The organism is Nonomuraea sp. NPDC049725, assembly GCF_040674795.1.
In the GTDB taxonomy this organism is placed as follows: Bacteria; Actinomycetota; Actinomycetes; order Streptosporangiales; family Streptosporangiaceae; genus Nonomuraea; species Nonomuraea ceibae.
Window position 1 is genome coordinate 768,824 of record NZ_JBFANJ010000001.1, and the last position, 54,339, is coordinate 823,162.

Sequence of the window (54,339 nt, forward strand, 5' to 3'; positions counted from 1 at the left end):
CTGATCCCGGCGCCTTCGGGCCAGGGCGGCGTGCCGGATCCCGACCTGGTGAAGGCGGCCGTGCTGGACGCCCGCGCCCAGGGCCGGACCGTACGCTCCCTGCTCGTGACGCTGCCGGACAACCCCACCGGCCGGCTCGCGCCGCGCTCGGCGATCCACCGCCTGGTCGCGCTCGCCCGCGAACTGGACCTGTACGTCATCTCGGACGAGATCTACCGCGACCTGCTGCACGATCACTCCACGCCCTTCACCTCCCCGGCCGATCTGGCGCCCGAGCGCACGATCGTCACCACCGGCCTGAGCAAGAGCCTGGCCCTGGGCGGCTGGCGGATCGGCGTCGCGCGGCTGCCCGACGACGCGCACGACCTGCGCGCCCGGCTGCTCGCGGTGGCCAGCGAGATCTGGTCGGCCCCGGCCGCCCCGGTCCAGGAGGCCGCGGCGTACGCCTTCACCGACCCCGGCGAGCTCACCGAGCGCGTCAGGCAGAGCCGCCGGCTGCACGGCACGCTGGCCCGCGCCGTACGCGACAGGTTCGTGGAGATCGGCGCCTCCGTGCCGGCCCCGCAGGGCGGCTTCTACCTCTACCCGGACCTGAGCCATCTGCGGCTCGGCGGCTCGGCCGACGTCACCCGGCTCCTGCTCGACCAGCACGGCCTCGGGGTGCTGCCCGGTCACGCCTTCGGCGACGACCCGGCCGCCGCGCGCGTGCGGGTCGCGGTCAGCCTGCTGTACGGGGACACGACCGAGGACCGGCTGACCGCGCTGACCAGCCCCGATCCGCTCCAGTTGCCGTGGATCGCGGCCTCGCTCGACCATCTTTCGATGGGCCTGAAGGAGCTCTCGCTGGCGTCGCGTGAACGGCGTCCGGCGCTGGTGCCGACCGGATGTCACGGTTAGGCGAAATCTTCCCCGGAGATCCTTCCGAATTACCCCTCTGACCTGCGGAAACACCGTGCTTTCCGAGGTGCGGGGACGACGGCCCCGATAGCGTGGTTCCGCGGACTCCGAGCAACCCCCATCATGTGCACATGTCCGCTCTTGTCACCTTGTCCGGGCGCCTCGTGCGCCTGGAACCTCTCAGCCTCGCGGTGGTCGATGACCTGATCGCCGCGGCGAGTGAAGACCGGTCCACTTACGGCTTCACTCGGGTCCCGGGCAACCGGGACGAGATGGTCTCCTACGTGGAGGCCGCGCTGGCTGAGCAGGCGGAGGGCCGCACGGTGCCCTTCGCCATCCGGTGGCTGCACACCGACCGCGTGGTCGGTGCCACCCGTCTCATGAACCTGGAGTACTGGCAGGGCCCCATGCCCTGGCCTCCGGGCACGCGTGGTGCGGTGGGCGAGGTCCCGTCCGTGGCCGACATCGGTTACACCTGGCTGGGCGCCTCCGCCCAGGGCACGGGTGCCAACCGGGAGAGCAAGTTCCTGATGCTCTCGCACGCCTTCGAGACCTGGCAGGTCCACCGCATCACGCTCAAGGCCGACGTGAGGAACGTCCGATCCCGGGCCGCCATCGAGGCCCTCGGCGCACACTTCGACGGGGTGCGGCGAGCGGAAAGCCGAGGCGCCGACGACACGGTCCGAGATACGGCGTTCTACTCGATCCTGATCTCCGAATGGCCGGCCGTACGAGAACGGCTGCTCCACAGGCTCGGTCTGGTCGAGACGACAGTCGAAGCAGCATAGGAAAATCCGTTGAAGGCCCCGCCCGGAATGGGCGGGGCCTGTGTCGTAAAGGCCGTGTCGTCAAAAGGCGGCCAACGCTTCGGTTAACGAATGCCCGCATTCCTAGGTGCTGCGCGTCATTGGATCTATCATTTGGTAACAAATCGTTCCATTGATGTGGGGACAGGCGGCATGGCTGGTCAGGACATCGAAGGCGGGCTGCGGTTCGCCGTACTGGGTCCCGTCCGCGCGTGGCGCGATGGTCAGGAGCTCGACCTCGGCACGCCGCTGCAGCGGTCCATTCTCGGCATGCTGCTCCTGCGGGAAGGCCGCGCCGTCACCCCGGCCGAGATGATCGACGCCGTGTGGGGCGAGGACGCGCCGCCCAGGGCGCTCGGCGCGCTGCGCACGTACGTGTCGCGGCTGCGCACGGTGCTGGAGCCCGACAGGCCCGCCCGCTCACGTCCCGAGCTGCTCACCTCCGTCGGCAGGGGCTACGCGCTGCGGCTGCCCGGCGACGCGCTCGACCTGACCCGGTTCGAGCGCGGCATGGCCGAGGCCGAGAGCGCGCGCAGGTCCGGCCGGCTGTCCGCCGCCGCCACCGGGCTGCGGGCCGCGCTCGCCCTGTTCGAGGGCGAACCGCTCGCCGGCGCCGTCGGCCCGTACGCCGAGCACCAGCGCGACCGGCTGATCGAGCGCCGCATCAGCGCCATCGAGACGCTCATGGACATGGACCTGGAGCTGGGCAACCACGCCGCGGTCGTGTCGGAGCTGATCGCGCTGACCGCCGACCACCCGCTGCGCGAGCGCCTGCGCGCCCAGCTCATGCTGGCCTACTACCGGTGCGGGCGGCAGGGCGACGCGCTGGCCGTGTTCACCGAGACGCGTGACGCGCTCGTCGAGGAGCTCGGCATCGAGCCCGGCCACGAGCTGACCTCGCTGCACCAGCGCATCCTGGCCGCCGACCCCACGCTCGCCGCCGCCGAGGTGGCTCCCGACGAGCCGCCCGCCGAGGAGGAGCACGCGCCCGAGCTGCCCCGCCCGGCGCAGCTCCCGGCCGCCGTGAACGACTTCACCGGCCGCAAGGAGCTCGCCCGGCGGCTGCGCACGCTGCTGTCGGCCCAGTCGCCCGCCGAGGGCGTGCCCGTCGCCGCGATCTGCGGCATCGGCGGCGTCGGCAAGACCACGCTGGCGGTGCACGTGGCGCACGCGACCGGCGACCTGTTCCCCGACGGCCAGCTCTACGCCGACCTGCGCGGCTACACCGACGAGGCGACCGCGCCCGAATCGGCGCTCGGCGCGTTCCTGCGCGCGCTCGGCATCCCGACCGACGTCATCCCCGAGGGGCTGGCCGAACGCTCGGCGCTGTACCGGTCCATCCTCGCCGACCGGCGCATCCTCGTCCTGCTCGACAACGCCCGCGACGCCCGGCAGGTCAGCCCGCTGCTGCCCGGCTCGCCCGGCTGCGCGGCCATCGTCACCAGCCGGGTCAAGCTGGCCGACCTGCCGTCGGCCAAGCTCATCGACCTCGACGTGATGGAGCCGGACGAGGCGCTGTCGCTGTTCTCCTCGGTCGCCGGGCCGGAACGGGTCGCCGCCGAGCACGCCGCCGCCATGGACGTGGTCGCCGCCTGCGGCTTCCTGCCGCTCGCCGTGCGCATCGTGGCCGCCAGGCTCGCCGCCCGGCCCTCGTGGACCGTCGCCTCCCTGGTGCCCAGGCTGGCCGACGAGCAGCGCAGGCTCGACGAGCTGCGCGTCGGCGACCTGGCCGTCGAGGCCACCTTCGCGCTCGGCTACGGCCAGCTCGAAGCCGCCCAGGCCCGCGCCTTCCGGCTGCTGTCGCTGCCCAACGGGCCCGACATCTCGGCGGGCGCCGCGGCGGCCGTGCTCTCGACGACCGTGATCGAGGCCGAGGACGTGCTGGAGTCGCTGGTCGACGCCAGCCTGCTGGAGGCCCCGGCGCCCGGCCGCTACCGCTTCCACGACCTGCTCAAGCTGTTCGCCAGGCGGGCGCTGGAGAAGAGCGAACGCCCCCAGGCCCGCACGATGGCGCTGCGGCGGCTGCTCGGCTTCTACCTGGCCTCCGCCCAGTCGGCCCACCGGCTGGCCTACGAGGGCAGCATGATCTCCGACAACCTGGTGGTGGTCGGCAGCGGGCGCACGTTCGGCACCGCCGACGAGGCCGTCGCCTGGCTGATCGCCGAGGGCGACTCGCTGTTCGCCGCGATCAACCAGGCCGCCGCGTCCTCGCGCACCGGCGAGCAGCTCCTGCCCGCCGGCGACCTGCTCGTGGCCATGGAGCCGCTGCTGGAGTCGGGCACCCACACCCGCGAGTTCGACCTCGGCACCCGCGCCGTGCTCGCCACCGCGCTGCGGCTCGGCGACCAGGCCGGCGAGCTGCGCGCCCGCTACGTGCTCGGCCGCGTGCTGTTCGCCGGCAACCGGCTGCCGGAGGCCGAGGAGCAGTTCGAGATCGTCCACACGCTGTCGGTCGAGCGCAAGGAGAAGGTCGTCACCGGCGAGGTGCTGAACGCGCTCGCCGTCGTCGTCAGCCGGCAGCGCCGCCACACCGAGGCGCTCGCCTGGTTCGACGCCGCCATGCGCTTCTACCGCGAGAACGGCGTGCCCGCCGGCGAGGGGCTGGTGCTCAGCTACTCCGCCCGCGACCACCTGGGCCTGGGCCGCCCCGACGACGCGATCGCCGCGGCCGAGAAGGGCCTGGCCATCTTCACCGAGATCGGCAGCGGCGCCGGCACCGCCAGGGCCCGCTACCACCTCGGCATCGTGCTGTCGCGCGTCGGCAGGCTCACCGAGGCCGTGCACCACCACGCCGAGTGCCTGGCCTTCTTCCGCGCCAGCAAGCAGCGGGTGTGGGAGCAGCGGGTCTGCTCCCGGCTGGCCGAGACGTTCATCGCCGCCGAGCGCTACCCCGACGCCGTACGCCACGCCGAACAGGCGCTGGTCGTCTCACGCGAGATCGGCCACCCGTTCGGGGAGGCGCTGTCGCTGGCGGTGCTGGGCAAGGCGCTGCGCGGGCTCGGCAGCGTCTCCAGGAGCGTCGACTGCCTACGCCAGGCCTTCGCCATCTTCACCAGGCTGGGCGCGCCCGAGGCCGGGGACATCAGGGTCCTCCTCGACAGCGCTCAGGTCGTCGAGTCCTGAGTACAGCTCGTCGTCCAGACGTGTCATCCACACATGGTTAAACAAGGCTGTCCCTTTGGAGTCACGACCCCCGTGGCCGATGAGATACGCGGCCCGGCCGGCCATCTGACCGCCACGCGTCGCTAGGGGGCCCGGTTATCCGGATGCTCCGCGTAGCGGCTAGCCGCCTCACATCGACGACCGGCCGGACCCGACACGGTCCTCGAACCCCCCAGGTCCGTGTCGTAGTCAGAAGCTTCCACCGGCGGCGTCAACAACCGATCAACGGCGAATCAAAGGCGAAAACCTGGGGGGTGGGCGAACAAGGCGAAAACCCGGGGGTGGGCGCGGAAAGGCGAAACCCCGGGGGGCAAGGGCGGCGCGCCGCGTCAGCCGGAACACCTAGAGCAGGAAATACCCCTCCGCGATGAGGGGGCGGATGGCGTCGGCGTCCGGGATCTCGCCGTCGCCGACCAGCTCGGCGATGACGTTGAGCAGCGGCCCCAGCGCCAGCTCCCCGTCGCAGACCCCGGCGAGCGCCGCCTCGACGGTGCCGACCTCCCTGCTGCGGCGCAGCCCGGTCGTCTGGCGGAGCACGATGCGCATCGGGTCCTCGGCCCCCGGCAGCCCCACCCGCTCGTCGAGCAGCCCGTCGGCGGTGCGCAGCAGCGCGGACCCGAGGTCGCGGACCCGGTGGGCGGCGCCGATCGCGTCGAGCACGTCGTCGACGTAGCCGCCGACGGGCAGCGTGACCTGGTGGGTGAGCTCCTCCAGGCGGACGACCGGGTCCAGGGTGCCGGAGCTGCGCATGCTGATCCAGCCGAACCCGATCCCCTCGACCTTGTGCTCCTCGAACCAGGCGAGCCACCGGTCGTAGTGCTCGGTGTAGCCGGGGGTGCCCTGCTCGGCGGCGTCCTTGAGCCACAGCTCCACGTATTCAGCGGGGTCCTGCGCGTCGCGCTGCACCACCCAGGCGTCGCACCCGGTCTCGCCGAGCCAGCCGCCGACGCGGTCGCGCCAGTCCTCGCCTTCGACGTGCAGCCAGCTGGCCATGTAGTGGGCCTGGCCGCCGGGGTTGAGGTGCCGGGGCGTGTCCCGTACGAGATCGCGGCAGAAGCCGTCGCCGTCGCCGCCGGTCTCGCGGTAGGTCAGCCGGCCGCCTGGCGAGATGACGAACGGCGGGTTGGAGACGATCAGGTCGAACCGCTCGCCCGCCACGGGCTCGTACAGGGAGCCGGTGCGGGCCTCGACGCCGGTCAGGCCGGAGAGCTGCCAGCTCAGCCGGGCGAGCTCGACGGCGCGCGGGTTGACGTCGGTGGCGGTGACGTGGCCGGCCCGCCCGGCCAGCGAGAGCACCTGGACGCCGCAGCCGGTGCCGAGGTCGAGGGCGCGGCCGACGGGGCGGCGGGTGACGAGCTGGGCGAGGTTGGCTGAGGCGCCGCCCGCGCCGACCACGTGGTCAGGGCGCAGCGCCGGGTCGCCGGGCCGCACCTTGCGGTCGGAGACGACGTAGCCGCCGGTCTCCCAGGGCTGGAGGTGGACGGTCGCGCGGGCCTGCGAGCCGGAGACGGCGATCAGGCCGGACTCCAGCACGGACGGGTGCAGCGCGCTCGTCTCCACGGGGGCGCCCAGCCACCACATACGGATCAGCGTGCCCAGCGGGTCGCCGGCGGCGGTGGCGCGCAGGGCCGGCACGAGCTCCTCGCGGGCCAGCGCCGTGGCCGCCATGTCGCCCAGCCGGTCGCGGACGCCGTCGATCGTGTAGCCGGTCTCCAGGAGGTGCTCACGCAGTCGTTCCACGAGACCATCCTTTCACCGCAGATCACAACGGAACCTCCGATACCGTCAGTGATCATACTGTTACCGAGACATCCAAGTTTTCCGCAAGCTGGGAACAAGTGGGGCGCGATACTTCTGGGGAGCCGCTGTGCCGTTCGACGAGGAGCGGATTCGTGCTGATCCCCTGCCTGACCTGCCAGTCCCGGTTCGCGCCGGACGAATACTTCGCGGCCTGCTCGGGCTACAACCGGTGGCTGGACCTGGTCTCGTGGACGTGCCCGCGCTGCGGCAACCACGACGACATGCGGGTGCTGCCCGGCGAGCTCGGCTTCGGCTATCGGCACCGGGGCCGGTTCGCGGTGCACGATCGCGTACGGGTGCCCGGCCTGCGCAGGCAGCGCGGTGAGCTGCGGCTGGACATCTCGCTCGACCGGTCGAGCTGGCGGGTGCCTGCCCGGCTGGGGCCGCCGGTCAGGGCTGGCGAAGGCTCTGCCAGGCGGCCTCGCCGAGCCCCCTGATCTCCTCGTCGGTGGGGGTGTGGGCGCCCGCGAACCACAGCCGGCACATCTCCTGCGCGGGCCCGAGCCACAGCACATAGCACATGGTCGGGTGGACGGGCTGGAGCAGGCCGTTCTTCATGTGCGGCCGCCACCAGTCGGAGACCTGACGGAAGAAGCCGCGCCTGGCCTCGGCGACCTCGGCGCCGCCCGGCTCGTGCTTGCGCGGCGGGCGCTCGCTGACCAGGATGCGGGCCCGTTCGGGGTGCTCTCCGGCCCAGCGCATGTGGAACGCGACGATCGCCTCGATCCCGGCACGGGCGTCGTCGTGCCCGACCAGCTCGGCGAGGAACTCGCTCTGGTAGGAGGCCAGGATCTCGCCGTAGAGCACGCCGAAGACGTGCTCTTTGCTGGCGAAGTGGTGGTAGAAGCTTCCGACGCTCACGCCGCTCTCCTCGCGGAGGCTGGCCAGGGTCGTGGCGGAGACGCCGTCCTGGCTGAAACGGCGGAGCGCGCCCTCGATGATCCGGGTCCGTCCGTCGCGTCCGTTCTTGACACTCTTCACGCTGTCAATGGTGAGCCACCAGAACGTTGTTCCGCAAATACTCCCGCCTGTTGGATCATAGCGGTCACTTCGACCGCGCCGGACGCGACTCTCATGCCGGCCTCCGGCCAGATCCTGCGGATCATCCGCAGCGCCCGCCTGTTCTCCCCCAGCACGTCCATGCCCACGGTGGTGGCGCCCCGCACGGCGGCTCTGATCAGGAGCGTGCCGAGGAGCCTGGGGCCGAGCCCGAAGCCCTGCCACTGGTCGGTGACGACCACGGCGACCTCCACGTCGGCCGTGCCGCCCCGGTAGCTCATGGCGTGGCCGACGATCTCGTCGCCGTGCAGCGCGACCAGGGCGTCCCGGCGCTCGTCCACCTCGACCATCGTGCGCACGAGGCTCGCGGAGGGCCGGGCGACGCCGGTGAAGAAGCGCAGCGTCTGCGTCTGCAGCGACAGCCCGGCCAGGAAGCGCCGGACGCGCTCGTCGTCGTCGGCCCGCGCCGGTCGGATCAGCGGCTCCTGAGTTCGGATCACAGACCCAGCCTGCCCTCAACCATCTGAGTCTGTCAACTGAACTCAGGTATGATGTGCGCCATGAACGTGCCTTTCCGGGTGGCCAACTGCTCCATCGAGCGGACCCTGGACATCGTCGGGGAGAAGTGGACCTTCCTGGTGCTGCGTGAGGCGTTCCGGGGCGTACGCCGCTTCGCCGACATGCAGGCGTTCACCGGCGCCCCCCGCCAGGTGCTCAGCGCCCGGCTGACCCGGCTGGTGGACGAGGGCCTGCTGCGCAAGGAGCCCTACCGCGAGCCCGGCCAGCGCCAGCGCGACGAGTACCGGCTCACCGACAAGGGGCGCGACCTCTATCCGCTGCTGGTCGCGCTCATGCACTGGGGCGACAAGTATCTGGCGGGCGAGGAGGGCCCGCCCGTCCTGCTGACCCACCGCGACTGCGGCGCCCCCGTCGAGCAACACCTGCGCTGCGCCGACGGCCACGAGGTGGGCGGCCCGCGCGAGGTCACGGCGGTGCCGGGCGCCTGACCACCGGCATCGGTGCCTACCCTTGTAGCGTGTACCGGTTCCTGCTCACGCCCCGTTGGATCGCGCTCCACGTCGTCGTGCTGCTCGTGATCCCCGCCTTCGTGTTCCTGGGCCGGTGGCAGTTCGGGCGCTTCGAGGAGCGCTCGGCCAACAGCGACCTGGTCACCGCCAACATCGAGGCCGCCCCGGTGCCGCTCGGCACCCTGGCCCGGCCGGGCGAGCCGGTCAAGGAGTCCGACCGGTTCAGGAAGGTCGTGGTCAGCGGCACGTACGACGCCGGGCACGGCCTGGTGGTGCGCCGCAGGCCGCAGGACGGGCGCAACGGCTACTACGTCCTGACCCCGCTGGTGATCGGCCAGGGCCAGGCGGTGCTCGTCAACCGGGGCTGGGTGAAGGCCGGGGCGACCGCCGACACCCCGCCGGACGTGCCCCCGCCGCCGCCGGGTGAGGTAAGTGTCACCGGCCGGCTACGTACCGGCGAGACCGAGGCCAACAGCGGGATCCGCGAGCGCTCCGGGCTGCCGCCCGGCCAGGTCCTGCTCATCGACCCGGCCAAGATCGGCAGTACGCTGCCGTACCGGCTCGTGGGCGGTTTCGTGGAGCTGGTCGAGCAGGAGCCCGCGCCCGCGGCGGCGCCCGAGCCGGTGCCGGCCCCCGACGTGGGCGCCGGAGGCGGCCTCAACCTGGCCTACGGCGTGCAGTGGTGGCTGTTCATCGGCATCGCGATCGGCGGCTGGGTGCTGCTGATCCGCCGCGAGCTGGCCGACCGGAAGGCGCAGGAGGCCCGCGCCGCCGATGACCAGCAGGCGGAAATGTCCGCGAACTAAGGTGGTGAGCGTGAGCCGCCACATCAAGTTCGCAAATATCCACAACTTCCGCGACATAGGTGGATATGCCACCAAGGACGGCCGGATCGTCCGCTGGCAGCGGCTCTACCGGGCGGACTCCCTCGGCTGGCTGGCCGGACCCGACCTGGAGACGTTCCGCGCGCTGGGCGTGCGCACCGTCATCGACCTGCGCCACCCCTTCGAGGTCGACAGGCACGGCCGCGTCCCCGACGAGCACGGCCTGGCCTACCACAACCTGCCGATCGAGGGCCGGCGCTGGCAGTTCGCCACCTTCGACGAGGCGGAGGGCGTGCCCCGCTTCCTGGCCGACCGCTACCTGGAGGTCACCGAGGACGGCGTGGACAACCTGCGCACCGCCCTGGAGACGATCTGCCGCGCCGACAGCGCCCCCGCCGTGATCCACTGCGCCGCCGGCAAGGACCGCACCGGCCTGCTCACGGCGATGATCCTGGCCGTGGCGGGCGTGGCCGACGACGACATCGTGGCCGACTACGAGCTGACCGGCCTGGCCACCGAGCGGTTCATCGCCGACTGGCGGGCCCGCCACCCGGACGAGGAGCTGTGGCCCGGCTTCGGCCTGGCCCCCGCCGAGGCCATGCGCCTGTTCCTCGCCGACCTGGCGGACAGGCACGGCTCGGTGGAGTCGTACGTGACCGGCGTGGTCGGCCTCTCCCCCGACGCCGTCGGCGAACTGCGCGCCCATCTCCTGACTGAACCCGGCCCGCGCGGGTAGCGGCGGGGCCCCGGGATCGCCAGCCGTCCCCCTCCCGGCGATCCCGGGTCCGAACGGCCCTCGGATATGCCCGGATACCCAACGGATACGTCGCAGCTTGTTCGACGTTATCCCGCCGTCGTACGGTTACCTGCGTGACTACGCCGCTGCTTCCCGATCCAGAGCCGAGGCGGCGCGACTACGTGATCATCTCCGCCGACGATCATCTGATCGAGCCCCCTGACCTTTTCGAGGACAGGCTGCCGGAGAAATACGCCGACGTCGCGCCCAAGGTCGTGGAGACCGAGGCCGGTCACCAGGTCTGGCGCTACGGCGGCGCCACCTACCCGTGCGCCGGCCTCGACGTGGGCGCCGGGCTGCCCCGCGAGCAGTGGACCCTGGACCCGGTCAGGTTCGAGACCATGCGCCCCGGCTGCCACGACATCGAGGCCCGCGTCCAGGACATGGACGTGGCCGGCGTCTGGGCCGCGCTGTGCTTCCCCGGCATGCTGGCCGGCCAGTCGGGCATGCCGTTCGCCAGGACGCGCGACCAGGAGCTCGGCCTCGCGCTGGTCAAGGCCTACAACGACTGGCACATCGACGTCTGGGCGGGCACCTACCCGGAGCGGATCATCGGCCTGCAGCTCCCCTGGCTGCCCGACCCCGACGTGGCCGCCAAGGAGATCCGCGCCAACGCCGCCCGGGGCTTCAAGGCGGTGGTGTTCCCCGAGTTCCCGACCCGGCTGCGGCTGCCGTCGATCCACACCGGCCACTGGGACCCGTTCTTCGCCGCCTGCGAGGAGACCGGCACGGTCGTCTGCCTCCACATAGGCGAGTCGAGCTGGTCGCCGGTGCCGTCGCCCGACACCCCCATCGAGGCGATCACCACGCTGCTGCCGACCAGCGCCATGTTCGCCTGCGCCGACTGGCTGTGGTCGGGGCTGCCGCTGCGCTTCCCCAACCTGCGCATCCTCATCGCCGAGGGCGGGGTGGGCTGGCTGCCGGTGCTCGCCGAGCGGGCCGACTACGCGCTCGACCACCCGGTGGCCGGCGAGGCGCAGTGGGACGGCGGGCTCAAGCCCAGCGAGGTGCTGCGCCGCAACTTCTTCTTCGGCACGCTCGACGACCACGCGCTGTCGGGGGTGCGGCTCGCGGTCGGCCTCGACCACGTGCTGCAGGAGAGCGGCTATCCGCACTCCGACTCCACCTGGCCCGACACGCAGAAGTCGGTCGCGCGCAACCTCGGCGCGCTGCCGCCCGCCGACATCGCCAGGGTCGCGTACGGCAACGCGGCCCGGCTGTTCGGGCACCCGCTGCCGTCACGCGCGTGGCTGAGGATGGAGGAGATCTAGCCTTCCTGCGGGGCCGGCTCCACCCGGCCGGTGATGATCCGGCGCTCCCAGTCGACGTAGCGTCCGCTCTCGCCGAGCAGTGACGCCATCAGCCACAGGAACACGCCGAAGTCGTCGGCCACGCCGATCAGCATGAGGAAGTCGGGCACGACGTCGATCGGCGAGACCAGGTAGACGACGCCGAGCGCCATCATGGTGAGCCTGCCCTTGCCCAGCCCGTCGTACCGGCCCCGGAGCGCGGCGCCGAGCATGCGGGGGATCGCCCGCAGCCGCGGCATGAGGCCGGGCGTGCCGGGCTTGGTGACGTCCCGGTACGCCCGATAGGCCGCCGCGGCCTTCGCTGCTTTCGCCATCATGTGTTTCCCCTTACCCCGTCTCTCACGACATAACGTGTTACCGGGGGCAAGGAGTTCCTCACAGCGCGGGATGCTCGAACGGCCTGGCGGCCTCGATCTGCGCCGCGACCCTGATGAGCAGGTCCTCCCGCCCGGCCGCGGCCACGAGCTGGACGCCCACGGGCAGCCCGTCGCGGGTGCGGTGCAGCGGCAGCGATACGGCCGGCTGGCCGGTGGCGTTGACGGGCGAGGTGAAGGCCACGACGTGCGCGGTCCTGCCGAACGCGGTGCTCAGGTCCTCCGGCGGGATCCAGCCGAGCGGGAACGGCGCCACGCCCACCGACGGCATGAGCAGCAGGTCGTGCCCGGCGGCCCACCAGGCGGCCATCCGCCTGCGGAAGCCGTCGATCCACTGCGCGGCCAGCAGGTGGGCCGCCGCGCTGCGTCCCCGGGCCGTGGCCACCATGGCGGCGTTGCGCGGCTCCAGCTCGTCCAGCTCGACGGCCCTGCCCCTGGCCGGGCCCAGGCTCTCGACGAGCGCGGCCAGGTTGTCGGCCACGATGGCGCCGAAGTGCAGGGGGAAGTCGGGCTCGCCCAGCGCCTCGGGGCAGCCGGGCGCCACGTCGTGCCCGAGCGCCGACAGCAGCGCCGCCGCCCCCGTCACGGCCTCGACCAGCTCGGGCACCTCCGGCACGTCGCCTCTCGGGTGCGCGGTGACGTACCCGATCCGCAGCCGTCCCGGGTCGGCTCCGGCCTCCTCGGCGAGCGGGCGCGGCAGCGGCGGGGCGGCGTACGGGTCGCCGGGCACGTACCCGGAGACCAGGTCGAGCGCGGCGGCGGTGTCGCGCACGGTCCTGGTCACGAACCCCGGGCAGGAGAAGCCGTTCCAGCCCTCACCCTGCGCGGGCCCGAGGCTGACGCGCCCGCGCGTGGGCTTGAGACCCACCAGGCCGCAGAAGGAGGCGGGGATGCGGATCGATCCGCCGCCGTCGCTGGCCGTCGCGAGCGCGACCATCCCGGCCGCCACGGCCGCCGCCGAGCCGCCGCTCGACCCGCCCGCCGAGTACGCGGGGTCGTGCGGGTTGCGGGTGGGGCCGAACGCGACGGGCTCGGTGCTGATCGTGCTGCCGAACTCGGGCGTGTTCGTCCGGCCCAGGATCAGGAAGCCGGCCTCGCGTAACCGGGTCACGCCGTGCCCGTCCCGGTCGATCCTCAGGCCGTCGCAGACCCGCGAGCCCGCGCTGTACGGCTCGCCGGCCTGCTGCCAGCCCAGGTCCTTGAGCAGGATCGGCACGCCGCGGAAGGGCGCGTGCTCCGGCAGGTCGCCGGCCTCGGCCAGCGCCCGCTCGAAGCGGGGGTGCACGACCGCGTTCAGCTCGCCGTCGCGGGCCTCGATGCGGGCGATGGCGGCCTCGGCGAGCTCGCGCGGCGACACCAGCCGCTCGCGCACCGCCCGGGCCTGGCCGACCGCGTCCAGCCGCAGGATGTCGTCCATGCGCCTCAGCCCTTCGGAGCCAGGTCGCGGACGGCCTGGGTGATGGAGACCTCGCCGCCCGGGATCGGGGCGAGCACGGGCGTGTTGAGGCCGTTCGCGACGTACTCCTCGATCCGCGCCCGGCAGGTCGCCGCGTCGCCGTGCACGATCAGCGCGTCGACGACCTCGTCGGGGATGGCCTGGAGCGCGGACTTGCGGTCGCCCGCCGCCCACGCCTCGTGCAGCGGCCGCAGCACCTCGCCGCGTCCCAGCCAGTCGTGGAAGGCCGCGTACGCGGGCACCGTGAGGTAGGAGGCCAGCATCCACCGGGCCTGCTCGCGTACGCGGTCGGTGTCCTCGCTCACGCAGACGAACAGCCGGGCGATCAGCTCGGTCTCCGGCCCGATCTCCGCGCGCACCTTGCGCACGTCGTCGGGCGAGAGCCAGTTGGTGATCGCGCCGTCGGCCTCCTCGGCCGCCAGCTTCAGCATCCGCGGCCGCAGCGCGGCCAGCACGATCTTCGGCGGCGTCTTCGGCGCCCGCTCCAGCTTGAACCCCTTGACCTGGAACGTCTCGTACGTCTCCGACACCTTCTCGCCGGTCAGCGCCTGCTTCAGGAAGCGCAGCGTGTCGCGGGTGCGCGCGTAGGGCTTGGCGAACTCGACGGCGTTCCAGCGCTCCACGATCGCCGGGGACGACGAGCCGATGCCGAGCACGAACCGCTCCGGCGCCAGGTCCGCCAGCGTGGCCGCCGACATGGCCAGCAGCGCCGGGCCGCGGGTGGAGACGGGCACGATGGCGCTGCCCAGCCGCACCCCGGGCGCCCACTGCGAGGCCAGGGCCAGCGGCGTGAACCCGTCCGTGCCGTTGACCTCGGCCGACCACAGGTCGGTGTAGCCGAGCGCGGGCAGCTCCTCGATCAGCTCCCGCGAACGGGCCAGCGAACGGTCGTAGAAGGGGATGGTCATGCCCCAGTTCTGGGTCATCGCGCGCCTCCGGGATCCGGGTGTGCCCTGACCATACCAACCGGTCTGTAGCCTCGACTACGCCCTGAGCTCGTGCACCGCGGCGATGAAGTCCTTGGTGATCCCGCGCAGCCCCGGCAGGTGCGACAGCCCGACCAGCCGGTCCACCAGCGGCACCGTCACCTCGATCAGCCGATACGTGCGCGCGCACCCCGGCGAGGTGTCGTGCACCCAGAACAGCACCATGCCCATCGACAGCAGCCACAGCAGCTCGGGCAGCTCCTCGCGCAGCTCGGCGTTCATCCGGTCCCGCGCCCCCTCGACCACCTGCCGGTAGATCCCGATGGACGCCTCCCTGGCCGGCGAGGACTGCTCGCTGAACGGGCTCAGCGGGTTCGTCGGCTCGGCCGCGTGCTTGTAGAACTTCACCGCGAACTCGTGGTACGGCTCCGAGACGCGCACCCACTCGCGCAGCACCCCGCTCAGCCGCCCGGCCAGCGTGAACTCGGTGGCCAGCAGCTCACGGCAGGCCTGCTCGTGCTCGGCCTGGGCGCGGTCGTAGTACGCCTGGATCAACGCCTCCTTGCTGGCGAAGTAGTAGTAGGCGTTGCCCACGGACACTCCGGCCTCGGCGGCGATGGCGCGCATCGTCGTCGCTTCGAAGCCGCGCTCCCGGAACAGTCGCAAGGCCGTCTCGACGATGACCTCTCGAGTGCTCTCCGATCCTCGGTTTCGGGCTTCGGACACGTTCGTCACTTTACGGCTTATTTCCGGGTTAGGTCATGAAGCCGCACGGTGATCGCCGCCACAAGGCAAAGATCCCGGTGGGACAGGGGTTATCCGGTGTGAAGGGTGGGATTGATGATTCCAGCGGAAGGGCTATTCCGCGAAAAGGCATCGACATGTGGATACGTAGGACAGTGCGGCTCCTCGTGGTCGCGCTCTTTGGTATCGAGATCACCATCATCGCGATGGCGTCTGCGGCCTCGGCCGCCCCCAGGACGCCGGCGGACGAGCCACGCCAGGCTCCGGACCCGGTCATCCGGGTGTACGAAGCCGGTGACATGTACAACGCCCCTCGCTGGTACTCCATGCTCGAGAAGACCGCGACGAGCCTGGAACGGGCTTACCACGCCCAACTCGGCCCCGTCCATGGGCTGGCGGGGCTCCGCGCACACCACCCGGAGACCCGCGAGCACGCCGATCCGGGCGCGCTCACCCATATGCGCGAACCCACCGACCCGCGCGAGCTCTCCCACCTGCGGGAGCACGAAGAACCGCGGGAGCACGGGGAATCGCGAGAGCTGCGGGACCCCGCAGAGCCTGGAGAGCACGGAGAGCTGCGGGAACCCCGCGAGCTCCGGCGGCCCGGCAGCCGGCCCGGCGACTTCCGGGAGCCCAGCGGCCACCCCGGCGACTTCCGGGAGCCGGGCGACGAGCGCGAGTTCCGCGAGCTCTACCTGAGGCGCTTCGACGCCGGCCAGGCCGAGCGGCCCGAATCACGGGCCCGCGAGAGCAAGGGCGGCAAGGCGGAGGCCAGGCGGCACCGCCGTCCCGCGGTGGACCTGCACCGGGCCCGGCCCAGGCACGCCACCGTGCACCTGTCGCACGCGCACGCCTCGGACTGGCTCAAGGACGCCGGCCTGCGCTGGAAGTCGACGGGCAACTGCACCAGCAAGCACCTGCGCCACTGCACGTCGCTCGACTCGGTGCGCACCCGGACCGTCGCCAAGGCCGTGGAGCTGAAGCGGCGCAGCCGGTGCCCGATCACGGTGACGGGCGGCACCGAGGCGGGCCACGCCTCAGGCCGGTTCAGCCACGGGAACGGCTACAAGCTCGACATCTCACACAACCAGTGCATCGACCGGTACATCACAAAAAATCATCACCGGACCGGTGTGCGGAGTGACGGCGCCACCCTCTACCGCTCCCCGTCGGGCGACATCTTCGCCGACGAAGGCGACCACTGGGACATCCTGTTCCGGTGACAGGGCCGGCTCCGTCCACCACCCGGTGGACGGAGCCCGGACTTCAGAAACCCGTCAGAACTCGGACGCGACCAGCTCGGCGATCTCCGCCGCGTTCAGCGCGGCGCCCTTGCGCAGGTTGTCACCGCACACGAACAGATCCAGCGTGTTGGGGAAGTCGACCGCCTGACGCACCCGGCCCACATAGGTCGGGTCGGTGCCCACCACGTCGGCGGGGGTCGGGTAGACCCCGTTGGCCGGGTCGTCCATGAGAACCACCGTCGGCGCGGCGCCCAGCACCCGGTGCGCGTCGGCGACCGTGATCTCGCGCGCGAACCGCGCGTGCACGGCCAGCGAGTGCGTGGTGATCACCGGCACCCTGACGCAGGTCGCCGAGACCTTGAGGTCGGGGATGCCGAGGATCTTGCGCGACTCGTTGCGCAGCTTGAGCTCCTCGGAGGCCCACCCGCCGTCCTTGTACGAGCCCGCCCACGGCACCACGTTGAACGCGATCGGCGCCGGGAACGGCGAGTCGTCGGGCAGCTTGTTGGCCAGCGCCTTGCGCACGTCACCGGCCGTCTGGCCGATCGACCGGTCGCCCGCCAGCGCCTCGACCTCGTCGTAGAGCCGGGCCGAGCCCGCCACGCCCGCGCCGGAGACCGCCTGGTAGGAGGCGACGACCAGCTCGGTCAGCGTGTATTCGGCGTGCAGCGCGCCCATGGCCGCCATCATCGACAGCGTCGTGCAGTTGGGCGTCGAGATGATGTTGCGCGGCCGCTCACGCGCGTCGAGCGGGTTGACCTCGGGCACCACCAGCGGGACGTCCGGCTCCATGCGGAACGTGCCCGACTTGTCGATCGCGATCGCGCCGCGCTCGGCCGCGATCGGCACCCACACGGCCGACACCTCGTCGGGCACGTCGAAGATGGCGATGTCGATGCCGTCGAACACCTCAGGGGCCAGCGCCTGCACGACGACGTCCTCGCCGCGCACCTGGAGCACCTTGCCGGCCGAGCGCGGCGACGCCACCAGGCGCACCTCGCCCCAGATGTCGTCACGCGAGGAGACGATGTCCCGCATGACGGTGCCGACGGCTCCGGTGGCCCCGATCAGGGCGAGATTGGGCCTGCTCATCGTCCTGAACCTCCATACACAACGGCTTCGACCTGGTCGGAGTCGAGATCGAAGGCACGGTGGGCGGCCGCCACGGCCGCGTCGACACCGTCCTGCTCGACGATCACGGAGATGCGGATCTCCGACGTGGAGATCATCTCAATGTTGACCCCCGCATCGGCGAGAGCCGCGAAGAACGTCGCCGTGACGCCGGGGTGCGAGCGCATGCCCGCGCCGATCAGCGACACCTTCCCGATCTGGTCGTCGAAGAGCAGCGACTCGTAGCCGATCTCACTCTGGATCTTCTTCAGCGCCGTCAGCGCCGTCTGGCTGTCGGCCGTGGGCAGCGTGAAGGAGATGTCGGTGCGACCGGTCGCAGCGGCCGAGACGTTCTGCACGATCATGTCGATGTTGATCTCGGCGTTGGCCAGAGTTTTGAAGATCGTGGCAGCCTCACCGACCTTGTCGGGCACCCCGACAACAGTGATCTTGGCCTCGCTCCGGTCGTGCGCGACGCCGGAGATGATCGGCTGCTCCATCTCGGTTCCTTCGTGGTAAGGGTCGGAGACGACCCACGTGCCTTCCCTGTTACTGAACGAGCTGCGTACGTGAATCGGCAGGTTGAAGCGGCGAGCATACTCGACGCAGCGCAGGTGCAGGATTTTCGCGCCGCAGGCCGCCATCTCCATCATCTCGTCGTAGGAGATCCTGGGGATCTGCCGCGCGGCCGGCACGATCCGCGGGTCGGCGGTGAAGATCCCGTCGACGTCGGTGTAGATCTCGCAGACGTCGGCCTCCAGGGCCGCCGCCAGCGCGACCGCCGTCGTGTCGGAGCCGCCGCGGCCCAGCGTCGTGATGTCCTTCGACTCCTGCGAGACACCCTGGAAACCGGCCACGATCGCGATGTGGCCCTGGTCGAGAGCCTCCTGTATGCGGCTCGGCGTCACGTCTATGATGCGCGCCTTGCCGTGCGTCGAGTCGGTGATCACACCCGCCTGCGAGCCCGTGAACGAGCGGGCCTCGTGCCCCAGGTTGGCGATCGCCATCGCCAGCAGCGCCATGGAGATGCGCTCGCCGGAGGTCAGCAGCATGTCGAGCTCGCGGCCCGGAGGCAGCGGCGACACCTGCTGAGCCAGGTCGAGCAGCTCGTCCGTCGTGTCACCCATGGCGGAGACGATGACGACCACGTTGTTGCCGGCTTTTTTCGTCGCGACGATCCGCTGCGCGACCCGCTTGATGCAGGACGCGTCGGCGACGGACGAACCACCGTACTTTTGCACAACGAGCGCCACGAGAGTCTCCCGGTCTGGACTGTGAGGTGCCAGTCTACTTGGGGGCTCTCATGCCACTGATGGCTCAACCACTATGTGGACACCCGTCAGACGGTGGTGGCCTCCTCCGCCACGTCAAGCCGCGAATGCGCGGCCAGAGCCTGCAGCGCCCGCATGGCCGCGCCCGCGTGGTTGCCCCAGGTGTTGAAGTAGGAGTACTGCCACCACCACAGCGCCTCGGCCGGCCGCCCGGCCTGATAGTGACGCAGCCCGTGGATGAGGTCGGCCGCCACCGCCGTCAGGTCGTCGGAGAGCCTGTACGGCGTGACCCCCGTGTCCTTGTACGGGTCGAACACCTCGGCGTAGTCGTCGACCGGGCCGAGCCTCTCGGCCAGCGCCGTGCGCACCCCGTCGATGTCGGGGTCCTCGCTCAGCGGCGGCTCGTAGTTGCCCGACAGGATCACGTCGCGGTTCGCGCCGAGCTTGGCCCCGGCCAGGCTCACCTGCGCGACCTCGACCAGCAGCAGCGACCAGATGGCGTCGCCGCCCTCGCCGCCCGCCACTCTCGCCAGGCCGTCCACATAGTTGCTCGCGTGTCCGGCGATCTCCTCCGCCAGGATGCTCCACTCGTCAGACATCCAGCAGCCTCCGTCCTTCGAACGCGCGGCCCAAGGTCACCTCGTCGGCGTACTCGAGGTCACCGCCCACAGGCAGACCGCTGGCCAGTCGTGTCACTTTCACACCCATCGGCTTCACCAGACGGGCGAGATAGGTCGCCGTCGCCTCACCCTCGAGATTGGGATCGGTGGCGAGGATGAGCTCGGTCACCCGGCCGTCGGCCAGCCGGGTCATGAGCTCACGGATGCGCAGGTCGTCGGGGCCGACGCCGTCGATCGGGCTGATCGCGCCGCCGAGCACGTGATAGGTGCCGCGGAACTCGCGCGTCTTCTCGATCGCGACGACGTCCTTCGACTCCTCGACCACGCAGATCACGTGCGTGTCGCGGCGCGCGTCACGGCAGATGCGGCACTCCTCCTCGGAGGCCACGTTGCCGCACACCCGGCAGAACCGGACCTTCTCCTTGACCTCCAGGAGCGCGTGCGCCAGCCGCTTGACGTCGGCCGGATCGGCCGCCAGCAGGTGGAAGGCGATCCGCTGCGCGCTCTTGGGACCGACGCCAGGCAGCAGACCCAGCTCGTCGATCAGGTTCTGGACGACCCCTTCGTACATCGTCTAGAACCCCGGCAACTGGCCGAGGCCGCCGCCACCGAGCCCCTGGGCCAGCGGGCCCAGCTTCTCCTGCTGCAGGTCGGAGGCCGCCCTGATGGCGTCGCGCACGGCGGCGATCACCAGGTCGGCGATCGTGTCGGCCGTGTCCTGCGGGTCCGCGGCGTCGATCACGCTCGGATCGATCTTGAGCTCGAGCAGCTCGCCCGAGCCGTTGACGACGGCCGTGACCATCCCGCCACCGGCCGAGCCCTCGATCTGCGCATCGTTGAGCTCCTGCTGGGCGCTCACAAGCTGCTGCTGCATGAGCTGGGCCTGCTCCAGCAGCTGCTGCAGGTTGACATCCCCTGGGTTCACCGTCGTGCGCTCCTCGTGGCTCCGCGTTCTTGACTGCCACGAGCCTACGGTGTTTGGGCGCGGTCATGTACTGGCAGGCATGCAGGTGTTTCGCGCTCCGGCCTCATTCTGGCCGGATCCCGGCCCCCCTCCAGTGTCCGGGACCCGGCCATCACACCGGCCGGAGCGGCCGCACCATGCCGGTGCGTCGAGAGGAACGGTAGACGTCACCACGTTGCACACAGGTTGCGATCGTTCAATCACCCTAAGCAATCCCTCGAACGGGTTGCGCCGGAAGCCCTGTACAACGGATGCTCGCCTTGGGGGCCGATTACATGGAGTGGCCGATGAGTTACGCTCACTTGAACGCATACTCCCGCCGCCTGCGCGCGGCACACGACAGCCTCAGCGCCGACGAGGTGACCCCCGCCGAGCCCCGCGGCATGATCGGCGCCTCCTGGAGGCGCTCCCTCGACGCCGGCATCGACCTCGACGCCACCGCCGCCCCGCTCGCCTTCGACAGCGCCACCATCAAGGACGTGCGCGCCTCGCACCCGCTCCAGCCGCTGCTCTCGCTCCTCGCCCAGACCCTGGGCCGCTCCGCCGACGAGAGCGAGAACATCGTCCTCGTCACCGACTCCGACGGCCGGGTGCTGTGGCGCGAGGGCCACGCCGCCACCCTGCGCCGCGCCGACCAGGTCGGCCTCGCCACCGGCCACCACTGGGGCGAGGGCATCGTCGGCACCAACGGCATCGGCACCGCCCTGGCCCTGCGCCGCCCCGTGCACGTCTACTCCGAGGAACACCTCATGCGCGTGCTGCACGTCTGGTCGTGCAGCGCCGCCCCGATCATCGACCCCGACTCCGGCCAGATCCTCGGCTGCGTCGACGTCAGCGGCACCGCGCCCAGCCTCCACCCCGCCACGGTCGCCCTCGTCGGCGCCGCGGCCAAGCTCGCCGAGAACCAGCTCGCGCTGCGCATGCACGAACGCGACGACGCGCTGCGCCGCCGCTACGAGGGCCTGCGCGCCCGCTCCACCATCCTGCTCTCCCCCACCGGCCGCGTCATCGCCGGCGACCCCTCCGGCCGCCTCGGCTCCCGCGTCCCGCTCCCCACCACCGGAGACCGCATGATCCTGCGCGACGGCCGCGTCGCCGTCCTGGAGCCCTTCTCGGGCGGCTACCTCCTGCGCGCCACCCCGACCGTGACCGCCTCCCCGCTCGGCCTCACCCTGCTCGGCGACGGCCCGCCGACCGCCGTCGTCAACGGCCGCAAGCTGCCGCTGTCCCTGCGGCACGCCGAGATCCTCGCCCTCCTCGCCCTCCACCCGCGCGGCCTCTCGGCCGACCAGCTCTCCTTCCACCTGTACGGGGACGCGGGCAACCCCGTCACCATCAGGGCCGAGGTGCACCGGCTGCGCGCCCAGCTCGGCGCCATCGTCGAGGCGAAGCCGTACCGGCTGACCTCGCCCGTCGACGCCGACTTCCTGGAGCTGCGCCGCCTGCTGTCGGCCGGCGACCCGGCGGCCCTGGCCCGCGCCTACGCCGGGCCGCTCCTGCCGCGCTCGGAGTCACCCGAGATCCGCCGCGCCCGCGACGAGCTGGAGGTCCAGGTCCGCACCACGCTGCTGCGCCACGGCACCCCCCAGGACCTGTGGGCCTACGCCCAGACGGAGAGCGGCCGCGACGACCACCAGGTCCTCGAACGCATCACCCGCGGCCTCCCGGCCTGCGACCCCCGAGCCGCCGCGGCCCACGCCCGCCTCCGCGCCCCCTGATCCTGCGCCGCCCGCTACTGACAGGTAACCGCGACACCGTCAGAATCCGCGCCTGCCACCGGGTTCGCGCCCGGGGTCAGGTGTGGTCGATCTCGCCGATCACCTGGGCGCCGAGCTCGCGCTGGAGGAGCGCCATGCCCGAGACGGCGTCCACGTCGGCGTCCGCGTCGTTCAGCGGGTCGACGTCGTCCGTCTCCAGGCTCTTGTCCCGCCGGGGCACCGCGTCCGGCCATCCGGCCGCCGCCCCCGCCCGGCCGCCGGCACGAGCCCCGGTCCGGGGACCCGCCTGAGCGGCCGCCCTGGCCGCCGAACGGGCCGCCGCCAGGCCGGCGCCCACCGCGGCGCCCCCGGACCGTCCGGGAGCCGTCTGGGTGGGGTCCGGGGTGGGAGGCGAGCCGAGCCCCGGGTCGTCGGGCGCCGTCGGCCACGACTCGTCCGTCGTCTGAGGGCCGCCCGCCGGCCCACTGGGCCCCTGCGCGCCGTCCTGTGCCGCCTGGACTCCCGCCGCGTCGTGCGGACCGCCCGCGGCGCCTCCCCGGCCGTCCGCGTCCCCGTACGAGCTCGTGGCAGCCCCGTGCGGCCCCGCAGCGCCCGCGTGCGACCCCGCGGGGCCGCCGGGACGTGACCCCGCGCCTCCCTCGGGACGCGCGCCCGCAGGCCCGGACGGCGGCCCGGAAGGCCCGCCCGTGCGCCCTTCGGCGCCGCCCACGTGGGAGCCGCCCTGCTGCCCGTCCGCCGCGTCACCGCCGGATGCGCCCTGCGCCCCGGAGGGACCGCCGGGATGAGAACCCGATCCGCCCCCGGGATGCGACCCCGACGCCCCGCCGGGATGGGACCCGGAAGCGCCGCCCGGGTGCGACCCCGGCGCATGCCCCTGAGGCCCGCCGGAATGCGAGCCGCCCGGGTGGGAGCCGCCCGGCTGAGGACCGCGCGGGGCCGCCTGCGGGCCGCCGCCCACCACGGCCTCCACCCGCCAGGTGCCGCCCAGCACGTCGCCCAGCGCGCCGGCCACCACGGCGTCCTTGCCGCCGCCGGTGAAGTTCTTCATCGCGCCGACCTGGGTGAAGCCGAGGGTGACCAGGTTGCCCTCGACGCCCACCACCTGGGCGTTGGTGCTCACGTTCGCCCACACGACGATGCTGCGCTGCTTGAGCGCTGCCAGGACCGCGGGCCACTGCTGCTGGATCGCCCCCGCCCCGCCGGCGACGGGCCCCCCGGAAGCGCCGCCGGACACGGGCCCGGCGCCGCTCTGCGCGGGAGCCGCCGGTGCGGCAGCGGCCGGGGCAGCAGCGGCCGGTGGCGCGGCGCCGGGGCGTACGGTCTCGGGCCAGTCGTCGCCGGAGGGCCGCGCCACGCGCCCCTCCCCCGGACCGGCCTCCTGCGCCGCCGCCTCGCCCGGGCCACTCCCCTGCGCCGCACCACCGGCAGGAGCGCCACCGCCCGGACCGCCTGTCGTGTAGGACGCCGCGCCCTGGGCGGGAACCGCCACCCCGCCCTGCACGGCCTCACGCACCGGCCCACCAGGGCCCGCCGCGCCGTGACCCGCCGCGCCGTGCCCCGTACCGTCGGATTGCGGGAGCGGAGGGGCGGACGCGCGGGCGGCCATCTGGGCGACGGCGCCGCCGCGTTCGAGGCGTTCGAGGCGGGCGAGCAGGGCGGTCTCGTCCTGCGAGACGGCCGGGAGCAGGACGCGGGCGCACATCAGCTCCAGCAGGAGCCGCGGCGAGGTCGCGCCGCGCATCTCCGTGAGCCCGGCGTTGAAGATCTCGGCGGCCCGGGTAAGCTCGGCGGGCCCCATGGACGCGGCCTGCTGGACGAGACGCTCCAGCTCGTCGGCGGGCCGGTCGAGCAGCCCGCTGGTGGCGGCCTCGGGGACGTTGGCCAGGATGACCAGGTCGCGGAAGCGCTCCAGCAGGTCGGAGGCGAAGCGGCGCGGGTCGTGGCCGCCCTCGATGACCCGGCTGACCGTCTGGAACACCCGGCCGCCGTCACGCTCGGCGAACGCGGCCACGACGTCGTCGAGCAGGTCGCCGTCGGTGTAGCCGAGCAGCGACACGGCCTTGGCGTAGGTGATGCCGTCGTCCTCCGCCCCGGCGAGGAGCTGGTCGAGGATCGACAGCGAGTCACGCGCCGACCCGGCACCGGCGCGGACGACGAGCGGCAGCGCGGCCGGCTCGTACGGGACGCTCTCGGAGGTGAGGATCTCCTCCATCAGCGCGCGCAGCGTCGCGGGCGGCATCAGCCGGAACGGGTAGTGGTGGGTACGCGACTTGATGGTGCCGATGACCTTTTCCGGCTCGGTCGTCGCGAAGATGAACTTCAGGTGCGGCGGCGGCTCCTCGACGAGCTTGAGCAGCGCGTTGAAACCCTCGCGGGTCACCATGTGCGCCTCGTCGATGATGTAGATCTTGTAGCGCGCGGAGACCGGCGCGAAGAAGGCGCGCTCGCGCAGGTCGCGGGCGTCGTCGACGCCACCGTGGGAGGCCGCGTCGATCTCGATCACGTCGAGGTGACCGGGACCCGTCGGAGCCAGCGCGACACAGGACTCGCAGGTGCCGCACGGGTCGGGCGTCGGGCCCTTCTCGCAGTTGAGCGAGCGGGCCAGGATGCGGGCGCTGGAGGTCTTGCCGCAGCCGCGCGGGCCGCTGAAGAGGTAGGCGTGGTTGACTCGGCCGGTGCGCAGCGCCTGCCGCAGCGGGTCTGTGACGTGTTCCTGACCCTTGACCTCGGCGAAGGTCCCGGGCCGGTACTTGCGGTAAAGCGCAAGGCTCATGCGACCATCCCGCCTGCGAGGGGCTCCTAACGAAGAGAACCCCTCGCACACCCGCCAGAGCCCGCTTATCCTTGCTGCCTTCCGGCCCTGGGGAGGTTCACAGGATGACGCCGCGCGAGGGGTCCACCGACAGTCTAGCGGGATGCGGCAGTGCTCGCTCCACGCTCGCTCCGGGGAAATGGTGGTCTTCACACGTCCGGAAGTCCGGTAAGCTCGTCGGCGGAGGATTCGCCTAGTGGCCGAGGGCGCACGCTTGGAAAGCGTGTAAAGGGCAACCTTTCGGGGGTTCAAATCCCCCATCCTCCGCCAGCCCAGAAGGGGTGTGCCGTGATCACGGCACACCCCTTCTGGCGTTCGGGTCCCAGGTGAGCCCTCGGCGCCTTGTCCTGGATCCGCTATGAGCCCGCAGGCCGTAACGACCCCTCCCCACGGGCACCTCAACGGTCACACCTACCCCCATTCGTGGAGTGCCGTCGCTCTGCGCCTTTGAGACAGCCTGCTGACGATCGGGAGCTGCACCATCACTCCTAGAGCCGTCCTAGATCGGATACCGGCCCGATGTGGGCGAGCTTGTCGGGGTTGGCCACCGCGTGGATCGCGCGAACCACACCTTCAGCGATGTCGAGCTCGACCACCCCGATCACGCGGCCTTCGGAGTCGTACTTGACAGCGCCCGGGCGGCCGTTGATCGAGGCCGGCCGGAGGGAGACGCCCAGGGTCCCGCCCCGGCGGAACACGCCGAGGAGCAGCCGTATGACAGCCGACCGCCCGGCCAGACGACTCCCGAAGGCCCGCGCCTTGCCGCCCCCGTCCCCGTGGAGCACCACGTCAGGTGCGAGCAGGCCGAGCAGGGCGTCCATATCGCCGCCCTCGGCGGCCACGAAGAACCTACGCGCGAGTTCCTCGCCTTCCGCCCGGCGCTCGCGGGACAGCGCACTGCCCTCGACCTGCCCTCCGGCGGCGATGTGCTGCCGGGCGCGGGCGAAGATCTGCCGGCAGTTCGCCTCGGTCTTGCCGATGATCCCAGCCACCTCCGAATAGCCGTACCCGAACACCTCGCGCAGCATGAACACGGCCCGCTCCATCGGCGAGAGCGACTCCAGCAGCACCAGGAAGGCCATCGACAGCGAGTCGGACAGCTCAGCGTGCTCGGCCGGTCCGGGCAGGTCGGCGAGCACGACGACCGGCTCCGGCAGCCACTCGCCGACATAGGTCTCCCGGAGCACCCGCGCCGAACCCAGGTGGTTGAGGCTCAGTCGCGTCACGGCCGTGGTCAGGTACGCCTTCAGGTTGTCGATCACGGTCCCCGCCTGGTACGCCCGAGTCAGGCCGAGGAACGCGTCCTGCACGATGTCCTCGGCATCGCCCACGGACCCGGTCATCCCGTAGGCGATGGAGAACAGCAGCGGCCGGTAACCGAAGGCCTCTTTCTGAGCTGTTGATCCAAGCACGGAATTCCTCCCCGACTCGCGTACGGCCGCGATGACGTACCGCAGGGTAGCCGCGCAGGCCCGCACGGGAGGGGAGACGCACGTCACATTCGCGGCCGTCACAGGCCGGCGGACTGCCTTGTCCTAGAGGGGCGACAACGGAACAACGACAAGGAGAGCACGATGGATGCTCGCTTGAACCTCTTCGGCAACCCGGTCGCGGGCAGGTCTCTGAAGCACATCGTGGCGGCGGGCAAGGTGGCCGCGGAGTCGGCGCTGCCGTCCGTGACGCGCGAGCTGGTGTTGCTGCGCGTCAGTCAGATCAATGGGTGCGCGGTCTGCGTGGACATGCACAGCAAGGACGCCGCGCACGCAGGGGAGACATCCACCCGTCTCAACCTGGTCGCGGCCTGGCGGGAGGCCACGGTGTTCACCGAGGCCGAGCGCGCCGCCCTGGAGCTGGCCGAGCAGGGTACCCGCATCGCTGATGCGGCCGGTGGCGTCAGCGACGAGGTCTGGGCGAATGCCGCCAAGCACTACGACGAGGACCAGCTCGCCGCCTTGGTGTCCCTCATCGCCCTCATCAACGCCGTCAACCGCGTGAACGTCATCACCCGGCAGCCCGCCGGCGACTACCGGCCCGGCCGGCATGGGTGACGAGCAGGACCGATACGCCTACAGCCCCTTGTCAGGAGAAATCTCATGAATGTCGCTCTGTGGATCTGCGCCGGGTTGCTGGCCGTCGTCCTCCTCATCGGTGGCGTCGGCAAGCTGATCGTGCCCCGGGAGAAGATGGCCGCCATGCGCGGCGCGGGATGGACCGCGGACTTCAGCGTCGGGTTCCTGAAGATCCTCGGCGCCATCGAGGTCCTGGGAGCGGTGGGACTCGTCCTGCCCGCCGTGACCGGCATCGTGCCGGTTCTGGTGCCGGTGGCGGCGGTCGGTGTGGTGCTGCTGATGGTCGGCGCGATGGTCACGCACCTCCGCCGTGGTGAGGTCATGTCGGCCGCGGGGAACCTGGTCTACCTTGCCCTGGCAGCCTTCGTCGCATGGGGCCGCTTCGGCCCCGAATCCTTCATCGGCTGACCGGGCAGCGGGACGGCGCCGGGATGGCCGTGCTGGAGGGCGAGTTCCCGTGGCACCACCACGACGAGGACGAGCTCTTCCTGTGCTGGGACGGCAGCACGGTCAGGTTCGCCAGATGTTCAGGCAGCGGGCCATGATCCGGAACGGGACGGCCCTGCCCTCCAGCTGGTCGACGGTGCCGGCCAGGTGGAGGTCGAGCTCGGGGCAGTGGAAGAGCCAGGTGCCGGTGACCCCCGAGTGGCCCACGAGCGTGGCGGGGTGGCGGCTCGGCGCGGCCAGGCGGCCCACGGTGAAGAACATGGTGCCCAGCCCGTACGTGAGCACGGGGACGTTGCGCAGGCGGTTGCGCCGCTCGGTGAGGAGGTCCACCGTGCGCGGGTCCTTGAAGAGCTCGCCCTTGAGCAGCGCCTGCTGGAAGGTGAGGAGGTCGCCGGTGGTGCTGATCAGGTCGTTGGACGATCTCACCAGGCCGGGCAGGTCCACGCGGCGGCGCCTGGCGTAGAGGGGCACGGGACGGTCCGGGAGCCCGGTGCTCGTCAGGCCCAGCGGTCCGGTGACGCGGTCGGCGAGCAGGTCGGCGAACGACCGGCCGGTGACCGTCTCCACGATGCGGATGAGCAGCTGGAAGCCGGTGTCGGAGTAGCGGGCCTTCTGCCGGGGGGCGGTGAGGTCCTGGGGCGCGAAGTGCGGGCCCTGCCGCCGGGCCATCTCGATGGCCTCCTCGAACGTCCAGGAGACGTCCTCTCCGGCGGCCAGGTGCTTGAAGAGGCTGGGGCCGTCGCCTCGGTACTCGAAGAAGTCGGGCAGCCCGGAGGTGTGGCTGGCCAGGTGGCGCACGGTGATCTCGGGGGTGCGGTCGACGCCGTCGAGGACGTGGAGCCGGTCGGTGATCTCCGTGGGCAGGTAGGCGGTGATGGGCGCGTCCAGGGCGAGCTCGCCGCGTTCGTGGGCCTGGAGGACCAGCGTGATGATGAACCGCTTGGTCACGCTGGCGACGAAGAACGGCGTGTCGGGGCCCGGTAAGCCGGCGGCGCCGGACCAGCGCCGGTCCCCTCGGGCGACGGCGAGGTTGACGTGGTGGAGGCCGCGCCGGGCGGCGAGCTTGTCCAGCAGGCGGTTCATGCGGGCGTCGATGTCGGCGGGAACCATGAGCGCGACCCCTTATCTCTCGTGGACATCTCTCATAGACATATCTATTAGACATGTCTATGAGAGTCAACAGGGCTAGACTCGGCCGGTGGCCCACGTGATCCTCGGTCTGCTCCTGATCACCCCGATGAGCTTCTACGACCTCATCAAGGCGTTCGAGAGCGGAGTCGCGCTCTTCTACAGCGCCAGCTCAGGCAGCATCAAACGCTCCCTCGACGGCCTGCTCGCCCGGGGGCTCATCGAGGTGGCCAGCGTCGAGGGCGGCCGCGGGCGCAAGGTCTACCGCGTGACCGACGCCGGCCGCGAGGAGTTCAGCGCCTGGATGACGGCGGACCCGGCAGGGCCGGACCTGGAGACCGCGGCGCTGGCCAGGCTCTACTTCCTCGGCCTGGTCGAGCAGTCCGAACGCCTGCCGGTGATGCGCCGCATCACGGCGCGCATCGAGGCGGAGCTCGCCACCCTCACGGACCTCGACGAGCGCCTCGACGCCCTCAACGTCCCCGATGAGCACCGCGACCTGGTCACCCACCAGCGCGCCGCGCTCTCCTACGGCATCGCCTCGGGCCGGTTCATGCTCGACTGGTTCCGCGACCACGCCGAACGACTGAGCCGCGAGACGCCATAGATCCGCCGCCTCCGCCGCATCTATGCGGGTGAGACCAGAGGAGGCCTCTTGCATTCCGACCACCAGAGCGAGTTCGCCGAGTTCGTGTCGGCTCGCTCGGACAGCCTCATCCGGCTGGCCTATGTCCTGACCGGCAACCAGCACGCGGCCGAGGACCTGCTGCAGACCGCTCTGGCGAAGACCGCCGGCCGCTGGCGCAAGATCCGCTCCGCGCCCGAGGCGTACGTGCGGCGGGTGATGTACCACGAGCAGGTCAGCCGGTGGCGCAGTCCGCGCTGGGGCCGGGAGCACACGACGGCGGCCCTCCCCGACCGGCCGCAGACCGAGCGGCCCGACGAAATAGAGACCCGCATCACCATGCAGGAGGCGCTGCGCGCGCTGCCCGCGCGCAAACGCGCGGTGCTGGTGCTGCGTTACTACGAGGACCTGCCCGAGTCGGAGGTCGCCAAGATCATGGGCTGCTCGGTCGGGACCGTGCGCAGCCAGACCCACCAGGCCGTCGCGAAGCTGCGCAAGCTGATCGGCCGACCCGTCACCCTGGAGGCCTGAAGTGGACGTGGACGAGCGGAACATCGCCGAGGAGCTGCACCTGCTGGCCGGCCGGGCCCGGCCGGTCCACCCGCACGCCTACGTCGACCGGGCGCTCGCCCGCTCGGCGCGGCGGCGGCGGACGTCCTGGTCGGTGGCGGGGCTGGTGGCCGCGTGCCTGGTGGGCACGGTCATCGCCTCCCCCCTGGCGGACCTTCCGGGCCTCGGGGGCCGCGACGCCGCCGCCGAGCTGATCAGGCTGCCGGCCAGCACCCCCGAGCAGGCGGGGATGATCCGCGACTGCATGCCCGAGGACGGCCCGGTGCACAACATGGACCCCGGCCGCCGGCTGCCCGAGCAGGGCCGTGTCGAGGACTTCCGGGTGCTGGCGCGCTTCACCGACGGCGAGGGGTCGACGGCGCTGCTCGGCAGCACGGCCGGGTTCGTCTTCTGCACGCCCGTACCGAAGGGCGAACAGGGCGAGCCGGCGGTGTTCACGTACTGGGGCCACAAGGCTCCCGGCGGCCTGGCCGCCGGGCTGACGGGCGACCTCACCGTGGACGCGTACGTGGTGCAGACGGACGAACGCGCCATCCGCAACGAAAAGCCGCGGAGCGGGTACTTCCGGGTCGTGGCCGGTCGGGTCGGGCCGGACGTGCGGCGGGTGGCGATCGAGTGGTCCCCGGGGCGGCAGGCTGACGCGGTGGTGGCGAACGGGTTCTTCGTCGGGCGCGTGCCCGCGACGCACCGCTCCGACCCGCGCAGCCGCCTGGACGCGCTGGGGAAGCCGCTTGAGGTCATCGACACCCCGCCCGTCACCGTGACCGCCTACGACGAGGCGGGCGAGACGGCCGGGCAGGTGCCGGACGTCACCTACCTGTGGACGGGCCAGGAACGCGGGAAGTGACGCCTACGCGGCCCGGACCTCGACGTCGCCGGAGTCGGTGACCATGCGGATCGTCCGGGCCGCCGACGGGTCGTGCGTGGCGCCGACGTCCTTGTTGCCGGAGTCGGACTTGGCGGTGATGTTGTACGACCCGTCCGGCACGCGGATCAGCGCGTTGCCGGAGTCGGACTTCGTCTCCACGCTGTCCGGGGCGCCGGCGAAGGCCAGGTCGATGCCGCCGGAGTCGGTCCTGGCCGCGACCTGCTTGCCGGTGAGCCCGGTGGCCTCGATGGCGCCGGAGTCGCTGGTCACCTCCACCTGCCCGGACAGGCCGCGCAGCGTCACCTCGCCCGAGTCGCTGCCGGCCTTGACGCGCAGCCCGCGCGGGATCTCCACCTTGTAGCCGACCTCGCAGTTCAGGTTGCCCACCCAGCCGCTCGGACAGGTGAACTTGAGCACGAGCGTGCCGTCGTGGACCTCGTGGGTGGGGGTGGGCTTGCTCTTGTTCCAGGTGAGGTGCTCGGTGACGTGCACGCCCTGCCGATCGGACTCGACCACCTCGATCTCGCCCGAGTCGGCCTCGACCTGAAGCGCGGTCACCGTGCCGGTGACGTCGTAGGACACCGTGTCCTCGTGCTGCGGGCCGCCCACGACCCCGCAGCCCACCGTCATCGCGGCCAGCCCCAGCAGGGCCGCGATCGCGCCCGTTCTCTTCAGGTTCATGACGTCGATTGTTCTCGATCGCGCCGGGGCGAACCTCCGGTGAGTCCCTGAGACTTCCCTGAGTACGCCTAGGCGGCGGTCAGGGCCTTGGACCGGTCGGTGGCCATGCGGATGGCGATGATGCCCAGGACGGTGCCGGTCACGTACCTCTGCACGCGGACCCACAGCGGGCGGCGGGCCAGGAACACGGCGAGGCTGCCGGCGGTGAGCACGATCAGCGCGTTGACCAGAGTGCCGACGGCGATCTGGGCCGAGCCGAGCACGAGGCTCTGAAGCAGGATGCTGCCCTGGGCCGGGTCGATGAACTGCGGGAGCAGCGACAGGTAGAGGATCGCGATCTTGGGGTTGAGCAGGCAGGTGAACAGCCCCATCGCGAACAGCCGCCGCGGCGCCTCGACGGGCAGTTCGCGGGCCTCGAAGGCGGAGGTGCCGCCGGGCTTGACCGCGTTCCAGGCCAGCCAGAGCAGGTAGGCGGCGCCGGCGAGCTTCAGCGCGGTGTAGGCGGCGGGCACGTACGCGAAGACGGCGGTCAGGCCGAGGCAGGTGGCGGCCAGGTAGGTGGAGAACCCGACGAAGACGCCCCCGAGGGAGATGAGGCCGGCTCGGCGGCCTTGGGAGATCGACCGGGAGACCAGATAGATCATGTTCGGTCCCGGGGTCAGCACCATTCCCAGAGAAATCAGCGCGATTCCTACGATTCCGGTCGACATAGTCGCATGTTACTCAGGACGGCTTTCTGGGAAGCGGACCAGCCCCAGGAAAGGGGCGCGCATGGATTTCAGGGACGACGTCAACCTCGACGCCTCGCAGGTGCAGGACGCCGGCGGCCGAGGCGGCGGCGGCCGGTTCCCCGGCGGCCCCGGCGGCATGGTCATCGGCGGCGGCGGCATCCTCACGCTGATCGCGTTCGTCGTGTTCGCCCTGCTCGGCAACGTCGGCGGCGAGCCCGAGCCCGCCCAGCGGCAGCCGCCCGCCAACCTCGCCGAGCAGTGCCGCACCGGCAGGGACGCCGACCAGAGCGAGAAGTGCCAGGTCGTCGGCGTGGTCAACAGCATCCAGGACTACTGGAAGAAGGAGCTGCCCGAATACACGACGGCCAAGACCGTCCTCTACACGGGCGGCGTCCGCACGGCCTGCGGGGCGGCCGACTCCTCCGTCGGGCCGTTCTACTGCCCCGGCGACCAGCGCGTCTACCTGGACCTGAGCTTCTTCGACCAGCTGCGCACCCAGTTCGGCGCGCAGGGCGGCCCGTTCGCGCAGGCGTACGTGATCGCCCACGAGTACGGCCACCACGTGCAGAACCTGCTCGGCGCGCTGGAAGGCGGCGGTTCGGTGGCCACCGAGCTCCAGGCCGACTGCTACGCCGGCGTGTGGGCCAGGAACGCCTACGAGGGCGGCTTCTACGAGCAGCGGTTCACCGACGCCGACATCGCCCAGGCGCTCGACGCGGCGGCGGCCGTGGGCGACGACCGGATCCAGCGGCGCAGCGGCGGCCGGGTCGACCCGGAGTCGTTCACCCACGGCAGTTCGCAGCAGCGCGTGGCGGCTTTCCAGGTCGGCTACAACACCGGCCAGCCCGGCCGATGCACCCCCTCCGACCTGCTGTGACGGCCGTCGAGAGCGCATGTATTCGAAATCTCTCCTAAAATGAGGGGGGTGATCTTCAAGCTGGTCGGCGATGGACGGCCTTATCCCGAACATGGTTTGTCCAACCGCGAGTGGGCGCAGATACCGCCGCGGCAGGTCCGGCTCGACTCTTTGATCACCACGAAGGCCATGCTGGACCTGCATTCGCTGCTGGCCGCCGACTCGACCTTCTACGGCGACCTGTTCCCGCACGTGGTGCAGTGGCAGGGCGACCTCTATCTGGAGGACGGCCTGCACCGGGCGCTGCGCGCGGCGCTGCACCAGCGATCGATCCTGCACGCCAGGGTGCTCGAACTGCCGAGCTGAAAAGGGCCGCGAATCCGCGGCCCTTTTTCGTGTCCGGAAACACGAAGAGCCTCCCCGCGGGGAGGCTCTTCGTCGTGAGCGGTGGTGGTGGGATTTGAACCCACGGATGAGTTGCCCCATCACACGCTTTCGAGGCGTGCGCCCTCGGCCACTAGGCGACACCACCGCCGACGAGCTTACCGGATCCGCCGAGTGCCGAAGAACTTCTTAAGGATCTCGGAGCTCTCCTCGGCCAGGACGCCCATGACGACCTCGGGCCGATGGTTGAGCCGGCGGTCGCGGACCACGTCCCAGAGGGACCCGGCGGCCCCGCCCTTCTCGTCGACGGCCCCGTACACGATCCTGTCGACGCGGGCCAGGACGGCGGCGCCGGCGCACATCGTGCAGGGTTCGAGCGTGACGACGAGCGTGCAGCCGGTCAGGCGCCAGCTCCCGAGCAGGCGGCCGGCGGCGCGCAGCGCGAGCACCTCGGCGTGCGCGGTGGGGTCGGCGCTCGCCTCGCGGTCGTTGCCGGCCTCGGCGAGGACCTCGCCCCGCGGGCCGAGCACGACGGCGCCGACGGGGACCTCGCCGCGGGCGCCGGCCGCGGCGGCCTGGGCGAGGGCCAGGCGCATCGCGGCCTCGTGGCTCATCTCAGCCGGTCGAGCTCGTCGGCGAACGACAGCTTCTCGGCGAGCACGGAGAGGATGTCGGCGGGCAGCATGCCCTCCTCCATGCTCAGCTCCAGCAGCTCCTCGGAGCTGACGCCGAGGTCGGACAGGAGCTCGAAGTCCCCGGCGGGGCGGACGCCGAGCTCGTTGCCCTCCTTGTCGGGCACGACGCCGGCGAACTCGGCGAACAGCTCGCCCAGGTGGTCGGCGGGCACCGCGTGGGCATCGGAGAGGAAGACCCGGGGCTCGTCGTCGTCGCGGTAGCGGACGATGGCGAACCACTCGTCCTCCACCTCGACACAGAGCAGCGCCAGCTCGTCGCCGGCCAGGCCGAGCGCCTCGGTCACGGCGTCGCCCAGGTCGTCGACGATCTCGGCGTCACGCAGGTCGACCTCGGCGCCACTCCAGCCGCCGGCGGTCTTGACGAAGGCCGCAGAGAAGGTGTTGGCCGCCATGTGCGCTCCAGGGGGTCAGTCGAAGACCGATTCGATGGCACGCTCGAACGGCTCGGAGAAGCCCAGCCGTGCGGCGACGCTCGACAGCACCTCGTCGGGCAGCAGGTCGACGTCGCCGGACAGGATGCCCAGCTCCATCTCGTCGAGCCCGAGGTCGGCGAAGATCGACAGGTCACCGGCGGGCAGCGCGGTGTCCTCGTCCTGCAGGATCTCGTCGAGCTCCTCCTCGTCGGGCACGGGCACGTCGAGGTAGTCGAGAACCTGCCTGGCCAGCGGGAAGTCCCACGACGCGGCGATGTCGGAGAGGAAGACATCGACCCGATCGCCGAGCACGCGCAGCGCCACGAAGAACTCATCCCCCACGGCGACCAGGCCAATCGTGCCGCTCTCGCTCGGCTGCTGGCGCAGGGCCTTGATCAGGCCCTGGAGGTCGGACGTGAGCGCGACCGGCAGCAGCTCGGCGTCCCAGCACTCGTCCTCGCGGTAGACCACGATGGCGAAATCGAGCGCGTCTTCGTCTGTCATCGCCATCGCCATCCCCCACAGCCGGCCCTGTCGGACCATAGCCTCTAGCCGGTTTCCAATCGTTCCAGAACCGGCCTGCCGTCGTGTGCCGCTCCGACCAAATTGTGATCAAAACCAAGACCACAACGTGCCGGTACGTGTCACACAAGATAGCGTTGTCCCTTATGGAAACCCTCGTCGTCGACCATCCGCTCGTGGCGCACAAGCTCACCACGCTGCGCGATGTCCGCACCGACTCTCCCACCTTCCGCAGGCTCGCGGACGAGCTGGTGACGCTGCTCGCGTACGAGGCCACCCGCGACGTCCGCGTCACCGACGTGACCGTCCAGACCCCGGTAGCCACGGCCAAGGGCGTGCGGCTGGCCAAGCCGGCGCCGCTCGTGGTCCCGATCCTGCGTGCCGGGCTCGGCATGCTGGAGGGCATGACGCGGCTGCTGCCGACGGCCGAGGTCGGCTTCCTCGGCATGATCCGCAACGAGTCGACGCTGCAGGCCGAGACGTACGCGACGCGGCTGCCCGACGACCTGTCCGGGCGGCAGTGCTACGTGGTCGACCCGATGCTGGCCACGGGCGGCACGCTGGCCGCCGCGGTGCAGTTCCTGTTCGACCGGGGGGCCGTGGACGTCACGGCGCTGTGCCTGCTGGCCGCCCCCGAGGGTCTGGCGTACATGGACAAGGTGTTCGCCAGCTCCGGCAAGCCCGTCCGGGTCGTCACGGCGGCGCTCGACGAGCGGCTGAACGAGAACGGCTACATCGTCCCCGGCCTGGGTGACGCGGGCGACCGCCTCTACGGAGTCGTCTGAACGACCCACGCGCTGCGACCTCTTCGTTACATACTGTACTTGTGTGGGTACCTAGAGTGAGGAAGGCAACTTCCGCAGGGCGTGGGGGAGCACGATGAGCGTTATTCAGACCGCCGGGGTGGCGTCGTGAGCACCGAGGCGGATCCGAGCCCGTACTCGGAGGTGGAGACGGCCCTGTGCGAGGAGTTCGCGGGCGTCCACTCCTCCGCGACGGTGACGCGCTGCGTCGAGGCCGCTCATTACGGGGCGCTGGAGGTCACCGGCTATGCCCACCCCAGCCTCGTCGAGCGGATCGCCCGCAAACACCTCCACGTCCTCGCTCTGGTGGCCAGTGACCGAGGCTAGGCAAGATCATAACTAGCTCGCCAAGAGCACCTTTACCCCGGCAACAGGGTGGGTAATGTATACGGCGGGTGTAGTGGGTAAGTGGTACGGAGGCGACAGTGCAGGTCAAAAAAGTCCTCACATACGGTGGTATCGCGTTTGTCGCGTACTACCTGTTCGCGCGACCAGCGGACGCCGCTGACGCGGTCAGAGGGGCGTTCGACACCGTGTTCAACGCGGCCGACTCGCTGGCTCAATTCGTGAACAACCTCGCATGAGACTTGTGACCCACGGGGACTCTGCTCCGTCGTCGGTCAACCGTTACCTACTCCCCCACGAACAACAGGTCATCATGGTGCGGCGTCACCCAGCCGTGCTGCTCCGTCCGGTCGCCGAGGTCTTCGGCGGCCTGATCATCGCCGGGCTGCTCAGCCGATTCTTCGGCGGCGGCGAGGGGGGCGGCACGGCCCTCGTCGTCGTGTGGTGGCTCTGGCTGCTGCTGCTGATCCGTTTCGTATGGAAAGTCGCGGAGTGGTCGGTCGATTACTTTGTGGTGACCTCGAAACGGATGCTCTTGACCACCGGCCTGATCACGCGCAAAGTGGCGATGATGCCGTTGGCGAAAGTCACCGACATGAGCTTCCAGCGATCTCTGCTTGGGCGCATGCTCGGCTACGGAGAGTTCATCCTGGAGTCCGCCGGCCAGGACCAGGCACTGTCCAACGTGGAGTACATTCCGTATCCGGAGACCTTGTACCTGGAGGTCTGCCAGATGCTATTTCCTGGCAAGGATGACGGAGACGATTAATCTCCAGGTGGGGAATTCTTCACCCGGGGATACCAGATTCGGCTACTTCGTGCAATCATTGCGTGTTGTTGACCCTTCCCCGCCTTGAGAGATGAGATGCCGAGTCAGGGAACCATCGGTGACCGCGTCCGAGGATTGCGGCTGAACAGGCGGATGTCGCAGGCCCAGCTGGCCGGACCCGACCTGTCGGACAGTTACGTCTCGCTGATCGAGTCGGGCAAGCGCACGCCGACTCCCGTCGTCGCCCGTCTCCTGGCCGAGAGGCTGGGATGCACCACCGAGTTCCTCCTGCATGGGATCGAGCCTCGGCAACGGATCGACACCGAGCTCGGGCTCCGTCATGCCGAGCTGGAGCTGCAGCACGGTGACCCGGTGGTGGCCGCCGAGCGCTACACGGAGATCGTCAAGGCGGCCGACGAGGAAAACGCCATGCTCACGGCGCAGGCCCGCTTCGGCAGGGCCCGTGCGCTGGAGGCGCAGGGCCGGCTCGGGCAGGCCGTCGAGGCCTTCGAGCGGCTGCGCCGGGAGGCCGCCGCGCATCCCGAGCGCCTGGCCGACCTGCCGCTGACCATCGCGCTGAGCCGCTGCTACCAGCGGGCCGGCGACCGGCTGCGCGCCCGTGACCTGGCGGTCCGCGCGCTGGAGCAGGCCGAGCGCATGTCCATCACGCAGGGCGAGATCGCCGTCGACCTGGCCGCCGTGCTGGTCGAGGCGCGCGGCGACCGCGAGGGCCACTCCGCCGAGCTGGATTACGTCAAGAAGGTGCTCGATCTCAGCGAGGCGCCCGATGATGTGGACCGTTCCGGAGAGGTGCGCTCGCTCTGGCAGGCGAGCAACGCGGCGGCCGCGGGCGAGGACTCCGCGCTGGCCGTCCGGCTCGCCGACGACGCCATCAACGCCGGCCGTCAGCGACGGCTCGCGCTGCAGCTCGCCCGTACGGCGATGCACTGGGCGCGGCTGGCCACGGCGCCGATCGACGAGGCCGAGCGCCTGGTCGAGCAGGCGGCGCGGACGTTCGGCGCCCACCCGGGCAACGAGCGCGAGCACGGCGAGAGCCTGATCGCGCACGCGCGGGTCCGGCTGCGGGCCGACGACCTGGTGCGGGCCGGCGAGCTCGCGTCGCAGGCGCTCGATCTGCTGCGTGACGTCCCGGGCACGGCCACGGCGGAGGCGCACCTGCTGCACGCCACGGTCGCGATCGGCCTGGGCGGCGACCCGTCGGCGCATCTGGGGGCGGCCCACACGCTGCTCGCCGGGCGCAACCGGCAGCCGTTCGGCTCCGACCGGCCGGCCGCGCGCTGCTGGCGTGAGCTGGGCGACCTTTACGGCCAGGTGGCGGACCGAGCACAGCAGACCGCCGCTTATCGTAAGGCGCTGGAAGCCGCCGGGGTCCGTTCCATGCTGGCCGGGCTGACCGCCGATTCCACAGTTTCCCGCTGAACCTACCCTCCGGGGGCTCCAGCATTTAGCGGCTGGAATACACTAGGGTTTCCCAGTCATTGACTCATAGGATGATTGGTTTCCCCCGGAGGAGGCGGACTGTGAGTCTGCGTACGGCGCAGCGGGCTTCGCTCGTCGACCAGGTGATCGACCAGCTCAAGGAACAGATCACCTCAGGGTCGTGGCCGATGAACGGCAAGATCCCGACCGAGACCGTGCTCGCCGAGCAACTCGGAGTCGGGCGCAACACCGTTCGGGAGGCCGTACGCGCGCTCACCCACGCCGGTCTCCTGGAGTGCCGGCAGGGCGACGGCACCTACGTACGGGCGACCAGCGAGCTCTCGGGGGCCATGCTCAGGCGCCTGCGGCAGGCCGAGCAGCTGGAGATCTTCGAGGTGCGCCGCGCGCTGGAGGTCGAGTCGGCCCGGCTGGCAGCCACCCGCCGCACCGACGAGGACATCCGGCTCATCGAGGCCGCGCTGGCCGAGCGTGACCGGGCCTGGGAGCTGGACGACCCCGACCGGTTCGTCGAGGCCGACCTCGCCTTCCACATGGCGGTCGCGCACGCCACCCACAACCTGGTGCTCATCGACCTCTACGAGGACTTCTCCGCGGCGCTGCGGGCCAGCATCACCGCGGCGGGCACCTCGCTCAACAAGAGCTACATCCCGCATGACGCGATCGCCCGCGCCATCGCCGCCGGCGACGTCAGCGCCGCCGAGCGGGCCGGGCACGCCTGCATGGAGCACATCCTCATCGCCCTGACGGAGTCTGAGCCGTAGGAGCTCAGGGCCTGAGCCTGTCGGCGTGGTCGGCGGCGAACTCCTCGAAGGAGCGCGCCGGACGGCCGACGACGCCGGCGAAGTCCTCGGTGGTGTAGTCGCCCCAGCCGCTCGCGTAGGCGCGAGCGTATTCGGTGTTGACCGCCGCGTCCCATTCGCGCAGCCCGGCGCCCAGCATCGCCTCGTAGGCGCCTTCCGGGGAGACCGGCTCGTAGCCGATGGGCGTGCCGTAGACGGGGGTCAGCCGGGAGGCGGCCTCGCGCAGCGAGATGCTCTCCGGCCCGGTGAGCGTGTAGGTCCTGCCCCGGTGCGCCGACGGGTCCGCCAGCACGCGGGCGCCGAACTCGGCGATGTCGCGCACGTCGATCAGGCCGATCCTGCCCTCGCCGGTGGACCCGTACAGGGTCGTGCCGTTGATCGAGCCGAAGAGGTTCTGCATGAAGAACGCCGGGCGGATGATCGTCCAGTCGAGCCCGGAGGCGGTCAGCTCCACGTCGGACAGGGCGTGCAGGCGGCCGTTGCGGGTGGGGGCGTCATGGGAGGCGCCGATGGCCGACATGCGGACCACGTGGCGCACGCCCGCCTGACGGGCGGCCCAGACGGCGTTCATGCTGGCGTGGGGCGCCTGCGGGCCCATCGCGGTGAGCAGCCAGAGCGTGTCGACGCCCTTGAACGCGGGCTCCAGGGTGTCGGGCCGGTCCAGGTCGCCGGCCACCGCCTCGACGCCGTCAGGCGCTTTGGCCAGGTCGCGGACGAGCACGCGGACGTCGTCGGTGCTGGGCAGGGCGCGCAGCAGGGCACTGGAGACGGTGCCGGTCGCGCCAGTGATCAAGATCGTCATGTCGGCTCTCTCTCATCAGGCGGAACCGGTGCGTCCCGCTCATGCAGCCAACGTATAGTAAGAAATAATGACGGTCAAGTTTGGTGACTAATAGGAGGATGTGGCCGTGCGCCGCAGTGACAACAAGCAAGCCGACCCCGACATCGGGGTCCTGAGCAGCCGCATGCTCTTCCGGCTGCAGCGAGAGCTCTTCTCCACCCTTGCCGAGCAGGGGCATCCGCGGCTCAGGCCGCGCCACGGGGCCGTGCTGGCCTACCTGAACGAGGAAGGCAGCCGGGCCACCGACCTGGCCGCCCTGTCGGGGCAGCACAAGCAGGTCGTCGGCACGCTCGTGGACGAGCTCGTCGAGCTCGGCTACGTGGAGCGGCAACCCGACCCGGCCGACCGCCGGGCCAAGCTCATCGTGCCCACCCGCAAGGGGCTCGACGAGATGGCCCGCTCCGACGCGATCGTGGCCGCCATCGAGGACCGCTACGCCGAGGCCGTCGGCGAGGAGACCTACGCCGAGTTCAAGAGGGTCTTCAGGCTGATCTCAGCTCAGCCGTAGCGACATCACCAGGTAGCGGAAGGCGGGCTCGGCGTCACCGGGCACGTCCTGGATCAGGGCGGGCCTGGTCGGCGACTCCATGTTGATGCGCGCCAGGTCGGTCTCGATGCCGACGAGCCCGTCGAGGATGAACTGCGACTGGAAGGCGATCTGGATGTCGTCGCCGCGCAGCTCGCACTCGACCACCTCCGAGCCCCGGCCGATGTCGCCGCCGCCCGCCTGGATGCGCACCTGGCCCTGGCTGAACGACAGGCGGATCGCCGTGTTGCGCTCGGCCACCAGCGCCACCCGCTTGATGGCCGCCACGAACGGCGCCACCGGCACGTCGGCCCGGATCGACCAGTCGGCGGTCAGCCGGGTGCGGTAGTCGATGAACTGCTCGTCGAGCAGCCGCACCGTGGTGCTGCGCCCGACGCTCTCGAAGCCCGCCACGCCGTCGCCGAACGCGACCGACACCTCGCCGCCGCGCAGCGACTTGGCCACCTCGACCAGCACGCGGGCCGGCACCATGGCCGAGACCGAGGCGGTGGGGCTGGCCGGACGCCAGGCGAACTCGCGGGCCGCGATGCGATAGCGGTCGGTGGCCGCCATCGTGACGAGGTCGCCGTCGACGTCGACCCTGATGCCGGTCAGCATCGGCAGCGTGTCGTCGCGGCTGGAGGCCGGGGCCACCTGGCCGACGGCCGAGGCGAACACGCCGCCGCCGATCGCGCCGATGGCGGGCGGCATCGCGGGCAGGCTCGGGAAGTCCTCGACGGGCATGGTGATCAGCCCGAACTCGGCGCTGCCGCAGGTGAGCACCGCCTCCTGGCCCTCGGTGACCAGCTCGACGTCGTCGGCGGGCAGGCTCCTGCTGATCTCGGCGAGCAGCCGGCCGGGGATCAGCACACTGCCGGACTCGGCCACGTCGGCGTCGACCAGGGCGCGCGCCGACACGTCGTAGTCGAACGCGGACAGGCTCAGCTCCTCGCCCGCCTCCAGCAGGAGCCCGGAGAGCACGGGCGTCACGGGCCGGCTGGGCAGGACCCTGGCCGCCCACGCGACCGCGTCGGCCAGCACGTCACGGTTAACCCGGATTTTCACCTGATCCACCCTTTCTTCGCGGCCTGCCCTCTAGAAAATAGCCGAGCCTACCGACAAAGAATCCCGCTAGCGGCTGTTGAGGTACGCGAGAACGGCCAGGACCCGGCGGTTGTCGTCGTCGGAGGGGGCCAGGCCGAGCTTGGCGAAGATGCCCGCGGTGTGCTTGGCCACCGCGCTCTCGCTGAGGAACAGCCGCTGCGAGATGGCCGCGTTGGAGCGCCCCTCGGCCATCGCTTCGAGCACGTCGCGCTCGCGCGGGGTGAGCGTGGCCAGCGGCTCGTGGGTGGCGTTGCTGGCCAGCAGCTTGGCGATCACCTCGGGGTCCATGGCCGTGCCGCCCCCGGCCACCCGGCGCACCGCGTCGACGAACTGCTCGGCGTTGAACACCCGGTCCTTCAGCAGGTAGCCGATCGCGCCGGAGCCGTCGGCCAGCAGCTCGCGGGCGTAGAGCTGCTCGACGTGCTGGGAGAGCACGAGGATCGGCAGCCCGGGCACCTGCTTGCGGGCGGCCAGCGCGGCCTGCAGGCCCTCGTCGGTGTTGGTCGGCGGCAGCCGCACGTCGACGATGGACACGTCAGGGCGCAGCTCCAGCAGCCCCCTGAGCAGCTCCGGGCCGGTCTCCACGGCGGCCACGACCTCGAAGCCGTGCGCTTGGAGCAGGTGGACCAGGCCGTCCCTGAGGAGATAGAGGTCTTCGGCGACGAGTACGCGGTTCATCACTCAGAACCATAGGTTGGTCGGCGTCGCGTTGCACATCCACAGGTCGCGGTTGTGGTTGGCGGGGATGGCGACCGCGGCCACGTACATCATGGTGCCGAGCACGACCATGAACGCGATGACCGGCCACTGGTAGGGCTCCGGCAGGTGCAGCGCCAGGAACCAGGTCTTCTCCTCGACCCCGAAGACCTTGAAGATGGCCGCCACGATCCCCTGCGGGAACAGCGGGCACCAGGCCGTCGCCCACAGGGTGACCACGGTGATCATCTTCCAGCGCGGCAGCTTGGGCAGGTCGCCCGCCCAGTATTCGGGCAGCACCCGGGGCAGCTCCATCGTCACCGTGGTCGGCCCGCCGGGCGGGCTGTGCAGCGCCATGACGCCGTCGAAGGCCGCCAGCCGTCGCTCGATGCCGGTCAGGCCGCTGCCCTTGGCGGGATCGGCGCCGCCCCAGCCGTCGTCGGTCACCGTGATGCGCAGGCTCGGGCCGTTGGTGCTGATGTCGACCGTGGCCCGGGTCGCGCCGCCGTGACGGGCGGCGTTGGACAGCAGCTCGCTCACGGCGAAGTAGGCGGCGGCCTCCACGGGGGCCTCCGGCCGGTGCGGCAGGTCCACCTCCACGGTCACCTTGAGCGCGCTGTCCATCGCCAGCGCCCGGACGGCGTCGCCGAGGCCGCGCTCGGCCAGCACCGGCGGGTGGATGCCGCGGATGACCCGGCGCAGCTCGGTCAGCGTCTCGGCGGAGGCGTCGCGGGCCTTGGCCAGCAGCGCCTTGGCGGCGGCCGGGTCGGTGTCGACCAGGTTCTCGACGGCGCCCAGCGTCATGCCGATCGCCACCAGCCTGGCCTGGGTGCCGTCGTGCAGGTCGCGTTCGATGCGGCGCATCTCGGCGGCCTGCGTGTCGACGGCCAGGTTGCGCACCCGGCTCAGGTGACTGACCTGGCTGGCCAGCCTGCTGGCCGCGGTCGGGCCCAGCAGCAGCTCGCACCAGAGCCCGTACAGCCGGAGCCCGCGCTCGGGCATCAGCAGCAGCAACGGGACCAGGGCCACCTTGACCAGCGGGTCGAGCAGCAGCCACAGCGCGTCGCGGAAGGTCGCCCGGTCGGTGAGCATCCACTTCCACCGGTCGTTCCAGGCGGGCACCCGGGGCGACTTGTACAGGGTCCGGCCGTAGCGGTACATGCCGTCGGACTGCGGCTGCGGAGGCGGCGGCGGGGGCAGGTAGGGCGCCTCGATCTCGATGCCGGACGAGGTGCGCACCAGCTTCCTGGTGAGCCCGGTCACCCCTCTGATCATCCGGACCGCCGGCGGGAACAGGAACACCATGCCCAGGCCGAACGTCGCCATGACTGTGAGGAACGCGGCCACGATCACGACCAGCTCGTAAGCGGCCAGCGTCAGCAACGCCAGGACGATCCCGTACTTCCGGAGCATGTCACCAGTGTGCGTGATCCAGGCGCACTCTCACATTGCACCTAGGTACACCCTTGCCCGGCAACCAACCGCATTCCCGGTGACCTGCGCGAACTCTAGCGTCGAAGCCATGAACGTCATCGAGGTCGAGAACCTCCACAAGCGCTACCCCAACCACGTGGCGGTGCACGACGTGTCGTTCGAGGTGTCGGAGGGCGAGATCTTCGGCATCCTCGGCCCGAACGGCGCCGGCAAGACCACCACCGTCGAGTGCGTCTCCGGGCTGCGCGTCCCCGACGGCGGCGCCATCCGCGTCGCCGGCATCGACCCGCACCGCGAGCGCGACCACCTGCGCCGGGTGCTCGGCGCGCAGCTCCAGAGCTCCGCGCTGCCGGAGAAGATCAAGGTCTGGGAGGCCCTGGACCTGTACGCGTCCTTCTACCCCGACCCGGCCGACTGGCGGGAGCTGCTGGAACGCGTCGGGCTCGGCGCCAAGAAGGACGCCATGTTCGGCAAGCTCTCCGGCGGCCAGCGCCAGCGCCTGTCGGTCGCCCTCGCGCTGGTCGGCAAGCCGCGCATCGCGGTGCTCGACGAGCTCACCACCGGGCTCGACCCGCAGGCCCGCCGCGACACCTGGGAGCTGGTCGAGCAGGTGCGCGACTCCGGCGTGACGATCGTGCTGGTCACGCACTTCATGGAGGAGGCCGAGCGGCTCTGCGACCGCATCGCGCTCATCGACGCCGGCCGCGTGGTGGCCGTCGACTCCCCCGCCGGGCTGATCGAGCGGGTGGGCGGCGAGCAGCGGCTGCGGTTCCGGCCGTCGGCCCCCGTCTCGGACGCCGTGCTGCTGGCCCTGCCCGAGGTCACCGACGTCAGCAGGAGCGGCCAGCAGATGATCGTGACCGGCAAGGGCAACCTCGCGCACGCGGTCACGATGGCCCTGGCCGACCAGCAGGTCATCCCCGGCGACCTGCGGATCGAGCAGGCCACGCTGGACGACGCGTTCCTCGCTCTCACCGGAAGGAAGCTGGCATGAAGAAGATCCTCCTGATGGAGACCAAGCTCCACCTGCGCGACTGGCCGAATCTGGCGTTCGGCCTCGTGCTGCCCATCGGGCTGCTGCTGGGCCTGGGGCAGATCCCGGACCTCGGCAAGCCCGACCCGAACCTCGGCGGGGCCCGGTTCGTCGACGCGCAGCTGCCCGCGCAGATGATCCTGCTCGCCCTGATGACGATGTCCTTCACCGCACTTCCCGGCGTGCTGACCGCCTACCGCGAGCAGGGCGTGCTGCGCAGGATGTCGACGACGCCGGTGCACCCCGGGCGGCTGCTCGGCGCGCAACTGGTGATCAACCTGGCCGTCGCCGCGATCGCCGCCGTCCTGGTGATCCTGCTCGGCGCGCTGGTGCTCGGCTCCCACGTGCCGGCGAACCTGATCGGGTTCGTGCTGGTCTTCCTGCTCGGGGCGGCGGCGATGCTGGCCCTCGGGCTGGTGATCGCCTCCATCGCGCCCAGCAGCAAGGCCGCCCCGGGCATCGGCTCGGTCGTCATGTTCCCGCTGCTGTTCCTGGCCGGGATGTGGCTCCCGCGCGAGATCATGCCCGACGCGCTGCGCACGGTCAGCGACTACTCGGTGGTCGGCCCGTTCGTCAACGCGATGCGCGACACCTGGGCGGGCGACTGGCCGCAGCTCCCCCACCTGGCCGTGATGCTGGTCGGGCTGGCGCTGTTCGGCGGGCTGGCCGTGAAGCTGTTCAAGTGGGAGTGAGCTCAGGCCCACACCGGGCGGGCGCCGGTGACGTTGACGTAGAGCGAATAGAGCGAGGAGGTGGCGGCGATGAACAGCCGGTTGCGCTTGAGGCCGCCGAACACCAGGTTGGCCACGTCCTCCGGCACGTGCAGCCGGCCGAGCGCGGTGCCGTCGGGCGCGTAGCAGTGCACGGCCTTGCCGGCGGCGGCCCACACCCGGCCCTGGTCGTCCAGGCGCATCCCGTCGTAACGGCCGCCGCCCTCGGCGAACACCTCGCCGCCGGCGAGCGTGCCGTCCTCACGCACGTCGAACACCCGCAGGTGGCCCCTGCGGGTGTCTGCCACGTACAGCCGCGTCTCGTCCAGCGAGAAGGCCAGGCCGTTGGGCCGCTCGAAGTCGCCGGCCACGATCCGCACCTCGCCCGTGACCGGGTCCACCCGGTAGACGTGGCAGCCGTCGATCTCCTGCTCGGCCCTGACCCCCTCGTAGTCGCTGGTGATGCCGTAGTTGGGGTCGGTGAACCAGAGCGAGCCGTCGGAGCGCACCACCGCGTCGTTGGGGCTGTTGAGCCGCCTGCCCTGCCACCGCTCGGCCAGCACCGTGATCGAGCCGTCGTGCTCGGTGCGGACCACCCGGCGCTCGCCCTGACGGCACGAGATCAGCCGGCCCTCGCGGTCCAGCGTGTTGCCGTTGGTGTAGCCGGCGGGCTGACGGAACGGGCCGACCGCGCCGCTCATCTCGTCCCAGCGCAGCATCCGGTCGTTGGGGATGTCGCTCCATGCCAGGTAGCGGCCCGCCGGGACGTACACCGGGCCCTCGGCCCAGCGGGAGCCGGTGTGCAGCCGTTCGAGCCAGGAGTCGCCGCCCACGGTGGCGAACCGCTCGTCGAGCACCTCGAATTCGGTGGGAATCATGCTGAACGTCCTTCGGTCAAAGCGTGAAATTTCCTAATAGCATATGGCTATGGATGACATCGACAAGACGCTGATCCGTCTGCTCCAGGATGACGCCACCCAGTCGTACGCGATCCTGGGCAAAGCAGTCGGGCTGTCGGCCGGGGCCGCGCACGAGCGCGTGCGCAAGCTGCGCGAGCGCGGCGTGATCCGGCGCACCACCATCGAGGTCGACCCCGAGGCCGTCGGCCTCGGCGTGGTCGCGTACGTGCTGGTCGACGGCGCCACGTGGATGGGCGGCAGCGCCGACCGGCTGGCCGCGATCGCCGCCGTCGAGGAGGCCCACGTGATCGCCGGTCCCGCCTCGGTGCTCCTCAAGCTCCGTACGGCGACCACCAAGGATCTCCAGGACGCGCTGCGCCGGGTGTTCGAGGTGGACGGCGTCACCAGCACGCAGTCGATCGTGGTGCTGGAGACCTTCTTCGAGCGCCCGATCCCCATCGCGTAAGGTGCACGGATGACGGTCTTCGCGCACATCAGCGACATCCACATCGGCGGCTCCGACGCGAGCGTGACGCGGGCCGAGGCCGTCATGCGCCACCTCGCCACACTCGAGATCGACGCCGTCGTGGTCACCGGGGACGTCGCCGACCACGCGCTCGCCGAGGAGTACGAGGTGGCCGCCGGGATCCTGCGGGCCGACGTGCCGCTGGCGGTGTGTCCCGGCAACCACGACTCCGTCCCCGAGTTCGAGAAGCGGATCGGGCCCGCCGACCAGGCGATCCGGCTCGACGGGCTGACGATCGCGCTCGCCGACTCCAGCGTCCCCGGCCGCCCGTACGGGTTCCTCGCCGACGAGACGCTGGCCCGGCTCGACGCCGTCCTGTCGGAACGGCCCGGGGTCCCCGCCATGGTCGGCATGCACCACCCGCCCGTCGAGCTCGGCATCCCGTACGTGGACGAGATCCGGCTGCGGGAGCCGGAGCGGCTCGAAGAGCTGCTGCGCGCCCACCCGAACGTCGTGGCGGTGCTCGCCGGCCACGCCCACACCGGCGCGACGGCCAGGTTCGCCGGGCTGCCCGTGGCCGTCGCCCCCGGCGTGGTCTCCACCTGCCTCACCCAGGCCGAGACGGACGCCGCCTTCCCCGTCACCTACGACCTGCCGCCCGGCTTCGCCCTGCACTTCTTCGACGGCGAGCGGCTGGTGACCCACTTCCGCCCGGTCATCCTCAAGTAGCCTTGAGGTTGTGACCAACGTGGCATGGAACTCCAAGGAGCTGACCGTCGGCCAGCTCGCCGAGCGCAGCGGCGTCGCCGTGTCGGCTCTGCACTTCTACGAGACCAAGGGCCTGATCTCCAGCCGCCGCACCGCCGGCAACCAGCGCCGCTACACCCGCGACACCCTGCGCCGGGTCGCGTTCGTACGGCTGTCGCAGCGGCTCGGCATCCCGCTCAAGACCATCGCCGACGCCCTCGCCGAGCTGCCCGAGGAGCGCACCCCCACCCGCGACGACTGGGCGCGGCTGTCGGCCGCCTGGCGCAGGGAGCTCGACGACCGCATCGTCCAGCTCCAGCGGCTGCGTGACGACCTCACCGACTGCATCGGCTGCGGCTGCCTGTCGCTCGACCGGTGCGCGCTCGCCAACGCCCACGACCGCCTCGGCGAGGAGGGCCCCGGCGCCCGCCGCATCGACACCCGCATCTGCCCTCCGGCCTCCTGCCGCTGACCCCCGCCCCCAGGCAACCTTTCCGCGCCCCGGCCGCTGACCCCCGCCCCCCAGGCAACCTTTCCGCGCCCCGGCCGCGTAGTACCGGTGATTGTCACTGAGGAAAGGCTCGGGGGATGGCGGATCGATCGGAGTACGACGCGTTCGTCGCGGCGGCATGGCATCGGTTGCTCCGCACCGCCTATCTGCTGACCAGGGACTGGGCCGTGGCCGAGGACCTGGTGCAGACGGCGTTGATGAAGGTCTGGGTGGTCTGGCCGCGCGTCCGCGAGGAGCATGAGGCGTACGTACGCAAGATCATCGTGAACGAGCACGTGTCATGGTGGCGGCGGCGCTGGAGACAGGCCGAGATCACCACCGGCGCGCCGCCCGACCGGGCGCAGGACTCCGACCGCATGGATCAGGCGGACGAGCGCCAGCTGGTCTGGGAGCTCCTCGGCCGGCTGCCGGCCCGCCAGCGGGCCGTGGTGGTGCTGCGCTTCTTCGAGGACATGACCGAGGTCCAGACCGCCAGGACGCTGGGCTGCAGCGTGGGAACGGTCAAGAGCCAGACCAGCAGGGCGCTGGCCAAGCTGCGCGTCGACGCATCGTTCGCGGCCGCGTACGCGAGGAAGGGGTAAGGGCGTGCCCATCGACCACAGGGACCTGTACGAGCTGCTGGAGGAGCGCAGCCGTCCGGCGCTGGACCGTCCGATCCCGTGGGAGCGGCTGCGCGCCCGCGCGCCGGCGGCGCGACGCCGCCGCGCCGCCGTCGTCGCGGTCGCGGGCGTCGTGGCCGCATCGGTCGTGGCGTCGGTCGCCGTGGGCTGGAGCCTGCTCGGCGTACGCCCGGCGCCCGAGAAGGAGGGCACGATCACCGCCAGTGCCCCGAAGCAGCTCCCGGCCCGGTTCGAGGCGGCGGACGGAACCGTCTACCGCCGCCTCGCCACGGTCACGCTGGACGCGCCGGCCGCCAGGACGGTGTCGGCGAAGGTGCCGGTGAGCGGGAAACCGCTGGCCGTCATGGCCGACTGCCCACCGAGCACGCCGTTCTACGTGCCCACGGTCACCGCCAAGGTGGCGGGGACGCGCCGGTGGTTCCCCCTGACGTTCGACGGCCTGCACGGCTCGTGCGAGCAGAACCGGCCGGCCGACCTCGCGCCGCTGCCCGGCGGCGCGCGTGAGGTCACGTTCACGATGACGATGGGCAAGGCCGCCGAGGACGTGCCGGGCCGGCCGGGCAGGTGGCGGTTCGGCATCTACGAGTGGACGCCGCCCGTGTCCCCGGCTCCCGCGCCGACGGAGACGCCGCCCGCGACGATCGGCGACCGGTACCGGCTCCTCACCGCGAGGACGGTCACCTGGCCCGAGAGCCACGGCGTGACGCTCACGCTCCCGCCCACGGACCGGCCGCTCACGGTGGTCGCCTACTGCACGGGCGCGATCGCCGGCCGGGTGCACGCGGAGACCAGCGTCAACGGCCGTCCGCCCAAGGGCTCCGCCAGGTGCTGGGAGCCGCCGTCGGGCGGCACGTTCAGCATCGGCGAGCTCGGCACGGTGCGGCCCGGCGCCGACGGCAAGGTGACCGTCCGGCTCAGGGTCTCGGCCGGCGGCGTCACCGCGTACGAGCGCCGCCCCGGCACGCTGACCCTGGCCGTCTATCAGACGACGGAGTGACTCGCCGGGCGGCCTAGTGCTGGGCCATGTCGACGAAGCGGCTGTAGTGGCCCTGGAAGGCGACCGTCACCGTCGCCGTGGGGCCGTTACGGTGCTTGGCCACGATCAGGTCGGCCTCACCGGCCCGCGGGGACTCGCGCTCGTAGGCGTCCTCGCGGTGCAGCAGGATGACCATGTCGGCGTCCTGCTCGATCGATCCACTTTCGCGCAGGTCGCTCACCTGGGGGCGCTTGTCGGTGCGCTGCTCGGGGCCACGGTTGAGCTGGGAGATCGCGATGACCGGGACCTCCAGCTCCTTGGCCAGCAGCTTGATCGCACGGGAGATCTCCGAGACCTCGTTCTGGCGGCTCTCGGTCTTCTTCGGCGAGCTCATCAGCTGCAGGTAGTCGATGACGACGAAGCGCAGGTCGTTGCGCTGTTTGAGGCGGCGGCACTTGGCCCGGATCTCCATCATCGACATGTTGGGCGAGTCGTCGATGAACAGCGGCGCCTCGGCGACCTCGCTCATGCGGCGGGCCAGGCGGGTCCAGTCGTCGTCGCCCATCATGCCCGAGCGCATGGCGTGGAGGGCGACGCGGGCCTCGGCCGACAGCAGACGCATGGTGATCTCGTTGCGGGACATCTCCAGGGAGAAGATGACCGTGGTCATGCCGTGCTTGATGGCGGCCGAGCGGGCGAAGTCGAGGCCGAGCGTGCTGTTGTGGGTGGGCACGCAGGCGCGGCTCGCCAGGTAGAGGTGGTCGGCGTTGTCGACCTCGACGCAGCGTACGGGGCGGGTCTCGACCGGGCGGACGGCGACGATCTCGTGGGAGGGCCGGCCCGCGGCGCCGGGCTGGCGGCCGGGCAGGCGGAAGACGCGCTCGGCGGTGGCGAACCCGATCGTGTAGCGGGCGGAGGGCACGCCGGCGCGGCCCCTGATGGGCTCGGTGGTGATCGTGGCGTGGTAGCCGAGGGTCAGCGCGAGCTCGCGCACGTCGTGGGCGAGGCGCCGGTCGGTGGCGGCGAACTGGACCCACCCGGCGCTGTTGACGTGGCCGTCGGCGTCGAGCAGGCCCGCCAGCAGGTCGCGCCGCTGCCGCTCGGAGCCGCGCAGGTAGGCGGCGGGGACGCGGTCGGCGGCGAGCAGGCCGAGCGCGGCCAGGCCCTTGTGCAGCTCGTCGGAGCGCAGCACCTCGGCGAGCGCCGGGTCGCTCACGCCCGCGCCGGCCCGGTCGCCGAGCCAGAGGCCCAGCAGGTAGGGGTCGAGCGGGAGCTCCTGCTCGTCGAGCCGGAAGGCGGCAGGCAGCGCCACGTCGTGGCCGGGGGCGAGCTCCTCGGTGGTGCGCAGGACGCCGTCGGCGGTGCGCCACTGGTGCAGGGCGTCGGCGACGATGACCGTGCCGTCGGCGAACTCCACCTCGTGACAGGGCCGGTCGTGCAGCACCTCGGTCGCGGCGACGACCCGGGTCGGCCTGCCGTCGGCGCCGATGAGCAGGTCGCCGACCTCGACCTGACCCATCGTGGTCCAGCCGGTCGGGGTGGGCAGCGGGGTGTCGAGGGCGAGCGCCTTGCCGATGGCCGGGCGGGCCGCGACGACGATCATCTGGCCGGGGTGCAGGCCGTTGGTGAGCTGGTCGAGGTCCTGGAAGCCGGTGGGCACGCCGACCATCTGGCCGCCGCGGCTGCCGATGGCCTCCAGCTCGTCGAGGGCGCCGGGCATGATGTCGGCCAGCGCCGCGTAGTCCTCGGAGGTGCGCCGCTCGGTGACCTTGTAGATCTCCGCCTGGGCGCGGTCGACCAGGTCGTCGACCTCTTCGTTCTGGCCGCCGTAGCCGAAGGAGACGATGCGGGTGCCGGCCTCGATGAGCCGCCGCAGGATCGCCTGCTCACGGACGATCTTCGCGTAGTAGCCGGCGTTGGCGGCGGTGGGGACGACGGCCGTCAGCGTGTGGAGGTAGGCGGCGCCGCCGACGCGGGCCATCTCGCCGCGCTTCTGCAGCTCGTCGAAGACCGTGACGGCGTCGGCGGGCTCGCCCCGGCCGTAGAGGTCGGTGATGACCTCGTAGATCATCTGGTGGGCGGGCCGGTAGAAGTCGTCGGAACGGATGATCTCGACCACGTCGGCGATCGCGTCCTTCGACAGCAGCATGCCGCCGAGGACGGACTGCTCCGCCTCGATGTTGCTCGGCGGGGTGCGCTCGAAGCCCGGCCCTGCGCCGACCTCTTCGTCAATGCTCACCGCGCCCCCTCGAGACTTGCAGGCGGTCGCACCACCCCCACTTGTAGTCGACCGGGGTGACAGTTTCGCGGCTCTGCGCCCTGACGGCAACGCGGCCTGTGGAAAACCCTGTGGTCAAGCTGTGTACGAACCGCCCCAGGGTGTGAAATGCCTGTGGACGGAGTTGGGGATAACTGTGGAAAAGATCCTTCACACCTGTTCCGACCTGCGAAGACAGTATCCACCGGCTGTGGAGGAAAGAAAGTTGGCCCGACACGCGGAGTAAGGGGCATACTGTACAGATGCCCATTACCCGACAGGACCGGGAAATCCTCCGGCTTGCCGTGCCCGCGTTCGGCGCGCTGGTCGCCGAGCCGCTCTTCCTGCTCGCCGACTACGCCATCGTGGGCCACGGGCTGGGCACCCAGGCGGTCGGCGCGCTGGGCGTCGCCGGCGCCGTCCTGACGACACTCGTCAACCTGTGCGTCTTCCTCGCCTATGGCACCACCGCGTCCGTCGCGCGGCAGACCGGCGCCGGCAACCACGACCGGGCCATGCGCAGCGGCGTCGACGGCATCTGGCTCGCGCTGGCCATCGGCGCGGCGCTCATCGTCACCTGCTGGCCGCTCGCCCCGGCCATCGTCGACCTGTTCGGCGCAAGCCCCGAGCAGTCCCAGGAAGCCGTCACGTACCTGCGGATCAGCCTCCTGGGCACCCCCGGCATGCTCGTCGTGCTCGCGGGCACCGGCGTGCTGCGCGGCCTCCAGGACACCGTCACGCCGCTCGTGGTGGCCATCGGCTCGTTCGCGCTCAACGCGATCCTGAACGCCTGGTTCGTGCTCGGCCTCGACTGGGGCATCGCCGGCTCCGCCTGGGGCACCGTGCTCGCGCAGACGCTCGGCGCCGTCGTGTACGTGACCGTCGTCGTCAAGGGCGCGCGGCGGCTGGGCACGCCGCTGCGCCCCGACCCGGCCGGGATCGGGCAGGCGGGCACCGCCGGGTTCGCCCTGCTCATCAGGACCGTCTGCCTGCGCATCGTGCTCCTGGTCGCCACCGTCATCGCCACCCGGATGGGCCAGGCCGAGCTCGCCGCGTACGCCATCGCCACACAGGTGTGGACGATGCTGGCCTTCGCGCTCGACGCCATCGCCATCGCCGGGCAGGCCATCACCGGGCGGGCGCTCGGCGCCGGCGACGTGGCCGCCACCAGGGCCGCCACCCGGCGCATGGTGGTGTGGGGCGTCTGGTCCGGCGCGGCCCTCGCGCTGGTCGTCGTCGCGGCACGGCCGCTGCTGCCCGGCCTGTTCGACGCCGATCCACAGGTCACCGCCGAGCTGCTGGCCGTGCTCTGGCCGGTCGCGCTGTTCCAGCCGATCTGCGGCGTGGTGTTCGTCCTCGACGGCGTCCTCATCGGCGCGGGCGACCAGCGCTACCTCGCCTGGGCGGGCGTGTGGACGACGCTGGCGTACCTGCCCGCCGCCTTCCTCGCCGCCGGATTCGGCATCGTTGCACTTTGGTGCGCGCTCGGCCTGTGGATGATTGCACGTTTGATCACGCTGACCCTCCGGGCCTCCGGCACCGCCTGGCTGGTGACCGGGGCGTGACCGTACCGTGCTTGCTGTTGCCTGAGTGGTGATGCACTGTGGGCGAGTCACACGAGCGGGGTGTGTCTTGTCCACAATCACACGACGTCTGCCACCGGCCGAGGCCACCGGGTTACGCACCGGCGCCCGGCACCGGCTGGCCCAGGTCTACCGGACCGGCGACCTCGTCGTGCTCGGCCTCGGCGTGATGATCGGCGCCGGCATCTTCAGCATCGCCGGCCAGCAGGCCGCCACCGTGGCCGGGCCCGGCGTCATCCTCTCCTTCATGATCGCGGGCATCGCCTGCCTGCTGGCCTGCCTCTGCTACGCCGAACTGTCGTCCACCATGCCGGCCTCCGGCAGCGCCTACACGTTCACGTACGTCATCTTCGGCGAGGTGTGGGCGTGGGTCATCGGCTGCGCGCTGATCCTGGAGCTGCAGCTCGCCGCCGCCGTGGTGGCCCGCGCGTGGGGCCGGATCGCCGTCGGCGCCATCGCCAACACCGGGGTACGCGTCCCGTACCCGGAGCTGGTCGAGGACGGGCTCGTGCTGCTCATCCTGGTGCTGCTCACCGCCGTCGTCGCGATGGGCGCCCGGATCGGGCTGCGCGCCCTGTGGGTCATGGTGTCGGCCAAGCTGCTGGCCATCGGCGCCGTCGTCGTCGTGGGCGTGCTCCACGTCGACCCCGCCAACTACGCCGGCTTCTACGCCGAGCCGCAGCCCGCCGCCACCCCGTCGGCGACCGTGCTGGAGCTGTTCACCGGGCAGGGGCAGGTGTTCGGCTGGTTCGGGGTGTTCGCCGCGGCGCCCGCCATCGCCTTCGCCTACATCGGCTTCGACATCGTCGCCACCGCCGCCGAGGAGACCGTCAACCCGCGCACCGTCGTGCCCAAGGGCATGATCCGCGGCCTCGTCGTCGCCACCGTCATCTACATCGCCGTGGCCG

General features: G+C 71.3%; 58 protein-coding genes, 2 tRNA genes and 1 other RNA gene (2 of these 61 only partly in view). 33 read left to right on the forward strand and 28 right to left on the reverse strand.

Annotated elements, in window-relative coordinates; genetic code table 11:
• From AB0J53_RS04020 to AB0J53_RS04030, 3 genes are all read left to right on the forward strand, one after another.
• Positions 1–897, forward strand: the 3' portion of a protein-coding gene (locus AB0J53_RS04020) for a pyridoxal phosphate-dependent aminotransferase (RefSeq protein ID WP_364168412.1). Its footprint begins 378 nt before the window's first position; 897 of the gene's 1,275 nt are visible here — the last part of the coding sequence; the start codon falls outside the window, past its left edge; it ends in the stop codon at positions 895–897.
• Between the two features lie 131 nt (positions 898–1,028).
• Positions 1,029–1,685, forward strand: coding sequence for a GNAT family protein (locus AB0J53_RS04025; protein WP_364168414.1), 657 nt, complete (start codon positions 1,029–1,031; stop codon positions 1,683–1,685).
• A gap of 171 nt (positions 1,686–1,856) precedes the next feature.
• On the forward strand, positions 1,857–4,826 hold the full coding sequence (locus AB0J53_RS04030; RefSeq protein ID WP_364168416.1) for a BTAD domain-containing putative transcriptional regulator: 2,970 nt from the start codon (positions 1,857–1,859) through the stop codon (positions 4,824–4,826).
• Positions 4,827–5,207: 381 nt separating this feature from the next.
• Here the strand turns inward: AB0J53_RS04030 and AB0J53_RS04035 are convergent, their stop codons facing one another.
• Positions 5,208–6,605, reverse strand: a complete 1,398-nt coding sequence (locus AB0J53_RS04035; RefSeq protein WP_364168418.1) for a class I SAM-dependent methyltransferase — start codon at positions 6,603–6,605, stop codon at positions 5,208–5,210.
• A 152-nt stretch (positions 6,606–6,757) separates the two neighbouring features.
• Between AB0J53_RS04035 and AB0J53_RS04040 the strand changes: the two genes are divergently transcribed.
• Entirely contained in the window at positions 6,758–7,102 is a 345-nt protein-coding gene (locus tag AB0J53_RS04040; protein WP_364168420.1) for a hypothetical protein, read from the forward strand.
• Here the strand turns inward: AB0J53_RS04040 and AB0J53_RS04045 are convergent.
• Together AB0J53_RS04045 and AB0J53_RS04050 are read right to left on the reverse strand one after the other, a co-directional pair.
• A complete protein-coding gene (locus AB0J53_RS04045; protein WP_219508204.1) occupies positions 7,056–7,646 on the reverse strand; it encodes a TetR/AcrR family transcriptional regulator in 591 nt (196 codons plus the stop codon). The two genes, AB0J53_RS04040 and AB0J53_RS04045, sit on opposite strands and share 47 nt — an antisense overlap.
• Positions 7,643–8,164 carry a GNAT family N-acetyltransferase gene (locus AB0J53_RS04050; RefSeq protein WP_364168422.1) on the reverse strand — a complete coding sequence of 174 codons (522 nt, stop codon included), beginning with the start codon at positions 8,162–8,164 and terminating at the stop codon, positions 7,643–7,645. The genes AB0J53_RS04045 and AB0J53_RS04050 overlap by 4 nt, the downstream gene beginning before the upstream one ends.
• A gap of 60 nt (positions 8,165–8,224) precedes the next feature.
• Between AB0J53_RS04050 and AB0J53_RS04055 the strand changes: the two genes are divergently transcribed.
• From AB0J53_RS04055 to AB0J53_RS04070, 4 genes are all read left to right on the forward strand, one after another.
• Positions 8,225–8,671 (forward strand): helix-turn-helix domain-containing protein, encoded by a 447-nt coding sequence (locus AB0J53_RS04055; protein WP_219508202.1) that lies wholly within the window; start codon positions 8,225–8,227, stop codon positions 8,669–8,671.
• A gap of 29 nt (positions 8,672–8,700) precedes the next feature.
• Positions 8,701–9,498 carry an SURF1 family protein gene (locus tag AB0J53_RS04060; protein WP_364168424.1) on the forward strand — a complete coding sequence of 266 codons (798 nt, stop codon included), beginning with the start codon at positions 8,701–8,703 and terminating at the stop codon, positions 9,496–9,498.
• Between the two features lie 10 nt (positions 9,499–9,508).
• Positions 9,509–10,252, forward strand: a complete 744-nt coding sequence (locus AB0J53_RS04065) for a tyrosine-protein phosphatase (protein WP_364168426.1) — start codon at positions 9,509–9,511, stop codon at positions 10,250–10,252.
• Positions 10,253–10,386: 134 nt separating this feature from the next.
• The gene (locus tag AB0J53_RS04070; protein WP_219508199.1) at positions 10,387–11,583 is read left to right on the forward strand and encodes an amidohydrolase family protein; all 1,197 of its coding nucleotides are present in this window, start codon (positions 10,387–10,389) and stop codon (positions 11,581–11,583) included.
• Here AB0J53_RS04070 and AB0J53_RS04075 read toward each other — a convergent pair.
• Genes AB0J53_RS04075 through AB0J53_RS04090 form a run of 4 tightly spaced genes read right to left on the reverse strand, consistent with a single transcriptional unit; the run spans position 11,580 to position 15,104 of the window.
• Complete coding sequence (locus AB0J53_RS04075) at positions 11,580–11,939, reverse strand: YkvA family protein (RefSeq protein ID WP_246645511.1); 360 nt, start codon at positions 11,937–11,939, stop codon at positions 11,580–11,582. The two genes, AB0J53_RS04070 and AB0J53_RS04075, sit on opposite strands and share 4 nt — an antisense overlap.
• 58 nt (positions 11,940–11,997) lie before the next feature.
• Complete coding sequence (locus AB0J53_RS04080; protein WP_364168429.1) at positions 11,998–13,413, reverse strand: amidase; 1,416 nt, start codon at positions 13,411–13,413, stop codon at positions 11,998–12,000.
• Positions 13,414–13,418: 5 nt separating this feature from the next.
• Positions 13,419–14,378: an LLM class F420-dependent oxidoreductase gene (locus tag AB0J53_RS04085; RefSeq protein WP_219508197.1), complete on the reverse strand. Its 960-nt coding sequence runs from the start codon at positions 14,376–14,378 to the stop codon at positions 13,419–13,421.
• A gap of 57 nt (positions 14,379–14,435) precedes the next feature.
• Positions 14,436–15,104, reverse strand: coding sequence for a TetR family transcriptional regulator (locus AB0J53_RS04090; protein WP_308125893.1), 669 nt, complete (start codon positions 15,102–15,104; stop codon positions 14,436–14,438).
• 224 nt (positions 15,105–15,328) lie between these two features.
• Between AB0J53_RS04090 and AB0J53_RS04095 the strand changes: the two genes are divergently transcribed.
• On the forward strand, positions 15,329–16,345 hold the full coding sequence (locus AB0J53_RS04095) for a hypothetical protein (RefSeq protein ID WP_364168431.1): 1,017 nt from the start codon (positions 15,329–15,331) through the stop codon (positions 16,343–16,345).
• Between the two features lie 54 nt (positions 16,346–16,399).
• Here AB0J53_RS04095 and AB0J53_RS04100 read toward each other — a convergent pair whose 3' ends face one another.
• From AB0J53_RS04100 to AB0J53_RS04120, 5 genes are all read right to left on the reverse strand, one after another.
• Positions 16,400–17,458 carry an aspartate-semialdehyde dehydrogenase gene (locus AB0J53_RS04100; RefSeq protein ID WP_219508195.1) on the reverse strand — a complete coding sequence of 353 codons (1,059 nt, stop codon included), beginning with the start codon at positions 17,456–17,458 and terminating at the stop codon, positions 16,400–16,402.
• Positions 17,455–18,729 (reverse strand): aspartate kinase, encoded by a 1,275-nt coding sequence (locus AB0J53_RS04105; RefSeq protein WP_219508194.1) that lies wholly within the window; start codon positions 18,727–18,729, stop codon positions 17,455–17,457. Before AB0J53_RS04105 ends, AB0J53_RS04100 begins: the two co-directional genes overlap by 4 nt.
• Positions 18,730–18,815: 86 nt before the next feature.
• Complete coding sequence (locus AB0J53_RS04110; RefSeq protein WP_219508193.1) at positions 18,816–19,346, reverse strand: DUF5063 domain-containing protein; 531 nt, start codon at positions 19,344–19,346, stop codon at positions 18,816–18,818.
• On the reverse strand, positions 19,339–19,938 hold the full coding sequence (gene recR / locus AB0J53_RS04115) for a recombination mediator RecR (protein ID WP_219508192.1): 600 nt from the start codon (positions 19,936–19,938) through the stop codon (positions 19,339–19,341). Before recR ends, AB0J53_RS04110 begins: the two co-directional genes overlap by 8 nt.
• A 3-nt stretch (positions 19,939–19,941) precedes the next feature.
• Positions 19,942–20,292, reverse strand: a complete 351-nt coding sequence (locus AB0J53_RS04120) for a YbaB/EbfC family nucleoid-associated protein (RefSeq protein ID WP_364168435.1) — start codon at positions 20,290–20,292, stop codon at positions 19,942–19,944.
• 326 nt (positions 20,293–20,618) lie between these two features.
• Here AB0J53_RS04120 and AB0J53_RS04125 point away from each other — a divergent pair, with 326 nt between their 5' ends.
• Positions 20,619–22,049, forward strand: a complete 1,431-nt coding sequence (locus AB0J53_RS04125; protein ID WP_364168436.1) for a GAF domain-containing protein — start codon at positions 20,619–20,621, stop codon at positions 22,047–22,049.
• A 76-nt stretch (positions 22,050–22,125) separates the two neighbouring features.
• Here AB0J53_RS04125 and AB0J53_RS04130 read toward each other — a convergent pair whose 3' ends face one another.
• Together AB0J53_RS04130 and ffs are read right to left on the reverse strand one after the other, a co-directional pair.
• Positions 22,126–24,822, reverse strand: coding sequence for a DNA polymerase III subunit gamma and tau (locus tag AB0J53_RS04130; RefSeq protein WP_364168437.1), 2,697 nt, complete (start codon positions 24,820–24,822; stop codon positions 22,126–22,128).
• 30 nt (positions 24,823–24,852) lie between these two features.
• Positions 24,853–24,950: signal recognition particle sRNA small type (ffs, locus tag AB0J53_RS04135), an RNA gene on the reverse strand.
• Positions 24,951–25,043: 93 nt separating this feature from the next.
• Here ffs and AB0J53_RS04140 point away from each other — a divergent pair.
• A tRNA-Ser gene (locus tag AB0J53_RS04140) sits at positions 25,044–25,131 on the forward strand.
• 218 nt (positions 25,132–25,349) lie between these two features.
• On the opposite strand, the gene sigJ is transcribed toward AB0J53_RS04140, so the two are convergent.
• Complete coding sequence (gene sigJ / locus AB0J53_RS04145) at positions 25,350–26,273, reverse strand: RNA polymerase sigma factor SigJ (RefSeq protein ID WP_364168439.1); 924 nt, start codon at positions 26,271–26,273, stop codon at positions 25,350–25,352.
• 162 nt (positions 26,274–26,435) lie between these two features.
• Here sigJ and AB0J53_RS04150 point away from each other — a divergent pair, with 162 nt between their 5' ends.
• Both AB0J53_RS04150 and AB0J53_RS04155 read left to right on the forward strand, forming a co-directional pair.
• Positions 26,436–26,909, forward strand: a complete 474-nt coding sequence (locus AB0J53_RS04150; RefSeq protein WP_364168441.1) for a carboxymuconolactone decarboxylase family protein — start codon at positions 26,436–26,438, stop codon at positions 26,907–26,909.
• Positions 26,910–26,954: 45 nt separating this feature from the next.
• Complete coding sequence (locus AB0J53_RS04155; protein WP_364168443.1) at positions 26,955–27,338, forward strand: DoxX family protein; 384 nt, start codon at positions 26,955–26,957, stop codon at positions 27,336–27,338.
• Between the two features lie 102 nt (positions 27,339–27,440).
• Here AB0J53_RS04155 and AB0J53_RS04160 read toward each other — a convergent pair whose 3' ends face one another.
• Positions 27,441–28,487 (reverse strand): serine hydrolase domain-containing protein, encoded by a 1,047-nt coding sequence (locus AB0J53_RS04160; RefSeq protein WP_364168445.1) that lies wholly within the window; start codon positions 28,485–28,487, stop codon positions 27,441–27,443.
• Positions 28,488–28,575: 88 nt separating this feature from the next.
• Between AB0J53_RS04160 and AB0J53_RS04165 the strand changes: the two genes are divergently transcribed.
• The 3 genes from AB0J53_RS04165 to AB0J53_RS04175 are packed head-to-tail and all read left to right on the forward strand — an operon-like array spanning position 28,576 to position 30,547.
• Complete coding sequence (locus tag AB0J53_RS04165; protein WP_364168447.1) at positions 28,576–29,112, forward strand: helix-turn-helix transcriptional regulator; 537 nt, start codon at positions 28,576–28,578, stop codon at positions 29,110–29,112.
• A gap of 48 nt (positions 29,113–29,160) precedes the next feature.
• Positions 29,161–29,661, forward strand: a complete 501-nt coding sequence (locus AB0J53_RS04170) for a SigE family RNA polymerase sigma factor (protein WP_357592599.1) — start codon at positions 29,161–29,163, stop codon at positions 29,659–29,661.
• A gap of 7 nt (positions 29,662–29,668) precedes the next feature.
• The gene (locus tag AB0J53_RS04175) at positions 29,669–30,547 is read left to right on the forward strand and encodes a hypothetical protein (RefSeq protein ID WP_364168449.1); all 879 of its coding nucleotides are present in this window, start codon (positions 29,669–29,671) and stop codon (positions 30,545–30,547) included.
• A 3-nt stretch (positions 30,548–30,550) separates the two neighbouring features.
• On the opposite strand, the gene AB0J53_RS04180 is transcribed toward AB0J53_RS04175, so the two are convergent.
• Both AB0J53_RS04180 and AB0J53_RS04185 read right to left on the reverse strand, forming a co-directional pair.
• Positions 30,551–31,249 (reverse strand): DUF4097 family beta strand repeat-containing protein, encoded by a 699-nt coding sequence (locus AB0J53_RS04180; protein ID WP_364168451.1) that lies wholly within the window; start codon positions 31,247–31,249, stop codon positions 30,551–30,553.
• Positions 31,250–31,317: 68 nt separating this feature from the next.
• The gene (locus AB0J53_RS04185) at positions 31,318–31,959 is read right to left on the reverse strand and encodes a LysE family translocator (protein WP_364168452.1); all 642 of its coding nucleotides are present in this window, start codon (positions 31,957–31,959) and stop codon (positions 31,318–31,320) included.
• A gap of 61 nt (positions 31,960–32,020) precedes the next feature.
• Between AB0J53_RS04185 and AB0J53_RS04190 the strand changes: the two genes are divergently transcribed.
• Both AB0J53_RS04190 and AB0J53_RS04195 read left to right on the forward strand, forming a co-directional pair.
• Positions 32,021–32,857, forward strand: coding sequence for a neutral zinc metallopeptidase (locus AB0J53_RS04190; protein WP_364168453.1), 837 nt, complete (start codon positions 32,021–32,023; stop codon positions 32,855–32,857).
• A 48-nt stretch (positions 32,858–32,905) separates the two neighbouring features.
• Complete coding sequence (locus AB0J53_RS04195; RefSeq protein WP_219508180.1) at positions 32,906–33,202, forward strand: type II toxin-antitoxin system VapB family antitoxin; 297 nt, start codon at positions 32,906–32,908, stop codon at positions 33,200–33,202.
• A gap of 79 nt (positions 33,203–33,281) precedes the next feature.
• On the opposite strand, the gene AB0J53_RS04200 is transcribed toward AB0J53_RS04195, so the two are convergent.
• The 4 genes from AB0J53_RS04200 to AB0J53_RS04215 form a co-directional block, all read right to left on the reverse strand.
• A tRNA-Ser gene (locus AB0J53_RS04200) sits at positions 33,282–33,368 on the reverse strand.
• Positions 33,369–33,378: 10 nt separating this feature from the next.
• A complete protein-coding gene (gene tadA / locus AB0J53_RS04205; protein WP_364168455.1) occupies positions 33,379–33,834 on the reverse strand; it encodes a tRNA adenosine(34) deaminase TadA in 456 nt (151 codons plus the stop codon).
• Positions 33,831–34,307 (reverse strand): tRNA adenosine deaminase-associated protein, encoded by a 477-nt coding sequence (locus AB0J53_RS04210; protein WP_219508178.1) that lies wholly within the window; start codon positions 34,305–34,307, stop codon positions 33,831–33,833. Before AB0J53_RS04210 ends, tadA begins: the two co-directional genes overlap by 4 nt.
• A 15-nt stretch (positions 34,308–34,322) precedes the next feature.
• Positions 34,323–34,838: a tRNA adenosine deaminase-associated protein gene (locus AB0J53_RS04215; RefSeq protein WP_219508177.1), complete on the reverse strand. Its 516-nt coding sequence runs from the start codon at positions 34,836–34,838 to the stop codon at positions 34,323–34,325.
• Positions 34,839–34,996: 158 nt separating this feature from the next.
• Between AB0J53_RS04215 and upp the strand changes: the two genes are divergently transcribed.
• The 5 genes from upp (at position 34,997) to AB0J53_RS04240 (ending at position 38,989) form a co-directional block, all read left to right on the forward strand.
• Complete coding sequence (upp, locus tag AB0J53_RS04220; RefSeq protein ID WP_219508176.1) at positions 34,997–35,635, forward strand: uracil phosphoribosyltransferase; 639 nt, start codon at positions 34,997–34,999, stop codon at positions 35,633–35,635.
• A 126-nt stretch (positions 35,636–35,761) separates the two neighbouring features.
• Positions 35,762–35,980: a hypothetical protein gene (locus AB0J53_RS04225; protein ID WP_219508175.1), complete on the forward strand. Its 219-nt coding sequence runs from the start codon at positions 35,762–35,764 to the stop codon at positions 35,978–35,980.
• A 253-nt stretch (positions 35,981–36,233) separates the two neighbouring features.
• Positions 36,234–36,767, forward strand: coding sequence for a PH domain-containing protein (locus AB0J53_RS04230; protein ID WP_219508174.1), 534 nt, complete (start codon positions 36,234–36,236; stop codon positions 36,765–36,767).
• 96 nt (positions 36,768–36,863) lie between these two features.
• Positions 36,864–38,207, forward strand: coding sequence for a helix-turn-helix domain-containing protein (locus AB0J53_RS04235; RefSeq protein WP_364168458.1), 1,344 nt, complete (start codon positions 36,864–36,866; stop codon positions 38,205–38,207).
• Between the two features lie 101 nt (positions 38,208–38,308).
• Positions 38,309–38,989, forward strand: coding sequence for a FadR/GntR family transcriptional regulator (locus tag AB0J53_RS04240; protein ID WP_219508172.1), 681 nt, complete (start codon positions 38,309–38,311; stop codon positions 38,987–38,989).
• 4 nt (positions 38,990–38,993) lie between these two features.
• Here AB0J53_RS04240 and AB0J53_RS04245 read toward each other — a convergent pair whose 3' ends face one another.
• Positions 38,994–39,830 carry an SDR family oxidoreductase gene (locus AB0J53_RS04245; protein WP_364168460.1) on the reverse strand — a complete coding sequence of 279 codons (837 nt, stop codon included), beginning with the start codon at positions 39,828–39,830 and terminating at the stop codon, positions 38,994–38,996.
• 106 nt (positions 39,831–39,936) lie between these two features.
• Here AB0J53_RS04245 and AB0J53_RS04250 point away from each other — a divergent pair, with 106 nt between their 5' ends.
• Positions 39,937–40,377, forward strand: coding sequence for a MarR family winged helix-turn-helix transcriptional regulator (locus tag AB0J53_RS04250; RefSeq protein WP_364168461.1), 441 nt, complete (start codon positions 39,937–39,939; stop codon positions 40,375–40,377).
• Here AB0J53_RS04250 and dnaN read toward each other — a convergent pair.
• From dnaN to AB0J53_RS04265, 3 genes are all read right to left on the reverse strand, one after another.
• Positions 40,363–41,460 carry a DNA polymerase III subunit beta gene (dnaN, locus tag AB0J53_RS04255; RefSeq protein ID WP_219508169.1) on the reverse strand — a complete coding sequence of 366 codons (1,098 nt, stop codon included), beginning with the start codon at positions 41,458–41,460 and terminating at the stop codon, positions 40,363–40,365. The two genes, AB0J53_RS04250 and dnaN, sit on opposite strands and share 15 nt — an antisense overlap.
• Positions 41,461–41,526: 66 nt before the next feature.
• Positions 41,527–42,177, reverse strand: a complete 651-nt coding sequence (locus AB0J53_RS04260) for a response regulator transcription factor (protein ID WP_219508168.1) — start codon at positions 42,175–42,177, stop codon at positions 41,527–41,529.
• 3 nt (positions 42,178–42,180) lie between these two features.
• Entirely contained in the window at positions 42,181–43,608 is a 1,428-nt protein-coding gene (locus AB0J53_RS04265) for a histidine kinase (protein WP_364168464.1), read from the reverse strand.
• A 109-nt stretch (positions 43,609–43,717) separates the two neighbouring features.
• Here AB0J53_RS04265 and AB0J53_RS04270 point away from each other — a divergent pair, with 109 nt between their 5' ends.
• Positions 43,718–44,623 carry an ABC transporter ATP-binding protein gene (locus AB0J53_RS04270; protein WP_364168466.1) on the forward strand — a complete coding sequence of 302 codons (906 nt, stop codon included), beginning with the start codon at positions 43,718–43,720 and terminating at the stop codon, positions 44,621–44,623.
• On the forward strand, positions 44,620–45,354 hold the full coding sequence (locus AB0J53_RS04275) for an ABC transporter permease (protein WP_364168468.1): 735 nt from the start codon (positions 44,620–44,622) through the stop codon (positions 45,352–45,354). Before AB0J53_RS04270 ends, AB0J53_RS04275 begins: the two co-directional genes overlap by 4 nt.
• A gap of 2 nt (positions 45,355–45,356) precedes the next feature.
• On the opposite strand, the gene AB0J53_RS04280 is transcribed toward AB0J53_RS04275, so the two are convergent.
• Entirely contained in the window at positions 45,357–46,250 is an 894-nt protein-coding gene (locus tag AB0J53_RS04280; RefSeq protein ID WP_364168470.1) for an SMP-30/gluconolactonase/LRE family protein, read from the reverse strand.
• Positions 46,251–46,299: 49 nt separating this feature from the next.
• Between AB0J53_RS04280 and AB0J53_RS04285 the strand changes: the two genes are divergently transcribed.
• From AB0J53_RS04285 to AB0J53_RS04305, 5 genes are all read left to right on the forward strand, one after another.
• Entirely contained in the window at positions 46,300–46,737 is a 438-nt protein-coding gene (locus AB0J53_RS04285; protein ID WP_219508163.1) for an Lrp/AsnC family transcriptional regulator, read from the forward strand.
• 9 nt (positions 46,738–46,746) lie between these two features.
• Entirely contained in the window at positions 46,747–47,466 is a 720-nt protein-coding gene (locus AB0J53_RS04290; RefSeq protein WP_364168473.1) for a metallophosphoesterase, read from the forward strand.
• A 10-nt stretch (positions 47,467–47,476) separates the two neighbouring features.
• Positions 47,477–47,956 (forward strand): redox-sensitive transcriptional activator SoxR, encoded by a 480-nt coding sequence (soxR, locus tag AB0J53_RS04295; RefSeq protein ID WP_219508161.1) that lies wholly within the window; start codon positions 47,477–47,479, stop codon positions 47,954–47,956.
• 116 nt (positions 47,957–48,072) lie between these two features.
• Positions 48,073–48,576: a SigE family RNA polymerase sigma factor gene (locus AB0J53_RS04300; protein WP_364168474.1), complete on the forward strand. Its 504-nt coding sequence runs from the start codon at positions 48,073–48,075 to the stop codon at positions 48,574–48,576.
• A 4-nt stretch (positions 48,577–48,580) separates the two neighbouring features.
• Positions 48,581–49,612 carry a hypothetical protein gene (locus AB0J53_RS04305; RefSeq protein WP_364168476.1) on the forward strand — a complete coding sequence of 344 codons (1,032 nt, stop codon included), beginning with the start codon at positions 48,581–48,583 and terminating at the stop codon, positions 49,610–49,612.
• 13 nt (positions 49,613–49,625) lie between these two features.
• Here AB0J53_RS04305 and dnaB read toward each other — a convergent pair whose 3' ends face one another.
• Entirely contained in the window at positions 49,626–51,830 is a 2,205-nt protein-coding gene (dnaB, locus tag AB0J53_RS04310) for a replicative DNA helicase (RefSeq protein WP_219508158.1), read from the reverse strand.
• A 281-nt stretch (positions 51,831–52,111) separates the two neighbouring features.
• Here dnaB and AB0J53_RS04315 point away from each other — a divergent pair, with 281 nt between their 5' ends.
• Complete coding sequence (locus tag AB0J53_RS04315) at positions 52,112–53,413, forward strand: MATE family efflux transporter (protein ID WP_364168478.1); 1,302 nt, start codon at positions 52,112–52,114, stop codon at positions 53,411–53,413.
• Between the two features lie 67 nt (positions 53,414–53,480).
• A protein-coding gene (locus AB0J53_RS04320; RefSeq protein WP_364168480.1) for an amino acid permease crosses the window boundary here: on the forward strand, positions 53,481–54,339 show its 5' portion. 623 nt of this gene lie beyond the right edge of the window; only the first 859 of its 1,482 coding nucleotides appear in the window; its start codon is at positions 53,481–53,483; the stop codon falls past the right edge of the window.

What these genes read in the sequence shown, in the direction of transcription:
- AB0J53_RS04025 (WP_364168414.1), top strand. Translation starts at nt 1,029, where the DNA reads ATGTCCGCTCTTGTCACCTTGTCCGGGCGCCTCGTGCGCCTGGAACCT.
- AB0J53_RS04030 (WP_364168416.1), top strand. Translation starts at nt 1,857, where the DNA reads ATGGCTGGTCAGGACATCGAAGGCGGGCTGCGGTTCGCCGTACTGGGT.
- AB0J53_RS04055 (WP_219508202.1), top strand. Translation starts at nt 8,225, where the DNA reads ATGAACGTGCCTTTCCGGGTGGCCAACTGCTCCATCGAGCGGACCCTG.
- AB0J53_RS04075 (WP_246645511.1), bottom strand. Translation starts at nt 11,939, where the DNA reads ATGATGGCGAAAGCAGCGAAGGCCGCGGCGGCCTATCGGGCGTACCGG.
- AB0J53_RS04080 (WP_364168429.1), bottom strand. Translation starts at nt 13,413, where the DNA reads ATGGACGACATCCTGCGGCTGGACGCGGTCGGCCAGGCCCGGGCGGTG.
- AB0J53_RS04085 (WP_219508197.1), bottom strand. Translation starts at nt 14,378, where the DNA reads ATGACCCAGAACTGGGGCATGACCATCCCCTTCTACGACCGTTCGCTG.
- AB0J53_RS04095 (WP_364168431.1), top strand. Translation starts at nt 15,329, where the DNA reads ATGGCGTCTGCGGCCTCGGCCGCCCCCAGGACGCCGGCGGACGAGCCA.
- AB0J53_RS04100 (WP_219508195.1), bottom strand. Translation starts at nt 17,458, where the DNA reads ATGAGCAGGCCCAATCTCGCCCTGATCGGGGCCACCGGAGCCGTCGGC.
- AB0J53_RS04110 (WP_219508193.1), bottom strand. Translation starts at nt 19,346, where the DNA reads ATGTCTGACGAGTGGAGCATCCTGGCGGAGGAGATCGCCGGACACGCG.
- recR (WP_219508192.1), bottom strand. Translation starts at nt 19,938, where the DNA reads ATGTACGAAGGGGTCGTCCAGAACCTGATCGACGAGCTGGGTCTGCTG.
- AB0J53_RS04125 (WP_364168436.1), top strand. Translation starts at nt 20,619, where the DNA reads ATGAGTTACGCTCACTTGAACGCATACTCCCGCCGCCTGCGCGCGGCA.
- AB0J53_RS04130 (WP_364168437.1), bottom strand. Translation starts at nt 24,822, where the DNA reads ATGAGCCTTGCGCTTTACCGCAAGTACCGGCCCGGGACCTTCGCCGAG.
- AB0J53_RS04150 (WP_364168441.1), top strand. Translation starts at nt 26,436, where the DNA reads ATGGATGCTCGCTTGAACCTCTTCGGCAACCCGGTCGCGGGCAGGTCT.
- AB0J53_RS04155 (WP_364168443.1), top strand. Translation starts at nt 26,955, where the DNA reads ATGAATGTCGCTCTGTGGATCTGCGCCGGGTTGCTGGCCGTCGTCCTC.
- AB0J53_RS04160 (WP_364168445.1), bottom strand. Translation starts at nt 28,487, where the DNA reads ATGGTTCCCGCCGACATCGACGCCCGCATGAACCGCCTGCTGGACAAG.
- AB0J53_RS04180 (WP_364168451.1), bottom strand. Translation starts at nt 31,249, where the DNA reads ATGAACCTGAAGAGAACGGGCGCGATCGCGGCCCTGCTGGGGCTGGCC.
- AB0J53_RS04185 (WP_364168452.1), bottom strand. Translation starts at nt 31,959, where the DNA reads ATGTCGACCGGAATCGTAGGAATCGCGCTGATTTCTCTGGGAATGGTG.
- AB0J53_RS04190 (WP_364168453.1), top strand. Translation starts at nt 32,021, where the DNA reads ATGGATTTCAGGGACGACGTCAACCTCGACGCCTCGCAGGTGCAGGAC.
- tadA (WP_364168455.1), bottom strand. Translation starts at nt 33,834, where the DNA reads ATGAGCCACGAGGCCGCGATGCGCCTGGCCCTCGCCCAGGCCGCCGCG.
- AB0J53_RS04210 (WP_219508178.1), bottom strand. Translation starts at nt 34,307, where the DNA reads ATGGCGGCCAACACCTTCTCTGCGGCCTTCGTCAAGACCGCCGGCGGC.
- AB0J53_RS04215 (WP_219508177.1), bottom strand. Translation starts at nt 34,838, where the DNA reads ATGGCGATGACAGACGAAGACGCGCTCGATTTCGCCATCGTGGTCTAC.
- upp (WP_219508176.1), top strand. Translation starts at nt 34,997, where the DNA reads ATGGAAACCCTCGTCGTCGACCATCCGCTCGTGGCGCACAAGCTCACC.
- AB0J53_RS04230 (WP_219508174.1), top strand. Translation starts at nt 36,234, where the DNA reads ATGAGACTTGTGACCCACGGGGACTCTGCTCCGTCGTCGGTCAACCGT.
- AB0J53_RS04235 (WP_364168458.1), top strand. Translation starts at nt 36,864, where the DNA reads ATGCCGAGTCAGGGAACCATCGGTGACCGCGTCCGAGGATTGCGGCTG.
- AB0J53_RS04245 (WP_364168460.1), bottom strand. Translation starts at nt 39,830, where the DNA reads ATGACGATCTTGATCACTGGCGCGACCGGCACCGTCTCCAGTGCCCTG.
- AB0J53_RS04260 (WP_219508168.1), bottom strand. Translation starts at nt 42,177, where the DNA reads ATGAACCGCGTACTCGTCGCCGAAGACCTCTATCTCCTCAGGGACGGC.
- AB0J53_RS04265 (WP_364168464.1), bottom strand. Translation starts at nt 43,608, where the DNA reads ATGCTCCGGAAGTACGGGATCGTCCTGGCGTTGCTGACGCTGGCCGCT.
- AB0J53_RS04270 (WP_364168466.1), top strand. Translation starts at nt 43,718, where the DNA reads ATGAACGTCATCGAGGTCGAGAACCTCCACAAGCGCTACCCCAACCAC.
- AB0J53_RS04275 (WP_364168468.1), top strand. Translation starts at nt 44,620, where the DNA reads ATGAAGAAGATCCTCCTGATGGAGACCAAGCTCCACCTGCGCGACTGG.
- AB0J53_RS04280 (WP_364168470.1), bottom strand. Translation starts at nt 46,250, where the DNA reads ATGATTCCCACCGAATTCGAGGTGCTCGACGAGCGGTTCGCCACCGTG.
- AB0J53_RS04285 (WP_219508163.1), top strand. Translation starts at nt 46,300, where the DNA reads ATGGATGACATCGACAAGACGCTGATCCGTCTGCTCCAGGATGACGCC.
- AB0J53_RS04290 (WP_364168473.1), top strand. Translation starts at nt 46,747, where the DNA reads ATGACGGTCTTCGCGCACATCAGCGACATCCACATCGGCGGCTCCGAC.
- AB0J53_RS04300 (WP_364168474.1), top strand. Translation starts at nt 48,073, where the DNA reads ATGGCGGATCGATCGGAGTACGACGCGTTCGTCGCGGCGGCATGGCAT.
- AB0J53_RS04315 (WP_364168478.1), top strand. Translation starts at nt 52,112, where the DNA reads ATGCCCATTACCCGACAGGACCGGGAAATCCTCCGGCTTGCCGTGCCC.